68 protein-coding genes, 3 pseudogenes, 1 riboswitch and 1 other annotated feature (2 of these 73 cut by a window edge) are annotated in these 57671 nt (G+C 35.3%); of the genes and pseudogenes, 21 read left to right on the forward strand and 50 right to left on the reverse strand.

What is annotated here, in order from left to right; all coding sequences use genetic code 11:
• From leuC to G9F74_RS30380, 8 genes and pseudogenes are all read right to left on the reverse strand, one after another.
• Positions 1 to 411 carry the beginning of a 3-isopropylmalate dehydratase large subunit gene (leuC, locus tag G9F74_RS03825; protein ID WP_016108067.1) on the reverse strand. It extends 984 nt beyond the left edge of the window, so 411 of the gene's 1395 nt are visible here — the first part of the coding sequence; its start codon is at positions 409 to 411; its stop codon lies beyond the left edge, outside the window.
• Entirely contained in the window at positions 411 to 1475 is a 1065-nt protein-coding gene (gene leuB / locus G9F74_RS03830; protein ID WP_000415349.1) for a 3-isopropylmalate dehydrogenase, read from the reverse strand. The genes leuC and leuB overlap by 1 nt, the downstream gene beginning before the upstream one ends.
• A 77-nt stretch (positions 1476 to 1552) precedes the next feature.
• The gene (gene leuA, locus G9F74_RS03835; RefSeq protein WP_016108066.1) at positions 1553 to 3073 is read right to left on the reverse strand and encodes a 2-isopropylmalate synthase; all 1521 of its coding nucleotides are present in this window, start codon (positions 3071 to 3073) and stop codon (positions 1553 to 1555) included.
• A gap of 1 nt (position 3074) precedes the next feature.
• Positions 3075 to 4085: a ketol-acid reductoisomerase gene (gene ilvC, locus G9F74_RS03840; RefSeq protein WP_016108065.1), complete on the reverse strand. Its 1011-nt coding sequence runs from the start codon at positions 4083 to 4085 to the stop codon at positions 3075 to 3077.
• Positions 4086 to 4111: 26 nt separating this feature from the next.
• Positions 4112 to 4621, reverse strand: coding sequence for an acetolactate synthase small subunit (gene ilvN, locus G9F74_RS03845; protein WP_000822948.1), 510 nt, complete (start codon positions 4619 to 4621; stop codon positions 4112 to 4114).
• A complete protein-coding gene (gene ilvB, locus G9F74_RS03850; RefSeq protein WP_016108064.1) occupies positions 4618 to 6318 on the reverse strand; it encodes an acetolactate synthase large subunit in 1701 nt (566 codons plus the stop codon). The genes ilvN and ilvB overlap by 4 nt, the downstream gene beginning before the upstream one ends.
• A gap of 73 nt (positions 6319 to 6391) precedes the next feature.
• Positions 6392 to 6619, reverse strand: a binding site (T-box leader).
• Between the two features lie 16 nt (positions 6620 to 6635).
• The gene (ilvE, locus tag G9F74_RS03855) at positions 6636 to 7532 is read right to left on the reverse strand and encodes a branched-chain-amino-acid transaminase (RefSeq protein ID WP_001005499.1); all 897 of its coding nucleotides are present in this window, start codon (positions 7530 to 7532) and stop codon (positions 6636 to 6638) included.
• Positions 7533 to 7673: 141 nt separating this feature from the next.
• Positions 7674 to 7889 (reverse strand): annotated as a pseudogene (locus G9F74_RS30380) (hypothetical protein).
• 59 nt (positions 7890 to 7948) lie between these two features.
• On the opposite strand from G9F74_RS30380, the gene G9F74_RS03860 reads away from it, so the two are divergent.
• Positions 7949 to 8188, forward strand: coding sequence for a DUF3911 family protein (locus tag G9F74_RS03860; RefSeq protein WP_000752506.1), 240 nt, complete (start codon positions 7949 to 7951; stop codon positions 8186 to 8188).
• 86 nt (positions 8189 to 8274) lie between these two features.
• Positions 8275 to 8514 (forward strand): YkuS family protein, encoded by a 240-nt coding sequence (locus G9F74_RS03865; protein WP_000101012.1) that lies wholly within the window; start codon positions 8275 to 8277, stop codon positions 8512 to 8514.
• 381 nt (positions 8515 to 8895) lie between these two features.
• Here G9F74_RS03865 and G9F74_RS03870 read toward each other — a convergent pair whose 3' ends face one another.
• Positions 8896 to 8985: a hypothetical protein gene (locus G9F74_RS03870; RefSeq protein WP_000608227.1), complete on the reverse strand. Its 90-nt coding sequence runs from the start codon at positions 8983 to 8985 to the stop codon at positions 8896 to 8898.
• A gap of 111 nt (positions 8986 to 9096) precedes the next feature.
• A complete protein-coding gene (ytfJ, locus tag G9F74_RS03875) occupies positions 9097 to 9564 on the reverse strand; it encodes a GerW family sporulation protein (RefSeq protein WP_002038268.1) in 468 nt (155 codons plus the stop codon).
• A 109-nt stretch (positions 9565 to 9673) separates the two neighbouring features.
• Between ytfJ and G9F74_RS03880 the strand changes: the two genes are divergently transcribed.
• Positions 9674 to 10066, forward strand: a complete 393-nt coding sequence (locus tag G9F74_RS03880; protein WP_002038267.1) for a hypothetical protein — start codon at positions 9674 to 9676, stop codon at positions 10064 to 10066.
• Between the two features lie 34 nt (positions 10067 to 10100).
• On the opposite strand, the gene G9F74_RS03885 is transcribed toward G9F74_RS03880, so the two are convergent.
• Positions 10101 to 11444, reverse strand: a complete 1344-nt coding sequence (locus G9F74_RS03885; RefSeq protein WP_000869131.1) for a TrkH family potassium uptake protein — start codon at positions 11442 to 11444, stop codon at positions 10101 to 10103.
• A gap of 1004 nt (positions 11445 to 12448) precedes the next feature.
• Here G9F74_RS03885 and G9F74_RS03890 point away from each other — a divergent pair.
• Positions 12449 to 13684: a dicarboxylate/amino acid:cation symporter gene (locus tag G9F74_RS03890; protein WP_000814824.1), complete on the forward strand. Its 1236-nt coding sequence runs from the start codon at positions 12449 to 12451 to the stop codon at positions 13682 to 13684.
• Positions 13685 to 13706: 22 nt separating this feature from the next.
• On the opposite strand, the gene G9F74_RS03895 is transcribed toward G9F74_RS03890, so the two are convergent.
• Together G9F74_RS03895 and G9F74_RS03900 are read right to left on the reverse strand one after the other, a co-directional pair.
• Positions 13707 to 13862: a hypothetical protein gene (locus G9F74_RS03895; RefSeq protein ID WP_000184925.1), complete on the reverse strand. Its 156-nt coding sequence runs from the start codon at positions 13860 to 13862 to the stop codon at positions 13707 to 13709.
• A 152-nt stretch (positions 13863 to 14014) separates the two neighbouring features.
• The gene (locus G9F74_RS03900) at positions 14015 to 14434 is read right to left on the reverse strand and encodes a MarR family winged helix-turn-helix transcriptional regulator (RefSeq protein ID WP_000081437.1); all 420 of its coding nucleotides are present in this window, start codon (positions 14432 to 14434) and stop codon (positions 14015 to 14017) included.
• A gap of 162 nt (positions 14435 to 14596) precedes the next feature.
• Here G9F74_RS03900 and G9F74_RS03905 point away from each other — a divergent pair, with 162 nt between their 5' ends.
• Both G9F74_RS03905 and G9F74_RS03910 read left to right on the forward strand, forming a co-directional pair.
• Positions 14597 to 15040, forward strand: a complete 444-nt coding sequence (locus G9F74_RS03905) for a regulatory YrvL family protein (RefSeq protein ID WP_001287958.1) — start codon at positions 14597 to 14599, stop codon at positions 15038 to 15040.
• Positions 15041 to 15073: 33 nt separating this feature from the next.
• Entirely contained in the window at positions 15074 to 15661 is a 588-nt protein-coding gene (locus tag G9F74_RS03910; RefSeq protein ID WP_073990710.1) for a thioredoxin family protein, read from the forward strand.
• Positions 15662 to 15696: 35 nt separating this feature from the next.
• On the opposite strand, the gene G9F74_RS03915 is transcribed toward G9F74_RS03910, so the two are convergent.
• A complete protein-coding gene (locus G9F74_RS03915) occupies positions 15697 to 16161 on the reverse strand; it encodes an SRPBCC family protein (RefSeq protein WP_000006430.1) in 465 nt (154 codons plus the stop codon).
• Positions 16162 to 16353: 192 nt separating this feature from the next.
• Positions 16354 to 17148, reverse strand: a complete 795-nt coding sequence (gene uppP, locus G9F74_RS03920; RefSeq protein WP_000796245.1) for a bacitracin resistance undecaprenyl-diphosphatase — start codon at positions 17146 to 17148, stop codon at positions 16354 to 16356.
• A 180-nt stretch (positions 17149 to 17328) separates the two neighbouring features.
• On the opposite strand from uppP, the gene G9F74_RS03925 reads away from it, so the two are divergent.
• The 3 genes from G9F74_RS03925 to G9F74_RS03935 all read left to right on the forward strand — a co-directional run bounded on the left by G9F74_RS03925 (position 17329) and on the right by G9F74_RS03935 (position 19110).
• Positions 17329 to 18687: an MATE family efflux transporter gene (locus tag G9F74_RS03925; protein WP_000665536.1), complete on the forward strand. Its 1359-nt coding sequence runs from the start codon at positions 17329 to 17331 to the stop codon at positions 18685 to 18687.
• A gap of 81 nt (positions 18688 to 18768) precedes the next feature.
• A complete protein-coding gene (locus G9F74_RS03930) occupies positions 18769 to 18942 on the forward strand; it encodes a hypothetical protein (RefSeq protein WP_000343564.1) in 174 nt (57 codons plus the stop codon).
• Positions 18943 to 18960: 18 nt separating this feature from the next.
• Complete coding sequence (locus G9F74_RS03935; RefSeq protein ID WP_000743730.1) at positions 18961 to 19110, forward strand: hypothetical protein; 150 nt, start codon at positions 18961 to 18963, stop codon at positions 19108 to 19110.
• Between the two features lie 82 nt (positions 19111 to 19192).
• Here G9F74_RS03935 and G9F74_RS03940 read toward each other — a convergent pair whose 3' ends face one another.
• Positions 19193 to 19702, reverse strand: a complete 510-nt coding sequence (locus G9F74_RS03940) for a hypothetical protein (protein WP_002038211.1) — start codon at positions 19700 to 19702, stop codon at positions 19193 to 19195.
• Between the two features lie 99 nt (positions 19703 to 19801).
• Between G9F74_RS03940 and G9F74_RS03945 the strand changes: the two genes are divergently transcribed.
• Positions 19802 to 20710, forward strand: coding sequence for an aminoglycoside phosphotransferase family protein (locus G9F74_RS03945; RefSeq protein ID WP_000379017.1), 909 nt, complete (start codon positions 19802 to 19804; stop codon positions 20708 to 20710).
• Here G9F74_RS03945 and G9F74_RS03950 read toward each other — a convergent pair.
• The 5 genes from G9F74_RS03950 to G9F74_RS03970 all read right to left on the reverse strand — a co-directional run bounded on the left by G9F74_RS03950 (position 20707) and on the right by G9F74_RS03970 (position 23829).
• Entirely contained in the window at positions 20707 to 20868 is a 162-nt protein-coding gene (locus G9F74_RS03950) for a hypothetical protein (RefSeq protein ID WP_000651091.1), read from the reverse strand. The genes G9F74_RS03945 and G9F74_RS03950 overlap by 4 nt on opposite strands.
• A 149-nt stretch (positions 20869 to 21017) precedes the next feature.
• Complete coding sequence (locus tag G9F74_RS03955) at positions 21018 to 21791, reverse strand: hypothetical protein (RefSeq protein WP_000544543.1); 774 nt, start codon at positions 21789 to 21791, stop codon at positions 21018 to 21020.
• 24 nt (positions 21792 to 21815) lie between these two features.
• Positions 21816 to 22262: a flavodoxin gene (locus G9F74_RS03960; RefSeq protein ID WP_000041162.1), complete on the reverse strand. Its 447-nt coding sequence runs from the start codon at positions 22260 to 22262 to the stop codon at positions 21816 to 21818.
• Positions 22255 to 22425: a hypothetical protein gene (locus tag G9F74_RS03965; RefSeq protein WP_001228174.1), complete on the reverse strand. Its 171-nt coding sequence runs from the start codon at positions 22423 to 22425 to the stop codon at positions 22255 to 22257. Before G9F74_RS03965 ends, G9F74_RS03960 begins: the two co-directional genes overlap by 8 nt.
• 234 nt (positions 22426 to 22659) lie before the next feature.
• Positions 22660 to 23829 carry a M20 metallopeptidase family protein gene (locus G9F74_RS03970; RefSeq protein WP_016108063.1) on the reverse strand — a complete coding sequence of 390 codons (1170 nt, stop codon included), beginning with the start codon at positions 23827 to 23829 and terminating at the stop codon, positions 22660 to 22662.
• 341 nt (positions 23830 to 24170) lie between these two features.
• Between G9F74_RS03970 and G9F74_RS03975 the strand changes: the two genes are divergently transcribed.
• From G9F74_RS03975 to dltD, 5 genes are all read left to right on the forward strand, one after another.
• Positions 24171 to 24317, forward strand: a complete 147-nt coding sequence (locus tag G9F74_RS03975) for a teichoic acid D-Ala incorporation-associated protein DltX (RefSeq protein ID WP_000440293.1) — start codon at positions 24171 to 24173, stop codon at positions 24315 to 24317.
• Positions 24318 to 24329: 12 nt separating this feature from the next.
• Positions 24330 to 25844, forward strand: coding sequence for a D-alanine--poly(phosphoribitol) ligase subunit DltA (gene dltA / locus G9F74_RS03980; RefSeq protein ID WP_000770500.1), 1515 nt, complete (start codon positions 24330 to 24332; stop codon positions 25842 to 25844).
• Positions 25841 to 27016: a D-alanyl-lipoteichoic acid biosynthesis protein DltB gene (gene dltB, locus G9F74_RS03985; protein ID WP_000127935.1), complete on the forward strand. Its 1176-nt coding sequence runs from the start codon at positions 25841 to 25843 to the stop codon at positions 27014 to 27016. The genes dltA and dltB overlap by 4 nt, the downstream gene beginning before the upstream one ends.
• A gap of 67 nt (positions 27017 to 27083) precedes the next feature.
• Positions 27084 to 27323, forward strand: a complete 240-nt coding sequence (gene dltC, locus G9F74_RS03990) for a D-alanine--poly(phosphoribitol) ligase subunit DltC (RefSeq protein ID WP_000807310.1) — start codon at positions 27084 to 27086, stop codon at positions 27321 to 27323.
• Positions 27320 to 28495, forward strand: coding sequence for a D-alanyl-lipoteichoic acid biosynthesis protein DltD (gene dltD, locus G9F74_RS03995; protein WP_001030274.1), 1176 nt, complete (start codon positions 27320 to 27322; stop codon positions 28493 to 28495). Before dltC ends, dltD begins: the two co-directional genes overlap by 4 nt.
• Before the next feature lie 17 nt (positions 28496 to 28512).
• Here the strand turns inward: dltD and G9F74_RS04000 are convergent, their stop codons facing one another.
• On the reverse strand, positions 28513 to 29607 hold the full coding sequence (locus G9F74_RS04000; protein ID WP_000495238.1) for an NAD(P)H-dependent flavin oxidoreductase: 1095 nt from the start codon (positions 29605 to 29607) through the stop codon (positions 28513 to 28515).
• Positions 29608 to 29722: 115 nt separating this feature from the next.
• Here G9F74_RS04000 and G9F74_RS04005 point away from each other — a divergent pair, with 115 nt between their 5' ends.
• Positions 29723 to 30637 (forward strand): S66 peptidase family protein, encoded by a 915-nt coding sequence (locus tag G9F74_RS04005; RefSeq protein ID WP_002038221.1) that lies wholly within the window; start codon positions 29723 to 29725, stop codon positions 30635 to 30637.
• 32 nt (positions 30638 to 30669) lie between these two features.
• Here the strand turns inward: G9F74_RS04005 and G9F74_RS04010 are convergent, their stop codons facing one another.
• The 3 genes and pseudogenes from G9F74_RS04010 to G9F74_RS04020 form a co-directional block, all read right to left on the reverse strand.
• Positions 30670 to 31068, reverse strand: coding sequence for an SseB family protein (locus tag G9F74_RS04010; protein ID WP_000435260.1), 399 nt, complete (start codon positions 31066 to 31068; stop codon positions 30670 to 30672).
• Positions 31069 to 31155: 87 nt separating this feature from the next.
• Positions 31156 to 31710 (reverse strand): annotated as a pseudogene (locus tag G9F74_RS04015) (cysteine hydrolase family protein).
• Between the two features lie 10 nt (positions 31711 to 31720).
• Complete coding sequence (locus tag G9F74_RS04020) at positions 31721 to 32131, reverse strand: carboxymuconolactone decarboxylase family protein (RefSeq protein ID WP_000439732.1); 411 nt, start codon at positions 32129 to 32131, stop codon at positions 31721 to 31723.
• A 126-nt stretch (positions 32132 to 32257) separates the two neighbouring features.
• Between G9F74_RS04020 and G9F74_RS04025 the strand changes: the two genes are divergently transcribed.
• Positions 32258 to 32710, forward strand: a complete 453-nt coding sequence (locus G9F74_RS04025; protein WP_001175506.1) for an Lrp/AsnC family transcriptional regulator — start codon at positions 32258 to 32260, stop codon at positions 32708 to 32710.
• A 253-nt stretch (positions 32711 to 32963) separates the two neighbouring features.
• Positions 32964 to 33146: a DUF3913 family protein gene (locus tag G9F74_RS04030; protein ID WP_000707110.1), complete on the forward strand. Its 183-nt coding sequence runs from the start codon at positions 32964 to 32966 to the stop codon at positions 33144 to 33146.
• A 39-nt stretch (positions 33147 to 33185) separates the two neighbouring features.
• Here the strand turns inward: G9F74_RS04030 and G9F74_RS04035 are convergent, their stop codons facing one another.
• From G9F74_RS04035 to G9F74_RS04125, 19 genes and pseudogenes are all read right to left on the reverse strand, one after another.
• A complete protein-coding gene (locus tag G9F74_RS04035) occupies positions 33186 to 34199 on the reverse strand; it encodes a CPBP family intramembrane glutamic endopeptidase (protein ID WP_016108061.1) in 1014 nt (337 codons plus the stop codon).
• Between the two features lie 353 nt (positions 34200 to 34552).
• Entirely contained in the window at positions 34553 to 35329 is a 777-nt protein-coding gene (locus G9F74_RS04040) for an ABC transporter permease (protein ID WP_016108060.1), read from the reverse strand.
• Positions 35329 to 36231, reverse strand: a complete 903-nt coding sequence (locus G9F74_RS04045; protein WP_000528809.1) for an ABC transporter ATP-binding protein — start codon at positions 36229 to 36231, stop codon at positions 35329 to 35331. The genes G9F74_RS04040 and G9F74_RS04045 overlap by 1 nt, the downstream gene beginning before the upstream one ends.
• Positions 36232 to 36245: 14 nt before the next feature.
• Entirely contained in the window at positions 36246 to 37028 is a 783-nt protein-coding gene (locus G9F74_RS04050) for a hypothetical protein (RefSeq protein ID WP_000836179.1), read from the reverse strand.
• Positions 37025 to 37723: an ABC transporter ATP-binding protein gene (locus G9F74_RS04055; RefSeq protein ID WP_000137721.1), complete on the reverse strand. Its 699-nt coding sequence runs from the start codon at positions 37721 to 37723 to the stop codon at positions 37025 to 37027. Before G9F74_RS04055 ends, G9F74_RS04050 begins: the two co-directional genes overlap by 4 nt.
• The gene (locus G9F74_RS04060) at positions 37720 to 38100 is read right to left on the reverse strand and encodes a GntR family transcriptional regulator (protein ID WP_000687521.1); all 381 of its coding nucleotides are present in this window, start codon (positions 38098 to 38100) and stop codon (positions 37720 to 37722) included. Before G9F74_RS04060 ends, G9F74_RS04055 begins: the two co-directional genes overlap by 4 nt.
• A 193-nt stretch (positions 38101 to 38293) precedes the next feature.
• Positions 38294 to 39676: a putrescine aminotransferase gene (locus tag G9F74_RS04065; RefSeq protein ID WP_000537092.1), complete on the reverse strand. Its 1383-nt coding sequence runs from the start codon at positions 39674 to 39676 to the stop codon at positions 38294 to 38296.
• Positions 39677 to 41170, reverse strand: a complete 1494-nt coding sequence (locus tag G9F74_RS04070; RefSeq protein ID WP_000886180.1) for an aldehyde dehydrogenase family protein — start codon at positions 41168 to 41170, stop codon at positions 39677 to 39679. It abuts the gene before it with no gap.
• Between the two features lie 290 nt (positions 41171 to 41460).
• Entirely contained in the window at positions 41461 to 43590 is a 2130-nt protein-coding gene (locus G9F74_RS04075; protein ID WP_000491359.1) for a sigma 54-interacting transcriptional regulator, read from the reverse strand.
• Between the two features lie 144 nt (positions 43591 to 43734).
• Positions 43735 to 43983, reverse strand: coding sequence for a biotin/lipoyl attachment domain-containing protein (locus tag G9F74_RS04080; protein WP_000291046.1), 249 nt, complete (start codon positions 43981 to 43983; stop codon positions 43735 to 43737).
• A 27-nt stretch (positions 43984 to 44010) separates the two neighbouring features.
• Positions 44011 to 44301 (reverse strand): SAV0927 family protein, encoded by a 291-nt coding sequence (locus G9F74_RS04085; protein ID WP_000762558.1) that lies wholly within the window; start codon positions 44299 to 44301, stop codon positions 44011 to 44013.
• A gap of 17 nt (positions 44302 to 44318) precedes the next feature.
• Positions 44319 to 45593: a Glu/Leu/Phe/Val family dehydrogenase gene (locus G9F74_RS04090; RefSeq protein WP_002106094.1), complete on the reverse strand. Its 1275-nt coding sequence runs from the start codon at positions 45591 to 45593 to the stop codon at positions 44319 to 44321.
• 185 nt (positions 45594 to 45778) lie between these two features.
• Positions 45779 to 47128, reverse strand: coding sequence for an APC family permease (locus G9F74_RS04095; protein ID WP_016108059.1), 1350 nt, complete (start codon positions 47126 to 47128; stop codon positions 45779 to 45781).
• A gap of 418 nt (positions 47129 to 47546) precedes the next feature.
• The gene (gene nrdF / locus G9F74_RS04100) at positions 47547 to 48515 is read right to left on the reverse strand and encodes a class 1b ribonucleoside-diphosphate reductase subunit beta (RefSeq protein WP_001203010.1); all 969 of its coding nucleotides are present in this window, start codon (positions 48513 to 48515) and stop codon (positions 47547 to 47549) included.
• A gap of 94 nt (positions 48516 to 48609) precedes the next feature.
• Positions 48610 to 49560: a ribonucleotide reductase large subunit gene (locus G9F74_RS04105; RefSeq protein ID WP_073990709.1), complete on the reverse strand. Its 951-nt coding sequence runs from the start codon at positions 49558 to 49560 to the stop codon at positions 48610 to 48612.
• A gap of 382 nt (positions 49561 to 49942) precedes the next feature.
• Positions 49943 to 51070, reverse strand: a pseudogene (locus G9F74_RS04110) (ribonucleotide reductase N-terminal alpha domain-containing protein); the annotation flags it as partial.
• Positions 51057 to 51416: a class Ib ribonucleoside-diphosphate reductase assembly flavoprotein NrdI gene (nrdI, locus tag G9F74_RS04115; protein WP_000959449.1), complete on the reverse strand. Its 360-nt coding sequence runs from the start codon at positions 51414 to 51416 to the stop codon at positions 51057 to 51059. The gene nrdI and the pseudogene G9F74_RS04110, both read right to left, overlap by 14 nt.
• A 479-nt stretch (positions 51417 to 51895) precedes the next feature.
• On the reverse strand, positions 51896 to 52213 hold the full coding sequence (locus tag G9F74_RS04120; RefSeq protein ID WP_016108058.1) for a hypothetical protein: 318 nt from the start codon (positions 52211 to 52213) through the stop codon (positions 51896 to 51898).
• 25 nt (positions 52214 to 52238) lie between these two features.
• Positions 52239 to 52433 (reverse strand): hypothetical protein, encoded by a 195-nt coding sequence (locus tag G9F74_RS04125; RefSeq protein ID WP_000344285.1) that lies wholly within the window; start codon positions 52431 to 52433, stop codon positions 52239 to 52241.
• A 245-nt stretch (positions 52434 to 52678) separates the two neighbouring features.
• Here G9F74_RS04125 and G9F74_RS04130 point away from each other — a divergent pair, with 245 nt between their 5' ends.
• The gene (locus G9F74_RS04130; protein WP_000619577.1) at positions 52679 to 53257 is read left to right on the forward strand and encodes a GNAT family N-acetyltransferase; all 579 of its coding nucleotides are present in this window, start codon (positions 52679 to 52681) and stop codon (positions 53255 to 53257) included.
• A 36-nt stretch (positions 53258 to 53293) separates the two neighbouring features.
• Here G9F74_RS04130 and G9F74_RS04135 read toward each other — a convergent pair whose 3' ends face one another.
• Both G9F74_RS04135 and G9F74_RS04140 read right to left on the reverse strand, forming a co-directional pair.
• A complete protein-coding gene (locus tag G9F74_RS04135; protein ID WP_000264991.1) occupies positions 53294 to 53896 on the reverse strand; it encodes a histidine phosphatase family protein in 603 nt (200 codons plus the stop codon).
• A 91-nt stretch (positions 53897 to 53987) separates the two neighbouring features.
• Complete coding sequence (locus tag G9F74_RS04140) at positions 53988 to 54134, reverse strand: hypothetical protein (protein ID WP_000461689.1); 147 nt, start codon at positions 54132 to 54134, stop codon at positions 53988 to 53990.
• A gap of 240 nt (positions 54135 to 54374) precedes the next feature.
• On the opposite strand from G9F74_RS04140, the gene G9F74_RS04145 reads away from it, so the two are divergent.
• Positions 54375 to 54560: a YkvS family protein gene (locus tag G9F74_RS04145; RefSeq protein WP_001165081.1), complete on the forward strand. Its 186-nt coding sequence runs from the start codon at positions 54375 to 54377 to the stop codon at positions 54558 to 54560.
• Positions 54561 to 54608: 48 nt separating this feature from the next.
• On the opposite strand, the gene queF is transcribed toward G9F74_RS04145, so the two are convergent.
• The 4 genes from queF to queC are packed head-to-tail and all read right to left on the reverse strand — an operon-like array spanning position 54609 to position 56987.
• On the reverse strand, positions 54609 to 55106 hold the full coding sequence (gene queF / locus G9F74_RS04150; RefSeq protein ID WP_000918895.1) for a preQ(1) synthase: 498 nt from the start codon (positions 55104 to 55106) through the stop codon (positions 54609 to 54611).
• 18 nt (positions 55107 to 55124) lie between these two features.
• Positions 55125 to 55841: a 7-carboxy-7-deazaguanine synthase QueE gene (gene queE / locus G9F74_RS04155; RefSeq protein ID WP_000036310.1), complete on the reverse strand. Its 717-nt coding sequence runs from the start codon at positions 55839 to 55841 to the stop codon at positions 55125 to 55127.
• A complete protein-coding gene (queD, locus tag G9F74_RS04160) occupies positions 55834 to 56325 on the reverse strand; it encodes a 6-carboxytetrahydropterin synthase QueD (RefSeq protein WP_000368413.1) in 492 nt (163 codons plus the stop codon). Before queD ends, queE begins: the two co-directional genes overlap by 8 nt.
• Positions 56325 to 56987, reverse strand: coding sequence for a 7-cyano-7-deazaguanine synthase QueC (gene queC / locus G9F74_RS04165; protein WP_000711602.1), 663 nt, complete (start codon positions 56985 to 56987; stop codon positions 56325 to 56327). The genes queD and queC overlap by 1 nt, the downstream gene beginning before the upstream one ends.
• 93 nt (positions 56988 to 57080) lie before the next feature.
• A riboswitch (PreQ1 riboswitch) is annotated at positions 57081 to 57124 on the reverse strand.
• A gap of 207 nt (positions 57125 to 57331) precedes the next feature.
• Here queC and kinB point away from each other — a divergent pair.
• A protein-coding gene (kinB, locus tag G9F74_RS04170) for a sporulation sensor histidine kinase KinB (protein ID WP_002038243.1) crosses the window boundary here: on the forward strand, positions 57332 to 57671 show its 5' portion. The gene runs 869 nt beyond the window's last position; the window shows 340 of its 1209 coding nt (coding positions 1-340); it begins with the start codon at positions 57332 to 57334; the stop codon falls past the right edge of the window.

The raw sequence follows: 57671 nt of genomic DNA on the forward strand, positions 1-57671 counted from the left end.
ACCGAAAGCACCGTGAGTTGCTGTATGGCTATCACCACAAACAATCGTTTTCCCTGGTTGTGTGAGTCCAAGTTCCGGCCCGATAACATGAACGATTCCTTGCTCTTCATCACCAATATCAGCTAATCGCACCTCAAATTGTTTACAATTTTCACGAAGTGTATCCAATTGCTGCTTCGCAATGCGATCGGTAATATTCCAAATATCTTTCGTTGGAATATTATGATCCATCGTTGCAAACGTTAATTCCGGTCTCCGAACAATTCGATTTGCAAGCCGCAAGCCTTCAAAGGCTTGCGGTGAAGTTACTTCATGAATAAGATGAAGATCGATATATAATAAATCCAATCCATTTTCATTTGTTGTAACTACATGTCTTTCCCAAAGTTTATCTAGCAACCTTTTCCCCATTATCTTCCTCTCCCTACTAGTGCCTGCTCTTCCATTTCTTGAACAACCGCCTTCGTAAATGAAGTTGTCGTCTCATCTCCCCCAATATCAACTGTACATTTTCCAGATTGAAGAACTGCAGAAATTGCCTCTTCAATCGCATATCCTTCTCTCGTTAATCCAAATGATTGCCCAAGCATCATCGCAACCGAACGCATCATCGCAATTGGATTCACTTTATTTTTCCCTGCAATATCCGGTGCTGAACCGTGAATAGGCTCATATAAAGAAGGCCCGTTTTCCGCATGACTCGCTGATGGAAGCATTCCTAATGACCCTGCTAATACAGAAGCCTCATCACTTAAAATATCACCAAACAAATTCTCTGTTACGATAACATCAAATCTCTTTGGGTTCCGAATTAACTCCATAGCAGCTGCATCTACTAAAATATGCTCTAACTCAACATGAGGATAACGAAGAGCGACTTCTTCCGTAACAGTTCTCCATAATTTACTAGATTCTAAAACATTCGCCTTATCAATAGACGTTACTTTTTTCGATCTCTTACTCGCTAATTGAAAAGCATAAGAAACGATACGTTCAATTTCATGACGATGATACGTAAGTGTATCCGTTGCGACTTCTTCCGTTCGCTCTTTCGGATAAGAAAAATAAATACCACCTGTTAATTCACGAACGACAACGAAGTCAATTTCATCAGCATTTTTTAATGGGGATAAATGCGAAGTTGAGCTTTCTACCGTTACAGGGCGAACATTCGCAAATACACCAAGTCCTTTTCTTAAAGCTAATAATCCTTTCTCCGGTCTTTCTTTCGCACCATCCCAACGAGGTCCACCAACTGCCCCAAGTAAAACCGCATCACTCGCTAAACAAGCGGCAAGTGTTCGCTGTGGTAATGGTTGCCCCGTTAAATCAATAGCAACACCACCAAAGTGCTCATCTTGCAAATGAAAATGATGCCCATATAGTCTCTCTACCATATGCAATACTTCCTTTGCACTTTCCATAATTTCCGGGCCGACACCATCACCAGCTAAACAAACGATACGTTTTTCCAATTTTAACACTCCTTTTAACTGAATTTTCAGAACTTTATTTTGATAGGTGAGGAAAGCTTCACTCACCTATCAAACCCTTATTTTACAAGCGCTATAAACGATTTCAATTTTCCAGCTGCATGAACATATGCTCTCGCCGATGCTTCCAATACGTCTTGCGCAACACCAAAACCTGATACTTGATGCGTTCCTTCTTTTAATTCAACATGAACATGAGCAAGTGCGTCTTGACCTTGTGTAATAGATTGTATGCGATAATCTGCCAATTCACATTCTAATCCTAAAATTCTTTGAATCGCATTGTATATCGCTTCAATACTACCAGAACCAGTGGCTGCATCTTCATATACATTTCCTTCCTCATCCTTCAGCACAACTGTTGCGCATTGTGTACTATTTGATACGAAATGCACTTGTAATTGCGTAATGTTATATTGCTGGGCTGCAAATGCTGCTTCACCAAGCATAATTGCGCGTAAATCTTCCTCAGTAATTTCCTTTTTACGATCCGCCAATTTTTTAAATGCTTCGAATGCCGCATCTCGCTCTTCATTTGTAAATTCATAACCAAGCTCTTTCATTTTTTCCGTAAACGCATGACGGCCAGAATGTTTCCCAAGTACAAAGAGATTTTGAGATTCTCCTATAAGCGCTGGTTCGATAATTTCATAAGTTGTTACTTCTTTTAGAACCCCATCTTGGTGGATGCCTGATTCATGAGCAAATGCATTCGCTCCAACGATTGCTTTATTTTTCGGTACAACCATACCCGTTAACCTGCTTACTAATGTACTCGTTGCCTTAATCTCTTTTAAAGTCATCGAAGGTTCTGCTTTATAAAAATCTTTTCTAATATGAAGAGCAACCGCAACTTCTTCTAACGCTGCATTCCCTGCTCTTTCTCCAATGCCATTAATCGTTCCTTCTACTTGCAATGCTCCGCCTTCAACCGCAGCTAACGAATTTGCCACCGCCATCCCAAGATCATCGTGGCAATGACAAGAGAAAATCGCTTTTTCATATGAAGGAACGGATTCTTGTAAGTATTTAAATAAGGAATAGTATTCTTCTGGGTTCGTATAACCTACTGTGTCTGGAATATTGATTACATTCGCTCCTGCACGAATCGCAACTTCTACTGCTTCAGCTAAAAAATCTCTTGATGTTCTTGTCGCATCTTCTGCAGAAAATTGCACTGTCGGAAATAAAGATCTCCCAAGCGTAACCGAGCGATAAATACTATCTAACACATCTTCTTTTGACATACAAAGTTTATATTTCATATGAATATCACTCGTAGCTAAAAATACATGTAAACGAGGAGATACAGCACCTTTCACAGCTTCATATGCTCTTCGAATATCACTTTCTTTCGCTCTAGCTAAACTCATAACTGTAGCATTTTGAATGGTATTTGCGATGCGCTTTACCGATTGAAAATCGCCTTCGGAAGCTGCTGCAAAGCCAGCTTCCATGACATGAATACCTAGTCTCTCTAATTGCCTTGCAATTTGCAATTTCTCTTGTTCATTTAAATTCACTCCTGGTGATTGTTCGCCATCACGTAGCGTCGTATCCATGAACAAAATCTGCTTCATATTATTTGACCCCTGCCTTTACTCGCGGCTGTACGAAAGGCATCATTTCACGTAATTTACGTCCAACTACTTCGATTTCATGTTCATTCTCTTTCTCATTTGTCGCATGGAAATTTGGTTTTCCTGCTTTATGCTCTGCAATCCAACCTCTTGCAAATGTACCATCTTGAATTTCGGCTAGCACTGCACCCATCGCTTTCTTCGTATCTTCCGTTACAACACGTGGTCCTGATACGAAGTCGCCCCACTGCGCTGTATCTGAAACTGAATATCTCATATTTTCAAGTCCACCTTCATACATAAGGTCAACAATAAGTTTCAGTTCATGTAAACATTCAAAATATGCAAGTTCAGGCTGGTATCCTGCATCAACTAGCGTTTCAAATCCAGCTTTTACTAGCGCAGTTACTCCGCCGCAAAGTACAGCTTGCTCTCCAAATAAATCTGTTTCTGTTTCTTCTTTAAACGTCGTTTCTAATACGCCCGCTCTCGTCGCTCCAATTCCATCAGCATAAGAAAGTGCCTTTTCAGTCGCAACTCCTGTTGCATCTTGGTATACTGCAAATAATGCTGGAACAGCACCGCCCTCACTAAATGTACGGCGTACAAGATGTCCTGGACCTTTTGGTGCTACTAGAAATACATCTACATTCGCTGGTGGTTTCACTTGATCAAAGTGAACATTAAATCCGTGTGCAAAAACGAGAGAATTTCCTGCCTTTAAATTTGGAGCAATTTCCGCCTCATATACTTCCGGTTGCAGTTCATCCGGTAGTAAAATCATTACTACATCAGCCTGCTTTGCTGCTTCTGCTACTGTATATACAGAAAATGCATCTTCTTTCGCTTTATCCCAAGACTTACCTTTTCTTAAACCTACTACTACATCAAATCCGTTATCACGTAAGTTTTGTGCATGCGCATGACCTTGTGAGCCGTATCCGATGATCGCAACTTTCTTTTCTTTTAATACATTTACCGTTACATCTTTTTCATAATATACTTTTGCCATTTTCATTTCCCCCTATATTTAAATGATTATTGAATTAACATAACTTGCTTATCTTGCTTTTTCATACTACGTGTAAATGCTGTTACACCTGTTCTAGCAATTTCTTTCAAACCGTATGGACGAAGTAATTCAATTAACGCTTCTACCTTCTCCTGCGTACCTGTTACTTGCACAACTATGGAATCCTTCCCAACATCTATTACAGCGGCTCGAAATGGCTCAATTAAACTATATAATTCTGCTCTTGCTACAGACGTTGCGACTTTAATAAGTGCCAATTCTCTAGCAATCATTGCTTCTTCTGTAATATCTGATACTTTCAAAACATCAATTTGTTTATGAAGTTGTTTAATTAACTGCTCCACTTGCTGTTCATTTTCAACGTGTACAACAATCGTCATCCGCGATATGTCCGATGATTCCGTATGACCTACTGAAATACTTTCAATATTAAAATGTCTTCGTGTCATAACACCTGTAATTCGGTTTAACACACCACTTTGATTTCGAACTGTTGCTGTAACAATTCTCTTCACCTTTTTTCCACTCCCTCCATTTGGTGAACACCTTTCCCTGGCGCAACCATCGGCATTACCTTTTCTGATTGAAGTACACGGCAATCAATTACGACTGGCTCTTGTAATTCAATCGCATGCTGTATTTGCTTCTTTGCAAGAAGTGGATCATCTATGCGAATTCCTTTTATGCCATACGCATTCGCAAGAGCGACGAAATCTGGTTGGCACGATAGTAAAGAGTGCGAATATCTTTGATTATAAAATTCATCTTGCCATTGTCTTACCATTCCTAAAGCTTCATTATTTAAAATAAAAACTTTAACAGGCAAAGAATGTTCTTTTAAGACACTTAATTCTTGCAGAGTCATTTGAAACCCAGCGTCACCTACAATTGCAATAACTAGTTCTTCTGGCTTTGCAATTTGTGCACCAATTGCTGCTGGAAATCCGAATCCCATCGTTCCTAATCCTCCAGAAGTTACCCATTTATCTGGATTTTTCAACGGATAATATTGCGCTGCCCACATTTGATGTTGCCCAACGTCTGTTGTTACAATCGCTTCTCCTTTCGTAATTTCATATAGCATATCAATTGCGTATTGAGGTTTAATACTTTCAGGATTTCGTTTGTAAGAGAGTGGATATTTTTCTTTTCTACCCTTTAATAAAATGAGCCATTCATGATGATTTTCTTTCTTCCCTTCTGATTGAAGTAATACTTTCAAAGCTCGCTTAGCACTTGCAACAATAGGAATTTCAGTCGGCACATTTTTTCCGATTTCTGCTGGATCAATATCGATATGTGCAACAGTCGCCTCTTTAGCAAAATAAGCTAAATTCCCAGTAAGACGATCATCAAATCTCGCACCAATATTGATCAGTAAGTCGCATTCATATAGCGCCATATTGGCTGTGTAAGAACCATGCATTCCTCCCATCCCTAGAAATAGTCCATCATCTGGCGGAAAACCACCAAGACCAAGTAACGTATGCACAACAGGAATTTCATATTTACGAGCAAAACTTGTTAATTCTTTCGAAGCTTTCGCATGCAATACACCTGCTCCAGCCAAAATTAACGGTTTTTTTGAAATCTCAATTGCTTGTAATAATTTGTTTATTTGGAGTAGATTCGGTTCATAATTAGGGTTGTACCCTGGTAAATCCATTTGCACGTCACTACATCGTTCCCCTTGTTCTACTACCATATCTTTCGGAAGATCAATTACGACTGGACCTGGTCTTCCTGTTCTAGCGATATGAAATGCTTCTTTAATAATTCGAGGTAAATCCGAGGCCTTTCGCACTTGATAATTATGTTTTGTCACTGGCATCGTAAGCCCCATAATATCCGCTTCTTGGAAAGCATCACTTCCAATTAACGTTGTTGCTACTTGCCCTGTAAATACAACAAGTGGCAATGAATCAATCATCGCATCAGCTAGACCAGTAATAACATTTGTAGCACCAGGCCCGCTTGTTGCAATTACAACCCCTGGATTTCCAGTAATTCTGGCATACCCTTCAGCTGCATGAATGGCCCCTTGCTCATGCCTTGTTAAAATATGCGGAATTTCACAGTCATAAAGCGCATCATAAAGAGGTAAAACGGCACCACCCGGATAACCGAAAATCACTTCTACGCCTTCCTTTTCTAGCGCTTCTAACAATAGCTGTGCACCAGTTGCCAGTTTCTCTTCCGTTTTTGAAGACATTGTTCTTATAAGCCCCCTTTTAAAAAAAATTTATAAATTAAAAAAATCCTACGTCCACACTCCAGCTATGTGCTGAAGGGACGAAAGATTTCGCGGTACCACCCTTCTTCGCAAGAATACTCTTGCCTCAGTGACCCATAAATGAGTCTAGCTAATAACGGAGCTACCGTCTAAGCCTAACCAAATGCTTCAGCTTAGCACTCAAGGGCGATGTTCGTCGACGTGAACCATCGGTTTCCAGCAACCACCGACTCTCTGTGAGGCTTCACAATCAACTACTCCTCCCTATCAACGCTTTCTCATTTCATAAAGAGTTATTATCCAACTTTATTTTCTTCGTAAATTTTCTCTCCATCTTCTACAACTAATTTACGGAATTCTTCTAGTAAACGATTCGTATGTAGTCCCGTTTTTCCTAAACCAATCGTCCTACCATCTACTGTCGTAACAGCAATAACTTCAGCAGCTGTTCCTGTTAAAAATACTTCATCAGCTACATATACATCGTGTCTTGTAAATAACTCTTCTCTTACGTCATACCCAAGTTTTTCGCCGATTTCTAAAATTGCGTTTCGTGTAATACCTTCTAACGCTCCAGCAGAACTTGGTGGTGTAATTAATTTATTTCCTTTTACAATAAATACGTTATCTCCTGAACCTTCAGCTACGTATCCTTGATCATTTAACATAAGTGCTTCTTGTACTCCAGCTAATTTCGCTTCAATGCGAACTAAAATATTGTTTAAATAATTTAAAGATTTTACTTGAGGTGATAAAACATCTGGTCGATTTCGGCGCGTTGCAACTGTTACAACTGGAATCCCCTTTTCATAATATTCTTGTGGGAATAAAGATAGTTGTTCTGCAATTACTACTACATTCGGTGTCTTACAAGAATCAGGATCTAACCCAAGATTTCCTGCTCCTCTCGATACAACAAGGCGAATGTATCCATTAGATAATTTATTTTGTCGAATCGTCTCAACAACAATATTCGTTACTTCATCTAACGAATATGGAATTTCTAACATGATGGATTTCGCTGATTCATATAACCGGACAAGATGCTCTCTCAAACGGAAAACATTACCGCTATAAACTCTAATGCCTTCAAACACTCCATCGCCATATAAATAGCCATGATCATATACTGAAACTTTTGCTTCGTCTTTTGGAACAAATTCTCCATTTAAGAAAATCCATTGTTCGTTCACTGGAAAGCGCCTCCTATGTTCTATGAATTTTTTATTGTTTCCTAGTTTACTCTCCTTTCTAAATAAATCAAGTGAATTTTTAGAAAATTTTTAATTTTTAATCGTACGTACATCTTTAATTATATTGATTTAACAACATTGTTAACGTTTACAAAAAGTCAAAATATTTTTTTCGCCAATTTCCACTAAAAAAAATATTTGTTTAAAAGAAGGATTTTCTCTAAGAGGTACGAATCTATTGTATTCAATAAACGGACGTCCGATTTTATAAATTCGGGAATATATAACGACTTTTGCTGAAAAAGGGGGAAAATAAAAAAATTAGTGCTGTGTAAAAATAACATTCATAATTTTTATTTCGAAATCATAATCCTATTTTTAAAAAACAATTTGTCAAAATGAAGGAGGAAATAAATATGGCGTGTGTACAAATTAAAGGAACGAGACAAGAGGTAGTTGAAATGCTACAACTATTTGATCTAATGGATACGAAAGGTTTTTGTAAATTCGATAATTATGTAGAGGTAGAACCGAATAACAAAGAACATAATAATTTTATCGCTTCAATCGATATTCAATCTAATCCTTCTTCCGCACAGGATACATTAAACGATCAATTCGTTAGTCAAATGCTTACTGGTGTTTATAACGACTAAACAAATATATGCTTCCTACCATCTTTTCATAAATATATGCTATAGACTTGAGCATACTAGCAACTAGATGGTAGGAGGTGAGAATTATGGCTAGAATTGGCGTTGAAAACTCATTAACAGATGTTCAACAAGCTCTTCAGCAACAAGGACATGAAGTCGTTACACTTAACTCAGAAAATGATGCACAAGGCTGCGATTGTTGTGTTGTAACTGGGCAAGATTCTAATGTGATGGGGATTGCAGATACATCAATAAAAGGATCGATAATTACAGCTCATGGTTTAACAACAGATGAAATTTGTCAGCAAGTTGAGAACCGTATTTAAAAGTCATTTCTCATTATGGTATAACACACAAAAGAAAGAGGACTCCTTTTAAAAAAGGAGTCCTCTTTTTTATATTCACCTAACGGGAAAGTAACATATACTGGATGAAAGCCCTACCTCTCTCTCATCATTACGGTTCCAATGACCGCTCCTTGATTCACTAGTATACATATATGGCTTACAAATACAATTTATAGGGTTTGTTCACAAAAGTTGTTGATAAAATTACCCGATCTTTCGCAAACTTTTCGTATTGTATTCATAAGAGATATTTACTTTACACTAGCTGTAACCGAGACACGAATTAAAATTTTAACACCAATACAGTAACTTGTCAATATTTTTTACAAATTAAAAACAGACAGTAACGGTTTGTCTGTTTTAGAATGGAGCTTTTTCTTTTATTACATATACAACAAAGCCGCTTACTAACATAAATAAGCCAACTACTAAGTTTTTAATATTAATCATACATTCCTCTCCCTTATTCCACACATCTTATTATATATTTACATTTCAATTATTCCGATCATCCTAAAGCGCACTTTTTCTAATATATCACAATTCCTAAAAATTGCAAGTTCACTTTTGACGACCATTCACAAATTTATCTACAGTACTTGGTACAGTGTTTAAAGCTTTTTCAATTAAATGTGTACTACTGTTAAGATGCAATACTTGTACTCCGTTAGAACCAACTACTAAAAAAGCAACGGGACTAATGGAAACCCCAGCCCCACTTCCGCCTCCAAATGGATGCCCTGGCTTATTCTCTTTATGCTGACCTTGTCCACCATTATGTTTTTCAGTAATGAAATCCCCTTTAAAGTCACTTCCACCAGCTCCAAAACCAAACGCCACTTGAGATACTGTTAATACTACATTTCCGTCAGCTGTCGAAACCGGACTTCCAACAATCGTATTTACATCTACCATCTCTTTTAAATTTGTCATTGCTGTTTTCATTAAATTTTCAATTGGATGTTCCATTATGTACTGCACCCTTTCCTCATTATTCCTTTTTATACTTTCCAAAATAGAGGAAGTCATACTAACTTTTCCTATTTCAAAAAAACAATTTTCTTCTACATGGATATTACTCCCTGCCTATCCTCGGATAAAAAAGAAAAAGAGATACATACTACTATTGAACCTTGTTATGAAAGGAGTCATGACTTTGACTGAGAAATTTGATGATTACAAAAAAAGAGATAGAATAGATAGTGATTATAGTGACTATAAAGAAGAATATGCAGCTGAAGTTGCACCACAGCGCATTGATTATGATTACGATAAGAAAGAAGATAAAGATGATGTAAGATCGTCTGCCGCTGGATCAACTGCCGGTTTTATCGCTCTTGCCTTATCTATATTATCACTCTTCACCTTCCCAACACTATTTGGTCTTGTTTCTGTGTTACTAGGAATTTACGCTTATAATCGCGGAGCTACTGTAACTGGTGGTATCGCTGCCATTGTTGGTGGAATTGCTGCACTCATCGCGATTTTATTCCGTGTAGCACTTATCGGTTTATTGTTCTCCCTTTTTTAAAAAGAAAAAGGTATCTCGCTTTATGCGAGATACCTTATCCTGTAAATACATCTTCTGATGGATATTTTATTTTTTGTTTTGCTGGGCGTGCTAAAGAAAACACAAGTGTTAGCGGTCCAATTAATCCACAAAACATAACAAACATAATAATACATTTTCCAAATGCTGATAGCTTCGCAGTAATCCCCATCGTTAATCCAACTGTGCCAAATGCTGAAATTGTCTCAAATAGTAGCTGAATAAAGCTAAAGTCTTCTGTAAGCATTAATACAAATACTGCTGTAAAAATAAGTATTTGACTGGCAACGACAATTGCTAACGCTCTCGTTACTGTCGACATTTTAATTGTACGCTGAAATAAAACAATTTCCTCCTTCTTTCTAAAGAAAGAAAGGACAGATGTAATTAAAATAACAAACGTCGTTAATTTAATACCTCCACCCGTTGATACACTTCCTGCACCGATAAACATTAAAACCATCGTAAATAATATAGATGATTCTTCCATCCCTCCATAGTCAACTGTATTAAAACCAGCTGTACGAGGTGTAATACCTTGAAAGAAAGACGCCCATAACTTTTCATTTAAAGATAAATTCCCTAACGTCTTCACATTATTATATTCCAATACAAAAATCACAATCATTGCTATAACATTTAGCGCTACTGTTCCAATAATCATTATTTTTGAGTGAAGTGATAATTTTCGAAAACTACGACTATACCATATATCAATTAATACGGTAAAACCGAGTCCTCCTATTACAATTAAGGAACAAATTCCAATATTAATAATAGGGTCTCCTACATACCTTGTTAAATTATCTGGCCAAAGAGCAAACCCCGCATTATTATAGGAAGCAATTACATGGAAAATACTATAGTATAAACCTTTCCCAAAACCAAACTCTGGAATAAAGCGAAACGATAAAAAGATGACTCCAATGAATTCAATACAAATAGAAAAAATAAAGACACGTTTTACTAATTTTACAAGACCACCTATATTTGTTTGATTAAATGCTTCTCCAATTAATAATCGATGGCGTAAGCCAATTTTTTTACCTAGTACCCAAACAATTAAAATGGCAATTGTCATAAGACCTAAACCACCTGTTTGAATTAGAAACATAATAACAATTTCACCAAACATCGTAAACGTACTTGCAGTATCTACTACTCCTAAACCCGTTACAGTCGCTGCCGACGTTGCTGTAAAAAAAGCATCTACCCAACTAATATGTACTTTCGTTGCGAATGGTAACTTTAATAACAAACCTCCGGCCACAATTAAGCAGAAAAAACCTAATGCTAATATTTGTGGTGGGTTTAATTGTATAAAACGATTATACAAACTTTGTCTTTTTGTTACTTTCATATCACTAACTCCCTTTATTAAGTGAAGCTTCTATCCTCTCATAAATACAGGTTTTTAAGAACCTACAAGTAGCGGGATAAACCTTATATTCTCATAACATAGTTGAGCATAATCCTTTTTTTCATAGATTTCAACTTTTATTTATATTCGAACTTTACTTCATTTTATGACAGAAAAACTTTCTATTATCTTTCTCTTAACTCTACAACTCTTGCAACAATAATTTTATATGTACTATTTTTCAAATCCCCATACCTTTCACTCTATGTTCACATGGGGGTCACATCTATCTTTTATAGTATATGTATCGAAGCTGTTCCTCCCTAATTTAAGACATTCCCCAGTGTCTTTGAATAGCTTCCATCCCTAATTAAATTGACATAAATTGTCCCCTTCCTTTGACCATCTTTTATACGATGGTCTTATTTTTTTGTCTTTCTATCCTTTTTTAAACTCCCTCTCTCTTTCACTCTATGTTCACACGAAGGTCACATCTATCTTTTATAGTATATGTATCGAAGCTGTTCCTCCCTAATTTAAGACATTCCCCAGTGTCTTTGAATAGCTTCCATCCCTAATTAAATTGACATAAATTGTCCCCTTCCTTTGACCATCTTTTATACGATGGTCTTATTTTTTTGTCTTTCTATCCTTTTTTAAACTCCCTCTCTCTTTCACTCTATGTTCACACGAGGGTCACATCTATCTTTTATAGTATATGTATCGAAGCTGTTCCTCCCTAATTTAAGACATTCCCCAGTGTCTCTGAATAGCTTCCATCCCTAATTAAATTGACATAAATTGTCCCCTTCCTTTGACCATCCTATGTGATGGTCTATTTTATTTTCTGAAATTTATTCTTTCTATAAACTACAGAAAAATCAGACTATTCATATAAAAACAAATAAAACCTTGCGAATTTTTCAGAAAATATTGTCAAAACAGGGATTTTTTCGGTACAATTCATTTAGAAAGTAATTGTACAAAAACAAGGGGGGATTTTATTGAAGCAAACAAAAGCGATCTTACTTGCATTGTTTCTTGGTCTAATTGTTGGACTCACTTTAAATTTAGCTGCACCATCTATTTTTGAACCTTTAAATCAATATGTGTTTAACCCAATTGGCCAACTGTTTATTCGACTCATTAAAATGCTAGTTGTTCCTGTTGTATTCATTTCCATCGTACTAGGGGCTGCTGGTCTTGGAGATCCGAAACAACTTGGAAGAATCGGTTTAAAATCAATTTCATTCTTTCTCGTCACAACAGCAGTTGCTATCTCTATTGCAGTGACATTTGCACTTATCATCAAACCAGGAACTGGCGGTAACTTTAAAACAGACGGGCTTACGTATGAAGGTGCAAAAACTGAAACATCTTTCGTCGATACATTGCTGAATATTGTGCCAGATAATCCAGCTAAAGCGATGGCTGATGGTAACATGTTACAAATTATTGCCTTTGCTGCATTAATCGGACTCGGTTTAGCTGTTTTAGGAAAACGAGTTCAAGGTATCCATTCATTACTTGAACAGGGCAACGAATTAATGATGTATCTTGTTAATCTCGTTATGAAATTAGCCCCAATTGGAACATTTGGTTTGCTTGCTTCATCCGTTGGTAAAATGGGGCTTGCAGGCGTCGCTGCGATGTTCAAGTATATGATAGTCGTTATGTTAGTACTCATTATTCACGGTGTCTTCATATATGGCGGCTTATTAAAGATATTAGCAAAAGAAAGTATTATTCGTTTCTTTAAACATTTCGGACCAGTAATGGCAATTGGATTTAGTACATCTAGCTCTAATGCATCTCTTCCATTCGCAATGAAAACGGCACAAGAAAAACTTGGAGTTCCAAAAGCGATAAGCTCCTTTGTACAACCACTAGGTGCAACGATTAATATGGATGGCACTGCCATTATGCAAGGTGTGGCAACTGTATTTATCGCTCAAGTGTACGGAGTTGAACTTACATTAGCACAATTAGCCATGGTCGTATTAACTGCTGTACTAGCTAGTATCGGCACTGCTGGTGTACCAGGTGTTGGACTTGTAATGCTTACAATGGTTTTAAATCAAGTAAACCTACCAGTAGAAGGTATTGCTTTAATTATCGGTATTGATCGCATCTTAGATATGTCTAGAACAGCTGTAAATATTTCCGGTGATGCAATTTGCGCAATGATTGTCGCAAAATCAGAAGAAAAATATAATACAGATCAATCGGCAGCATCTTAAATCAAAAAAGGAGTGAAATGATTCACTCCTTTTTTGATTTACTTCCTTTTTTTGAACGATATTCTTTCCCTTTATTATCGTTACCAGTTTCGAATTCAGTACTAAATTCCTGATTAAACTTTCCTGATTTTGGTGAACCTTGATTCGCGCTTCCTTTACTACCATTACGATTCGTCATATTTCTCCCTCCTTCCATTATTAGTAGTATGGCGCTCTATCTTTTTTCATACACATTTTATTTTTATAAGCTATTACACAAGAAAGAAGACCTTCCACATATAAGGAAGGTCTTCTTTTCCACTAGGTAAACGTTTTCTCGTTTGTAATTAATTAAATAAGTTTTTGGGAAATAGAAATCATTACATTCATTTCATCTTCTGAAAGTGCGGAAAATCTTTCTTGTAAGTATCGTTTTTTCGCCTCTTCCATTTTCGCAACTAAATCTTTCCCTTGTTCTGTAATCTCTAAATATACAACTCGGCGATCTGATGTAGAACGTGAACGGGTTACGAAACCTTTATTAATTAATTTTTCTGTAACAGCTGTAATATGACTATTCGACACATTTAACTCATTAGCGACACGTGATACCATTTCTTTATTTGTACGATTCAATATTCTAAGGACGATGAACTCATTCCACGGTATGTAACCACCAAATATTTTTCCAATGTCATTACGCAACGTGCGAAACATCGCAAAAACATTTGTCGATAGTTCTTCCATTAATTGTTCTCTATTTTGAGACAACTTTGACAGCCCCCTTTATTTCATTTAGTTAAATAAAAACCTTATTAATAATTTTACATGAAATCTTACTTTTTGTCACCTTATTTTCCCATAATTCGTAGCTTTTTAATATGCATTTCGTGATACAATGAACTTGATTTTCCAGAAAAAGGAGTTGAGGTAGTGAGTGAGGAAGACAAATTTTCTAATCTCAGTCTAAAAGATAGGACTATCGTTATTAGTTTTGTTGTTTTTATTCTCATTACATTTTTTACATTTACATTTACATTTATATTTTTTGTATATGTAGGAATCTTTCAAATTACGGGTATAGAATACTCATCACGAACAGCTATACTACTCTTTTTTTTACTTATTCTTTTATTAGATGGTATTACATATTTTATATTCATTTTCTTTAAATCGCTCCTACAGCCAATGATGACAAGTATGCCAAATTGGCTCTCAATTGCTCTTCTCTCCATTATTGAAATTACACTAGATTGGTTCGTCATTCATACTGCCGACGACTGGATAGAGAGCGTACAAATGTCCAACATAGCTGAACTATGTGTCGCACTATTCCTTTACACACTAAATATATTATTTAGTGATAAGAAAGAGTAAGAATACAAGCTTTTCTATATAAAAATTGGTACAATAAAAGCAAATCATACTAAAGAGGTGTTAATTATGAACTTACAACAATGGGCTGATAAAGGTATGTCCTTTGATACATATGTAAATGAAATGAAAGTAAACCAATATGAGCTATTACATATTTACAATAACTTTTTAATTCCAAATGAATTACTCCCAGTTTTAGAAGAACGCCAAAATGATGGCTGGCGTGTTATCGTATTAACAGCCGACTGGTGCGGAGATGCTCTTTTATGCGTACCTGTTATGAAACGAATTTCTGAAGTTGCAAATATTGATATGAGCTTATTAATTCGTGATGAAAACTTAGAATTAATGGATCAATACTTAACAAATGGAACAGCACGTGCAATTCCAATCTTTATTTTCATTGATAAAGACGGAAATGAACAAGCTGTCTTTGGACCACGCGCTCCAAAAGTACAAGAATTAGTAACTTCAATGCGCGCTACATTGCCTGAAAAAGAAGATCCAACATTTGAAGAAAAACAGAAAGAAATGTATGCTAATTTCCGTGCTACATTAGCTGATGATACTTCTCTTTGGGAACATGTAATGGAAAGTATGATTGAAAAAATAGTAAAATAAAAAAACTGCCGAAATCGGCAGTTTTTTTTGCAAAATCATAATCTTTTTTTCTGAGAATATGCAACATCTACGCACTCTGCTAAACGCTCCATCTCACCCATATATACCGCACGCGTCATCCAGCCAGTCAACTTGTACATAATCTTATATATAAAGTTCTTCGGTTCAAATTCTACGATTAAAGTAAGCGATGTACCTTCTTCATCCTCTTCTAACATATAAGTTGCAGCAGTATAACCTTGTTTCATTTCACATCCAACTGATACGATATACGGTTCATCATACTCTAAAATTTCCGCCTCAAATTCATATATTTTCTTCCCCATTTTTTGCACAGATATATATTTATCACCTTCACGAGGTTTTTCAACATCTATATTTGAAGGATACCTATTTTCTACCATAAAGGTACTCCATTCTAGTATTTTCTCGTCATTATGTACATAATCAAACACAACATCAATTGGTGCCGGAATTACTATCTCTATTGCAAAACTCACTAAACTGCTCCTCTCAAATACCCTATAAATTTTCTCTATATTAATGTAACAAAATCATTATGTCATATTTTACATAGTGAAATACAAGTAAATGAGAGCAAAAACTTTATTTTCTCCTGCTATAAAAGAAATACCCTATAGAGTAGACTTTTTCAAGCGTCTAATCTATAGGGTATTTCTGGTGATTTCTTCTTACATAATGAAGAAGAAATAGAATACCGCAGCTAAAATGAAACGATAGTAAGCAAACGGTGTTAGTTTTACACGTGCTAATAATTTTAAGAATGAAACAATTGCAAACATCGCAACAACAAATGCTGTAATAAATCCTGTTGCAAATAACGGTATATCAGCCGTACTTAATATATCCCAACTTTTAATTAAATCTAAACCACTTGCAGCCACCATCATTGGAACTGCTAAAATGAACGTATATTCAGCTGCTGCTGTATGAGACACGCGAGCTAATAAACCACCACTTATTGTTGATCCAGAACGAGAGAACCCTGGCCAAAGCGCTAAACATTGGAACATTCCAATTGTAAATGCTTGTTTATATGTGATTTCATCTAACGTTCTTGCTGTACTTGGTTTTGAAAATTTCTCAGCAACAATCATTAAAATACCACCAGCTACTAAGCTAATGACAACTGGTCCTGGACCAAATAAAACTTTTTTAATTGTACTATGGAATAATACGCCAAGTATGCCAGCAGGAATCATCCCAATAATAATATGTAATAAATTCAACGACGGTCCGTCTGTTACTTTACCTATGCCAACTAAAGACCATAAACGCTTCCAAAATATAACAACAACTGCTAAAATCGATCCCAATTGAATAACAACTTCGAAAACTTTCGCTCTCTCGTCGTCAAATCCAAGTAAATGACCTGTTAAAATCATATGTCCTGTTGATGAAACTGGTAAAAATTCTGTTAAACCTTCAACAGCACCCATGATTATTCCAATTAACCAATCAGCCACGAGTAGTGCCTCCTTAATAACGAATATGTAATTTTTTCACACCTTATCATAATACCTTATCCCTTTTCAATGTGCATCCTTTTTTTATTGCTTTTATATATACTGGTGCGTATTTCTTTTTTATTTTTTGATTAAATTGTATGATAGGAAGGATTGTTTTTTTATCGGAAAGGGGATTTTATGAAAGAAACTACTTCATTCTCACAAAAGCTAAAACACTTTGTATTACTATTCTTCCCGATTTTCGTAACCCAAATGTCATTATTTGCAATGAGCTTTTTTGATACGACAATGTCCGGACATGCCAGTCCAATTGATTTAGCAGGTGTGGCTATCGGAACGAGTATATGGCTCCCAGTTAGTACAGGATTAACAGGGGTTTTAATGGCTACTACTCCTATTGTTGCCCAACTCATTGGATCCAAGAAAAAAGAGGATGTTCCTCACGTTGTCATACAAGCAGTTTATTTAGCAGTTTGCGCTAGCTTCGTTGTTATCCTTATTGGCTTCTTCGTTGTTCCACCTATTTTAAATGGCATGCGATTAGAAGAACCTGTTGAACGTATTGCAGCACAATTTTTAAGTATTATCGCGATTGGAGTTATCCCATTATTTACTTATACTGTTTTGCGTGGATTTATTGATGCATTAGGAAAAACTCGAACAACGATGATCATTACATTACTATCATTACCGATTAACGTAGTATTAAATTATGTATTAATTTTTGGGAACTTTGGTTTCCCTAAACTCGGTGGTGTCGGTGCAGCAATTGCTTCTGCAGCAACCTATTGGTGCATTTTAATTATTACCGTCATTATTATTCGTACGAAAGAGCCATTCGCATCTTTTAATATTTTTAAACAGTTATATCGTCCTTCTCTTTCGAGTTGGAAATCATTTTTAAAACTTGGCGTCCCTATCGGATTTGCTATCTTTTTTGAAACGAGTATTTTCGCTGCAGTTACACTAATGATGAGTAACTTTAGTACGACAACAATTGCAGCGCATCAAGCAGCTATGAACTTCGCTTCCTTGTTATATATGACTCCTTTAAGTTTAGCAATGGCAATGACGATAGCAGTTGGATTTGAAGTTGGAGCAAAACGATATGATAACGCAAAACAATATGGATTTATCGGCATTGGATTAGCCCTTGCTTTCGCTCTTTTCTATTCGATTCTTCTTTATTTCTTTGATGATGAAATTGCATCTATTTATACGACAGATGCAAATGTTCACCATTTAGCAAAAGAGTTCCTTATATTTGCGATTTTATTTCAAATTTCAGATGCAATTGCAACTCCTGTACAAGGAGCACTACGTGGTTACAAAGACGTAAATGTTGCGTTAATTATGACATTAGTCGCTTATTGGGTAATCGGTCTCCCTCTCGGTTACATATTAGCAACGTACACTGACTGGGCAGCAAAAGGATATTGGATTGGTCTTATTATCGGTCTAGCATTTGGTGCTAGCTTCCTTCTAATCCGTCTCTTCCAAGTTCAAAGAAAATATACAACACAAAACAGCCGCTAACGCTAGAGCGGCTGTTTTCTTTATGCATATTTTTTCTTGTAACGTATAACATAATGAAAAAGAAAGGTGGATACATATCATATGGACGAAAAAGAAACAGATCAATCATTCGATGAAGAATTCGCCCCTGAAATCTCACCTGGATACCAGCAAGATATACATAAACCACCTAAATATAAAAACGCTTCGTTTTTAATGGGTATTACTATTTTCGCTGCTGTATTACTCGTACTCATTATTTTCGTCTATTTTTAAGGAAAGGTGACATATTATATGAAGAAACAAGATTCAAATCACTCAAAAAGAACTGTGAAAACGGAAAAAGGATATGTAGGCGATTCTGTTTATACACAGAAACAAGTGGAGCAAGGAAATGTATACATTGCTCAAAAAGAACTTGGTCAACAAAATGAAAATCTTTAACCCCCTCTACTCCTCGAGGGGGCTTTTTATCCCGCTATTTGTGGACAGTAAGAGTGAACACCTTACTGATTAAAGTTTCACTTTATTGTACGTACTGCTTTTGTTCGAGCACCCTAAATATATTATTAACCTTTACAACTTTCACGTCATAATTTACTTTCATTTCACTTCTCTTACCATTTTCAGTACCCGCAACATACGCTACAGCATGATAGAGAAAACTCTCATCCGTCACTTCACGTATCTCCTCGTTTGTAAATTTATACTCTAAATCTCGAAAACGATTTGGATAATAATTTTGTATTAATTGTTCATATCCCCTACTTACAAATATCTCTTCGCCTTTTCGCTTCACATCTTCTTTATTATGAAACTCAAACACTGATAATTGTGCTGTCACAAAGTGCTCTCCTACCTGTTTCATTTCTTTATGAGTTAAAGTTTCTATACTTTTATTCTTTAATTCCTTATTTAACTCGTACTGATCTATCGATTTAAAGGTAGCGAAAACCGCCTCTTTATATGACCAAAACAAACCAAAAGCGATACATATAGAAATGATTACTATTCTTTTCTTCACCATACACCCCATCCCTATTCATAATGTTAGTTACATATTAACATATAGAATGAAAATTCTGATATTATAAAATGGAATATCAGAATTTTCACTTAGAAACGAGGAACGATTATGGACTCTTACAAACAGTATATAAAACAGGCTCTGCCTAATCTTTCTATACATTCATATAAACAAAATGAAGAAGGATGGGATAATATAGCGGTTATAATTAATGACGACCTACTGTTTCGTTTTCCACGAAAACAGGAATATGCTAAACGAATTCCGTTAGAAAAAAAACTATGCACACTTCTCTCTCATTCGCTACAAGAAATTGAGGTTCCAAAGTATCACCTATTATATAAAAAGGATACTGATACTATTCCGCTTTGTAGTTACTATACTCTCATTCATGGTGAACCGTTACAAAAAGAAATAGTTACCACACTAGAGAAAAAAGAATTGAAAGCAATCATTACACAATTAGCTACTTTCCTTGTGGCACTACATAATATTCCTGTAAAACAAGTTACAACGTTAGGATTTCCAATTGAAAAAACAATTACCTACTGGAAAGAGCTACAAACAAAATTAAATCAGTATCTTACTAACATGTTTACTTCATTACAGAAATCAGCCTTACATCATTTATTCGAAAATTTCTTTGCCTGTATAGCTACATCCACTTTTCAAAATACAATTATTCACGCCGATTTTACACATCATCACATTTTATTTAATAAGCAGAGCAAGAGTATTTCAGGGATTATCGATTTTGGTGATGCTCAAATTGGAGATCCTGCCTTTGATTTTGCCGGGCTCTATTATGATTTCGGACGTGAATTTACTACATCTGTATACGAACAATACAGTACAATTATTTCTCACCACGATCCATTACTCATTCACCGTATCACTAGTTTTTATCAATACAGCCCTTTACTACATAATATTATTTATAACTTTGAAACAAAGAATGCGCTTAAATTCATAGCAGATACAGAACAGCTAAAAGCGATATTACAGGGACGAGATTAAATTCTCTCCCTATATTCTTTCTCCTCATACATCATTAACTTTTTATCCATTTCAACAATAACTTTGTACAATTGAAATGCCTGTAAAATTTGCAGTTGAATTCCAAAAGGAGCATTTTGTTCTTTTAACCATTGAAATACTTTCGTTTCATCTTTCATTGATTATTCCTCCTCTTATAAAGTGAAACTTTAATCAGCGGGGGCATCCCCCACTGATTATTAGCCCGCATTAAAATCTGCTGCAAATATACCGTAAATGATGAAAAGCTTTTCATGTCAATAACAAAAAGGATGCAAATTTGCATCCTTTAATGTACGATATTTTCCTTCTGCTTCGCTTCTTCCTTTACTTCTTCCCCCTGGCATTCACTACGAAAAGCACAACTCGTACACTCTGAACGAAAATGACGCTCTGTATAGTGCTCAGGTTGCTGTAACATTTCTTTCATTCTAAATAAATCATCCATTCCAGTTATAATATCTTCCTGTTTCGGAATGTATTCATACTTAGTTCCTTCTATTAAATTAATAATTTCAATTTTCCCTGGAAGAATGCCGAAAGCTTTATAACTGAATACTGTCATTAACTTCTGACAAAGAGCTAGCATTTCCTCATCCGCATCAATAACATATTTTTTAATTACAAATGACTCTGTACTCCACTCACCAACTTCAAATGTCAATGACATGTGGACACCTAACTCTTCCATATATGTTTGAAACTTCTCATACAAAAACAATGGTGGCGTCTGACTATCATCTCTTTCAACAAACTGTAATAAGTGATCAGTTAGCTTTGCTAATACAATATAGTACTCCGTCTTCGAAGCAAACATACTAATCCTTACCTTTTTCCAATACTTTTCTATTAATATTAAAAGTACAATTTTCGTTTGTTGGCTCGCAGGTAGCGTGTAATACTCATTAATAATTTGATTCACAATCATTTGTGCTATTTGTTGCCATTCAAATGAAGAAGGTTCTCTTCTTTTTATATGACGGAAATAAAATTTATGTGGACAACGCATAAAATCATACAAATGATAATCTGTCATCGTTTTTATTGCGATTTTCTCATGCAATTGCTCTTCATCTCCCTTCTGCCATTAAGAAAGGTGTTTTACGAATTCAGCTCCAAACTGTAAACATTTTTCTACATCTTCATCTTCTGGCGTTAATTCTACTTTTAGTCCTTCTAACACAACTGCTGCTCCGCGTTCCTGCAGCTTTTCTATTAAAATATCAACCGCTACTCCGTATTTTGGATAAGCCGAATCACAAGAACCGAATACCGCTGCTTTTTTACCAGTTAAATCAATAGAATCCATTGCATCATAAAAATCTAAGAAGTCGTCTGGAAGATCCCCGTCTCCCCAAGTATAAGCGCCTAAAATAATACCATCATACTGTTCTAATATAGAAGCTTCTGGTGAATCCATAATATCAATAACTTCAATCTCATTCTCTGTTTCACGAATGGCGCCTGCAATATGATCTGCCATTTCCTCTGTATTTCCACTCATACTTGCATAAATCATTACTAGCTTACTCAACTGAATCTCTCCCTTTACTATGTATCGCTTTTTCTGTTTGCATTTTATTCTTCTCATCTACATATTCAGAACGAATTACATTTCGTTGCCATTCCATATGCTGATCAACATCTTTATTTTTATTTTTTAATCCCCTTCGCAGAAGGTGATATTTTTTTCTCATTAACATGTCGCATCCATTTTATTGATAATAATTATCAATTTCAACTGTAACATTAGATTAATTGAAATTGATTATCAAAGTCAATAACTATTTTTAAAAAAATGATTAAAATGTACAAGCTTGTCCGTTAGCTATTCATATACTATAAATGAGCATAGTTCTTTCTCAGCCCTCTCTGACGGAAAGAAATAAAAGCAACTGCGATAGAGCGCGGTTGCCTTTTTTTATATGCACCTATGATTTTAGTAGTCTTATGGCCGCCTCTAAAAATAATTCCACTCCATAAATTAAAGCTGATTCATCTACATCAAATTTTGGATGATGGTGCGGATAACAAGTATTATCCTCTTGATTCCTCGTCCCCAATTTAATGAAGCAACCCGGTGCTTTTCTTAAATATGCTGAAAAATCTTCTCCCCCCATAGAAGGTTCAAGCTTCACAACACGCTCATTCCCGAACAAATGTAGTGCGCTTTCTTCTACCACTTTTGTAATATATTCATTATTAATAACAGGATCATATCCGTAACGATACGTATATGTGTAATCCCCTCCATGTGCTTTTGTAATTCCTTTCACGATTTGTTCAATTTTCTCTTCTGCTTCCAATCTTAACGTTTGATTAAAAGAACGCACAGTTCCCATTAAAGTTGCCGTATTGGGAATAATATTGTCAGCCTTTCCCCCATGAAATTGCGTAACTGAAACTACCCTCTGCATAAAAGCACTTGTATTTCTTGATACGATATGTTGTAAATTTGTAATAATCTGCGCTCCAATAGCAATAGGGTCTATCGTTTCTTCTGGCCGCGCTGCATGCCCTCCTTTACCGTGAATTTCAACTGTAAATACGTCTGGCGCTGCCATCATCGGCCCATATACAATTCCTATCTTCCCGCTTTCCAATCCAGACATAACATGTAAACCTATTACATAATCAACACCGTCCATCACACCCACCTCAACCATTTCCCTAGCACCACCAGGATATACCTCTTCTGCATGCTGAAAGAATAGACGAATTTCCCCTACAAACTCTTCCTTCATATTTGACAGCGCCTCTGCTGTACTTAACAAAATAGCCGCATGTGCATCATGCCCACACGCATGCATCCTTCCTTTATGAACAGATGTATAAGATTTACTTGTCTCCTCTTGAATTGGTAAAGCATCAATATCAGCTCGAATCGCAACTACTTTACCTTGTTCCACACCCCTTTTAATTGCTAAAACACTGTATTTCGTTGGCCTTGTTACTTCAAAAGAAGAAAATGTACATAACGTATCATATATAAATTGCGAAGTTTCTTTTTCATGAAACGATAATTCCGGATACTTATGAAAATGCCGTCTCCATTTCATAATATTTTCTTCTGAAATAAGACTCTTCCACACTCTATTCATGATAATTTCCTCCTTTTAAAAAAGAGCTAGAAATTTAAAGTTTACTCAGCCTTTGTTGATTGCATGAAAAAACAAATATTATATTTTTCACGCCTTCTCACAATCCACTTTTATGTATTCATACAATCCACTTTCTATTTACATGTCAAACCCATTACAAATTCATGCCGAATGTAATATAATTGCTAAGTTAGGGATTTTCTTTTTTAGTATTTAGTGCTAATATCAGAAAAGAGCCTTTTGTCTTATTTTTACCTAAAATGTGGAATTTTGTTTTTTTCACAATAATGTAGGACATGATACCTACAAAGAGCTATTATTTCATTAAGAGAGGGAAAGACATGGAAAGATTAAAAGAGATATGGTCTCGACCACTCACACAATGGGTTGCAAAGACGGTTTATTATCTTGCAATTTTATTTGCATTACTTTGGTTGTATGGATTCCATGATACAAACACAAGTACATTTATTTACAATGAATTCTAGGGTGGGAACGTTATGAAGTTATTAGAACAAATTGAAAAGTGGGCTGCAGAAACGCCTGATCAAACCGCTTTTGTTTGGCGAGATGCGAAAATTACGTACAAACAATTAAAGGAAGATTCTGATGCGTTAGCACATTGGATTTCTTCTGAATATCCAGATGATCGTTCACCAATTATGGTGTATGGCCATATGCAACCTGAAATGATTATAAACTTTTTAGGGTGTGTAAAAGCTGGACATGCTTACATTCCTGTAGATTTATCTATCCCAGCTGATCGCGTACAACGTATCGCTGAAAATTCTGGTGCGAAATTACTTTTATCAGCTGCAGAAGTAACTGTAACTGATTTACCAGTTCGCATCGTAAGTGAAGACAACTTAAAAGATATTTTCTTTACTCATAAAGGGAACATTCCAAATCCTGAACATGCGGTAAAAGGTGATGAGAACTTCTACATTATTTACACATCAGGAAGTACAGGTAATCCGAAAGGGGTTCAGATTACTTATAACTGCCTTGTTAGCTTTACAAAATGGGCTGTAGAAGATTTCAACTTACAAACAGGGCAAGTATTCTTAAACCAAGCACCTTTCTCATTCGATTTATCTGTAATGGATATTTACCCATCATTAGTAACAGGCGGTACACTTTGGGCAATCGATAAAGATATGATTGCACGTCCAAAAGACTTGTTTGCTTCTCTAGAGCAATCGGATACTCAAGTATGGACTTCAACACCATCTTTCGCTGAAATGTGTTTAATGGAAGCATCTTTCTCTGAGAGTATGCTACCAAACATGAAAACATTCTTATTCTGCGGTGAAGTGTTACCAAATGAAGTGGCTAGAAAACTAATTGAGCGTTTCCCGAAAGCAACGATTATGAATACGTACGGTCCAACAGAAGCTACTGTTGCTGTAACAGGTATTCACGTTACAGAAGAAGTGCTTGATCAATACAAATCACTTCCAGTTGGCTACTGTAAATCAGACTGTCGCCTTCTTATTATGAAAGAAGATGGTACAATTGCACCTGATGGTGAAAAAGGTGAAATCGTAATTGTCGGTCCAAGTGTAAGCGTTGGATATTTAGGAAGCCCTGAATTAACAGAAAAAGCATTTACTATGATTGACGGTGAGCGCGCCTATAAAACAGGCGATGCTGGCTATGTAGAAAATGGTCTTCTATTCTATAATGGTCGTCTTGATTTCCAAATTAAGCTTCATGGTTATCGAATGGAATTAGAAGAAATTGAGCATCATCTTCGTGCGTGTTCTTACGTAGAAGGAGCAGTTATTGTTCCGATTAAAAAAGGTGAGAAATACGATTATTTATTAGCGGTTGTTGTTCCTGGAGAACATTCGTTTGAAAAAGAATTCAAATTAACATCTGCAATTAAAAAAGAACTCAATGAGCGATTACCAAACTACATGATTCCACGTAAATTCATGTATCAATCTTCTATTCCAATGACACCAAATGGAAAGGTAGATCGCAAAAAATTATTGAGTGAGGTTACAGCATGACCGCATATGGATCATTTTATTTTTTCGCTATAGTGGGCATTTTATTAATACCTACTATCATAGCTGGATTAAAAGGTAAAATGTTGCGTAAATATAATGCCGTTTTAACATTAGTCATGATTGCTATTATCTTCTCGGATAAACCGAAGCAAGCAATGATGTTAGCTGCATTTATTATTTGGCAATATGTCCTTATTAAAGGCTATTTAATTTTAAGAAAACAAAATAATAGTACATTCACGTTTTGTATAGCTGTTATTTTATCGATTTTGCCTCTTATTTTGGCAAAAATCGCACCGTTTGCATCGTTTTTACCTGAGTTAAAACTTGTTGTTTTTCTAGGTATATCTTACGTAACATTTAGAGCAGTTCAAATGGTATTTGAAGTTCGTGATGGTTTAATTAAAGAACTTTCTTTCTTTAACTTCTGGGAATTCGTTCTATTCTTCCCTGCGATTTCAACAGGACCTATCGATCGTTACCGAAGATTCCAAAAAGATATTCAAAAACCACCTAGTGCAGAAGAATATCAAAATTTACTATATACAGGGTTAAACCGTATTTTCCAAGGTTTCTTGTATAAATTTATTATCGCTTACTTAGTAAAGCAATACTTTATGGATCCAGCATTTGCTCAACAAGATACAATCCTTTCAAATATGATTTACATGTATAGCTATAGCTTATATTTATTCTTCGACTTTGCTGGTTATAGCTCATTTGTAATTGGTGTAAGTTATATGATGGGAATTAAAACGCCAGAAAACTTTAATAAGCCGTTTATTAGTCGTAACATTAAAGACTTCTGGAACCGCTGGCACATGAGTTTATCATTCTGGTTCCGTGACTTTATTTACATGCGTTTCGTCTTTTTTGCAACGAAGAAAAAGTTAATTAAGAACCGTTACACTATTTCGTATATCGGTGCATTTTTAAACTTCTTCATTATGGGAATTTGGCACATCCAAGGAAGCGCTGTTGCGCAGTATGTTATTTATGGTCTATATCATGCCGCACTGTTTATTCTATTCGATATTTTCGAACGAAAAAACAAGAAGCATAAGTTTTGGCCAAACAATAAATTTACACACGTCCTTGCGATTGTGATTACGTTCCACGTTGTATGTTTCGGTTTCCTTATTTTCTCTGGACACCTTAACAGATACTTTTAATGCACCCTTCTTATTATATTAAGAAGTTGCACATATAATATATTCGGATATAAAGGAGATTTTAAAAATGGCAGAATTCAAAGAGCAAGTATTAGATATTTTAGAAGAAGTATGTGAAAACGATATTGTGAAAGAAAACTTAGATGTTCAATTATTTGAAGAAGGTATTCTTGATTCTTTCGCTGTAGTATCTTTATTAGTTGAATTCCAAGAGCGTTTAGATATTGAAGTTTCTATTTCTGATTTTGACCGTGACGAGTGGGCTACACCAAACATGGTTATTAAGAAGTTGGAAGAAATCCGATGAACAAAGCAAAATTTGGTCCGATGCTTTTAGCATTGGCCCTTTTTGCTGTATTCTTACTTATTCCGACGCGCTTCCTACTTCCACTTTTAAGTGATGAAAAAGTAGAACAAGCTGCAACTTCTTTGAAAGAAGAAAAGATTCAAAGTATGATTTTACAGCAAAAGATGTTAGCAGATCCGAAATATCTTCCGATGTACGGTTCATCGGAATTCGCACGTATGGATGCTTTCCATCCATCAAATTATTTCAAAGTAAAGCCTGAAGGGTTCACACCATTCCTTCTTGGACGCGGCGGAACACAAGACCTTGTACACGTATTAAACTTTGCATCTACAATGGATCAATTGAAAGACAAGAAAATGGTATTCGTTCTTTCTCCGCAATGGTTTGTGCCACAAGGTATTGATGAAACACACTTTGCACCTAACTTTTCAAAACAACAAGGCTATCATTTCCTTTTCAATGATGACTTAAAGCCTGAAATGAAAAAACAAATTGCAAAGCGCTTATTAAACTTTGAGATCGTTAAGAAAGAAACTTTACTTAAAGTTTCGCTTGAAGGTATCGCTTATGATGATACAAAGCATAAAGTAAAAGCACTTGCTGCTAAACCTTTCGCTTATGTGTATCGTAACATTTTAGATCGTAAAGATTTATTTACAGCAATGTTTGATATTAAACCGCATAAAGAAAAACTTGACCCTTCATTAAAACAAATGAACTGGGATGAAGCTCGTAAACATGCGGATCAAACAGGTGCAGCAGAATCAGGGTCTAATGAATACGGTATTGAAGACGATTACTTCAATAGCAAAATTAAGAAGAAATTAAAGCAGCGTGAAGGCTACTTAAAAAATGATGCTTATGACCAATCACCAGAGTATGAAGACTTACAACTTGTACTTGATTTATTAAAACAATCTGGTGCAAAACCACTCTTTATTTCTGTTCCTGTAAAAGGTCCTTGGTACGATTACGCTGGATTCCCGAAAGAACGCCGCGAAGCGTACTATAAGAAAGTTCATGAGCAAATTGAGAAAGCTGGTTATCCAATTGCCGACTTCTCAAACCATGAATATGATAAATACTTCTTAAAAGATCATATGCACTTAGGTTGGAAAGGCTGGGTTTACATCGACGAGGCCATCCAACAATTTTATAAAGCAAACTAATGAAAAGACCGCTTGAATTATTCAAGTGGTCTTTTTCTATATACATTTTGTAATTGTTCCATTACATCCTCTGCTTCTTTCACGACCCGCTCCACTACGTGCTGAGCTGGCTCAATTCTTGCTAATGCTGATGCTTGTCCCGCCCAAAGTGACATATATTCTCCCTTGTTTTGCGTCGCTGCTTCTTGGCGTATTTTAGAAGTTAATACGTTTTGCACTGGATACATCGGAAGCCCTTCTTCTTTTCCTTCGTGTCTCTCTATAAATTCATTACGAATACCCCGTGCATATTTCCCGGAAAACGCACGAGTTACAATTGTGCTCGTATCTGTACTTTTTAATACAGCCTCTTTATATACGTCATGTGTAATACTTTCTTCACTCGTTAAAAAAGCTGATCCCATTTGAACAGCTTCTGCCCCTAACGCAAATGCCGCAACAAGCCCTTGTCCGTTCATTACACCACCTGCTGCAACAATTGGGATATGCGGAACTGCCGCTACTAACTGCGGAATTAACGCAAACGTACCAATCATTGCATCTTGTTCTTTCCCGATAAACGTTCCTCTATGACCTCCTGCTTCGCTACCTTGCCCGGCGATAATATCTACTCCTAGCTCGGCAAGTGCTCTCGCTTCTGCTACATGAGTCGCTGTTCCGATGACTTTTATTCCTCTTCTTTTTAATTCATCTATTTCTTCTTGTTCTAACGTTTGGAATGCAAAGCTAACGACCGGTACCTTTTCTTCTACTAACACTTGTAATTGTTCTTTATAACTTTTTGGAAGATTTACTACATCCTCTTCCTCAATACCTAACTCTCTATTCACTCCATTAAGTAAGACTTTCGCCTCATTTATCTTCTCTTTTTCTATCTGCACCTCTTTCGTTAACAGTAAATTAACACCGAAAGGCTTATTTGTTAGTTCCCTTATTTTATAAATCGCTTTACGAATTTGTTCTGGGCTCATATAGCCTGCTCCAAGCGTTCCTAATCCTCCGCTATTACTTACAGCTGCAACAAGTTCTGGCGTTGTAATGGCACCCGCCATACCTGCTTGAATGATGGGATACTTAATTTGCAATATGTCTATTACTCGACTTGTGAACATCATTTCCCCTCCTATCCCCCTTATATCTTCTTTATTTGACAAGCTTTCCCCTTCTTTTACAAGGGTTGAACTTCATATGAAGCGAATATATTGAAAGAGAAGGAGGCTGAAAACAATGATTTATCCAAATGCGTTAAAACATGGTGATACAGTAATGATTATTGCACCGTCTGGTCCACCTACAATTGAAAGTGTATTAAAAGGGGTAAATGTATTACAAGAGATGGGATTATCCGTAATAATTGGGAAGAGTATTTATGAAAAGTATGGGTATTTAGCTGGAAGTGACCAAGTTCGTCTTGATGATATACATGAAGCCTTTACAAATAATGAAGTAAAAGCAATTTTCTGTGCACGAGGTGGTTACGGAAGCGCTCGTCTTCTCCCTCACATTCAATATGAAATCATTCAACAAAATCCAAAAATTTTTTGGGGATACAGCGATATTACAGCTTTACATACTGCTTTTTCACGTTATGCAAAGCTTGTTACGTTTCATGGTCCGATGATTGAAGAAGTAGGCAAAGGTATAGATTCTCTCTCTTTATCTTCTTTCAATCAGCTCTTCCACCCGTATTCTTCTATCTTATCTGCATCAGAATGTATCGTACCTAGCTCAGCCTGTACAGCTACCGGTACATTAGTTGGAGGGAATTTAGCTGTTTTAACGAGTGTAATTGGTTCACCCTATGAAATAAGTACAGCCAATACACTTTTATTGCTTGAAGATATCGGGGAAGAACCGTACCGCATCGATCGTATGTTAAATCAACTACTTTTATCTGGAAAGTTTAATGAATGCAATGGCGTTATTTTTTCAAGTTGTCATGATTGCACCCCTTCTAAACCATCTCAATCATTGCAAACAATATTATATGAATATTTCATGCCATATGATATACCTGTCCTATTCGGTTTACCGATTGGACATATAAATCCAAATATCGGTATTCCCCTTGGAGCTACAGCAACAATAAATACAAATAATAAAACACTCTCTATTTCTTCAGGCGTAGCACTCCATGTTTAAATTAAAAAGGAAAAGCGATTAAGCTTTTCCTTTTACTTATAATAATTAAAAATTCGTCCAGATGCGATATCTGCAATTTCTTCCGGAATAAATGTTTTACTTATATCAGTACCAACATTTAATACAGCTGTTGCATCCTTCTCAATGCCACCAAATAATTCTTTTCCACGTATCGTAATAAGGGGTGTACCTTCTGGCAACACATCTTTTACAAATTTCAATTGTGTAAAGAACGGAACGATCCATCTACCCTCTCCTTGGAAATGACGCAAACGAAGTGTTCCTTCCGTTGCCCCGTCTTCTGCTTCAAGTGAACCAGCAACATAAAACTCCGTTGATAAGAGCAATTCATAAAATTCCTTTTGCTTTTGTTTATCCTCACCTGCTAAAACGAGTACTTTTTCTATTTTCTTTACTGAAATTTGCTCCATATGATGCCACCCCTATTTTCAAAATGATTATACTTAGATTATACGAAATATTCTTATTTTTTTCTACATAATTCCGTAATTATTTTCTTAAAATAATTTTAAGATATCTTCAGTCGTAACGATTTTAGCAAATTCATCATGTAAGTTTACAAGTGTCATATTGTGAATGTCCTCTGCACTATACTCTGCCCCGTCCAGACCTTTCCGATTGAATGTAGCCGTCGCATCGCTCACTAAATACGTTGTAAATCCTAAATTACCTGCCATCCGTGTTGTAGTCTCCACACAATGATTTGTTGTTAATCCTACAATCACTACCGTATTACATTTTTTCTCTCTTAATTGTTCTTCTAAATTTGTCCCAATGAACGCGCTATTAACGGATTTCTGGATAATTATTTCATCTCACAGTGGTTTCACTTCTTCTTTAAAGTTTACTGTTTCTGCTTGTTGATAAAACATCGACTGAACATTTTCTTTATTTACATGTTGAATATGAAAAACTGGTCGCTTCCTTCTTCTCCATTCTTCTAATAAACTTTTCATATTTTCTTCAGCAAAAAGATTATTTCTCTCCCCCCAGTATGGTAATTGAAACGCCTTTTGTACATCAATTATGATAAGTGCTATTTGATTAATCATCATTTTCTCCTTAATTTGGTTGTAGTTGAAATACAAAACCAAGTTGCTGCGACGCAGTAATAAAACAAATATAAGCACAAAGTTCTACAATTTCTTTTTCCGTCCAATATTGTTTTAATACATGAAACATATTATCATCTATCGCCTTTCGATCATGAACAAATGTATGCGCAAAAGTAACGGCTACACTAATCTCCTCTGCCTTTTGCACATCATCAGGTCTTCCCTTTGCCATGCAATACGGACATTCATTCCCGTATGCTAATGTTCTTCTCACTTGCTCCTTCAACTCTGCTGAAAGTGTTCCTTTATTGTACAGTGTATCCTCTAACGTACTCCACGAATGTAATATATCTGGATTATGGCCTAATAACTTTTGAAACTTTGTATCTCCTACATTTGATAATGAAATTCTCTCCATCATTTCCCCTCCTATTTCCTTCTATTTTATTGTAAAATAAATGAAGTTCACTTTACATTTCATATGAATCTTAATTCATATTTTTTCTTTACAAAAATTATCATTTTGCTGGAGGTATATTTACAAATGCAACTAGACCGTGTTGATCGAAAGATTTTAAATGAATTATATAATGATAGTCGCCTTTCCATGCGCGAATTAGCAAAGCGAGTAAACTTATCCGCTCCGTCTACTACAGAACGTGTTCGTAAACTTGAAAGTGAAGGAATTATTCAAAAATACACAATCGATATTGATTATAAAAAAGCAGGACTTGTTTTAGATTGTATTTTAGAAATCACTTTAAAAAATGGTGATACAACACGTATGCAACAGTTTATCCAATCTTATCCATCTGCAAGTTTTTGTTACCGAGTAACAGGAAGCTTATGCTACATTGTAAAAATTTCTGTTCCTTCACTCGTTGAACTTGAAGAATTTATCAATGATGTTTCTTCATATGCAACGACAGTTTCTCATATCGTATTATCAGAAGTATCTCTTACTCCAGACATTGAGCATATCTTCCCAGAAAATTAATTTATTTTTATCACGCTATTTGTTGGCAGTAAAACTCCCACCTCAAAATTCAGTTGCAGCCAAAAAGTTAATAGGGAGTCTGGCTACCCGTAAACGCCCAATTGGTGAAGGTTAATAATCGGTGAGGATGAATAAAACTCCAACTCATTAAAGTTTCACTTTATTCACAAAAAATCTAAAAACCCCTTACAAAAAGAATAAAAATAATATATTATGTATTAAAATACATAAAGTTCGAGAAAGGGGCTTTACATTGAAAATCTGGTTTTATGAAAAAACAGCACAATTAGATGACTTGCTTGGTATTTGGGACAATGTTCCGACGATCCCTCGAATTGGTGAAAAAGTGGAGCTTTTAAAAACTGTCCGCACTGTTACAGATATTAAATATGTAAAGAACGGTAATAATTTTCGTGTAGAAATTATTACGAATTAAAAAACATCTCTCCTTTTATACAGGAGAGATGTTTTTTAATTATCTATCATGTGCTTTTTTTATAACGATTTTATCTTCTTCTACAGAAACTGTTACATAATCATTTTCTTCTAACCGAAGCTTATTTACCGCTTCATCTGGTAGTTCTGCAGCCATCAATCTATCTGTTACGATCACTTGACTATACAATTCATTTTCTTGTGATGCATTCACTACCTTTTCTTCATTTATGAAGCGCACTGGTGGCACACCCACTTCTTTTACTGTACGCCATTGTTTCCAAACATAAGGAATTAACCAAAGTAACCCAACAACTGTAAGACCGATACCAATCCATAAATTACTTTGTGCTTGTAATTCAGGAATTGAGATTGCAGTATCTTCTTCTCCACCGACAAATTGCATACTTGTCGCAATTAAATTATTAAGAGCATGCACAGCAATATTCGTCCATATATTTTTCGTTTTTATGTATAAAAGGCACATAACAACACCAAACATGAAAGCACCAATAACATCAAAGTGTCCTAAACCAAAAATAAGTGAAGATATAATTACAGCTTTTTTAATTCCCCATTTATAAGCCATTCGCTGTAAAAAGAATCCCCTAAAAATAATCTCTTCCATAATAGGTGCTAATACACATGCTGAAATGAAAGTAAATATCGTCATATATATGTTACTCGTATTAATAACAGTTCCATCTTCTAACATGGCAACTAAGAAATTCGGTAACGTATGTGCTAATATGTAAAATTGAATATGAGATATACCGACTGAAAAAATCATTCCCATTATCGTTGCTAATAAAATGAGTCCCCACGGTAAACGTCCTGGCTTATCAAAGAAACTTTTAAAAACAACATTATTTTTATTCGCTTTTACGTACAACCAAAATAACGGAAATACAAAAAATACAGTTATTTGTGAAATAACCTCTAACGTGCTATCAGAAACATTTGATAAACCTAATGGAATCATCGTAAGAAACAACCCTATCATCATCCATCCAAAAAAGCTACGTAGTCTTATACGTGAAAATGCATATTGCAATATTGCACACCTCCAAAGATTGTTAAAGTAAAACTTTAATCAGTTATAGGGAACCCTTCTCCTACAAATAGCAGGATAACTATATTATAATATGAATATAGTTGAAAATCTTCCTGTTTTTCTCAAATACTTTCGAGCAACGTATCTCTTAACATATATAATAACGAATTTATTGGATATACCATATCACAGTTCTTCAACTACGTTACAACTTACATTTGCTGTACTTAAATAGCTGGAGAAGATCCGGTATTCTATCGCTAACAGCATCTCAAATTAACAATACAGAATACTAGAAATGTAAAAAACTATGTAATAAAAATCCCCGTTTTTACAAACGGGGATTTCTTTTATTATAATACGTCACGTTTTTGGAATAATGCACTTGATGCTACAAGTAATACAGCAAAATATGCAGCTAAAAGTAATAATGAAGTTGTAAACGTAAATTCTGCAAATGGTGGCTCCATTCCACCGCTTACCAATTTATTACTGTCGTAAGCTCTTAAATCTAAATGGAAGAATACTACAAACTTCGCTACACCTTTTGCAAACATCATTAGTGCAATAGTAATTGCTCCTTGCAAGAAATATAAGAACAACGTAATAATTAATGGCAATACGGATTTTCTAAATACATTTGCTAAGAAAAAGGCAAGTGTTGCAAAGAAAAATGGTGATACAAGCTGATATAACATCGTTCTTAAAACAATTCCTAACGTTAAATCTGTTTTACTACCATCCATTACAATACCACCAATAATCGTTGCAATGAACATACCAGCAAATATGATAAATAGCATCGCTAATAACACAGTAATATATTTAGAAAATAAAACTGTAAGTCGTTTTCTTGGACGAATTAACAATTGTTTAATTGTACCTTTTTGGAACTCATCAGTAAGAGTACGGGCTGCAAGTGTGATCCCAAAAATTGTTGCGAATAAAACGATTAAACCAATCTCTGAGTTTGCATAATCTAAATACGACCCCTTAAACTCATCACCTTTTCCCCACTTCATCATTGCTAAATTTCCTAAAATTTCGAGTGCCGCAATGACACCGATTAAAATATACATACCTTTTTTCGCATGTAACTTTAAAAATTCATTTTGAATTAATTTAAACATTACGCTTTCACTCCCCCAGTAATCGCTAAGAATTCATCCTCTAACGTTTTATTTTGAACGGTAACACCATATACAAGCACATCAGCATGCACAAGTTTTTTTACAAGCTGTGGAATTCTCTCTTTTGTTACAGATGCCACAATTACATTCTCCTGTGCTTTACCTTTAATAATTTCATTCGCTTTCTGAACTTCATCTACTTCAAACGCTACTACTACTGTCTCATCATGTTTCGCTTGTTCATGTAAGTTGTACTCTTGTACAAACTCACCTTGTTTAATAATTACGACGCGATCACACATTAATTCAATTTCACTTAATAAGTGACTCGATACGATTACCGCGATATTCTCTTCTTTCGCTAGTCGTTGTAAATAATCACGAATTTGGCGAATACCAGCTGGATCTAATCCATTTGTCGGTTCATCTAAAATTAATATTTTCGGCTGATGAAGTAACGCCTGCGCAATTCCTAAACGTTGTTTCATACCAAGTGAGTATGTTTTTACCTTTTTATGAATTGCATGCTCTAATTCAACAAGCTTTACAATTTCAGCGATGCGCTCTTTATTAATAGGTGTAATTGCCATGTTCGCAAAATGCTTTAAGTTTTGCATACCAGTCATATAATCATATAGTTCCGGATTTTCTACAATCGCTCCAATTTGCTCTAACGCCTTTTCACGTTCCGTGCGAATGCTATGACCACAAATTGTAATATCGCCTTCTGTCATAGAAATAAGACCTGTCATCATACGAATTGTCGTCGTCTTACCACTACCGTTCGGTCCAAGGAATCCGTACACTTCCCCTTCTCGAACCTCAAATGATAAACCTCGAATAATTTCTGTTCTACCAATCTTTTTTCGAACATTTTCTAATTTTACTACTACATTTCCCAATGCTGATTCCTCCTTTAGACTTCTAGTTTTTTGTCGATAATATAAGCAATTACATATATTATTAGAGCACTAACAATTACCATAAAACTTATATTAAAAATATTAAATCCATTTTCTTGAAACATCTCAATAAAAAGACTTTTACTTTCACTACGATATTCTACTCTTCGCAATTCTTGGAAAGCTGGAGCTAATTTTCCTAGCAAGGTTATCGCTAAAGTAATCGTTATATTTACTACTAGAGAAATAATAACGATCAGTATATTTTGTGCTTTTTTCTTTTTAGTGAGCAACTTAACTAGAGTAATTACTAATAAGATTTGTAACGTCACAAACAAAAAATCAAACAAATCGCTTATTGCATATATTAAATTATTCATTATGCCCACTTGCATTATTTCTTTTGCCTCTACATATACAGAAGTCGTAGGAAAAGCTAATACATAACTTACGTAGAAAAGAACTCCACATACCCCATACCATATAGCCATTGCAATATATGAGAAAATAAGCATAGAAAACACATATTGTTTCCCAGATATTGCTGTAATCCGTAACATTGGATTGGTTAGTAAGCGAGAATATGACTTCATTGTTTGCAAAAACATATAAATTACATAAAAAAGAAAGATAACCATAATAATCCCAAATATGCCCTCTTGTCTATTGATGGCCGCATCACTCTTTCTTACAATCATTTGCGAAAATAAAACCGCTTCAATTAGCACAAAAAGTAAAAAAGTAACAATGTATCTTTTCTTATTTACATTCCACAAATAGGATAGTATTGACTTCACTTACTAAACACCTCCTTAAACAGTTCATGAATTGCTTTTCCTCTCTGAAAACGAAGTTCTTCTGCATTTTCATATAGAACAATTTCCCCATCTTTTAAAAAGATTACTTCATCAAAAATATTTTCAATTTCATTTATTAAGTGAGTTGAAATTAATATAGTACAATCTTCTCTATAAAACTGTAAAATTAAATCCAATACGTGTTCTCTAGAAAGAGGATCAATCCCGCCCAGCGGTTCATCCAGTACGTATAACTTCGCTTTTCGAGAAAATGTTAAAATGATTTGTAGCTTCTCAATCATCCCTTTTGACAATGCTTTAATTTTTTCTTCTAACGGTATTTTAAATTCCGCAATCGTATCTACCGCTTTTTGAATATCGAAGTCTTTATAAAAATCTCGATAGAAAAATAAAGCATCTTTTACAGTCATCCAATCATCAAAGACTGGCTTATCGGACATAAATGAAACAATTTCTTTCGTCTCTAACCCAACTTTTTTACCGTTAATTGTAATGCTACCTTCAGAAGGGTGCTGTAAACCTGCAATCATTTTCAATAACGTCGTTTTACCGCTCCCATTATCTCCAACAAGCCCTATAATTTTCCCTTCCGTAATCTCTATGTTCAATTCACGAATCACTGCTTTTAACCCGTATCTCTTCCATAAGTTTTCTATTTTTAATAGTTCTGTCATTTGCTCTCCTCCCTCTTTTCATGTAAGGAAGAACGAAGAATTGAAAGGATTTCGTCTTCTGAAAACCCTAAGTTATCCATTCCATCTATAAAAGAATGAAGTAATTCTTTCGCCATATCTTTGCGCAGCTCCATAATTTTCTCCCCTTCATTCGTTACATATCGTCCCATTCCTCTACGCGTTACAACAACACCATCACGTTCCAATTCTTGAAATGTTCGTTGAATTGTATTTGGATTTACTTGTAATTCACTCGCTAATTCACGTACAGAGGGAATTTTATCACCAGGCGATAAATGCCCAACTACAATTTCTTTTTTTATGTATTCCATTACCTGAATGTAAATGGGTGTATTTGGAGAAAATTCTATTTTCATTTCTTCCCTCCTTCTGTCTTAGTGTACTAGTTAAATAGTACACTAAGACAGAATATATGTAAATACTTACAAATAAAATGTAATAAAAAGGCAGTGCAACTTTCGTTACACTGCCTCCTTGCAATCAAAACTAGTACAGTAAACAATATGATAGATTTACTAGTTTGAATCCGTATATAATTTTATACAAAAATTACTTTCCTTTTACTTGCGCTAGTACAGATTTAAACGTATTAATAACTGTATCTACCTCTTCATAACTAATTGTAAGAGATGGTTCGATACGAATTGTTTTTGAGTTAATTAACGTTCCAGCAACGAGAATACCTTGATCAAACATTGCCTTTGACACTTCGTAACCAATCTCGTCTTTATGGAATTCAATACCAATCATTAAACCTTGACCACGAATTTCAAAGATTTTATCCTCGTGCCCTTCTGCTGCTTGTTTCAATCCATTTAAGAAATACGCCCCAACTTCAGCAGCACGTTCTGGTAATTTCTCTTCCAATAATACATGGATTGTTGCAATTGCAGCCGCACATGCCAGCGGATTCCCTCCAAATGTTGTTGTATGCATAAATGGATTTTCAAACCAACTTTGGAATACTTTTTCTTTCGCAACGATAGCTCCTGCTGGCATAACGCCTCCACCAAATGCCTTCGCCAGACAAATAATATCCGGCACAACATCATATAATTCCGCTGCAAACATTTTCCCTGTACGTCCCATTCCAGTTTGTACTTCATCGAAAATAAGGAGTGATCCAAACTCATCACAAAGCTCTCGTACTTGTTTCAAATAATTTTCTGGAGGTAAAATAATACCGCCCTCTCCTTGAATTGGTTCTAAAATAACTGCTGCAACATCTTCTCCCACTAATGCGCATGTCTCAAATGTTTTTCTCATCATATCAATATCGCCAAATGGGACATGACGGAAACCCGGAATTAATGGTAAAAATGGCTTGCGGAACATTCCTTTTGCCGTCCCAGATAAAGCACCAAGGCTCTTACCATGGAAAGCACGAGTTGTAGAAATGAAAGTTGTTCGTTCACTATACATTTTTGCTAGTTTTAATGCTGCCTCTACACTTTCTGTTCCACTATTTGTGAAGAAGGCATATTTCAAATCACCAGGTGTAATATCCGCTAAAATCTTTGCAAGAATCGCTCGAAGTGGATCTAGTAAATCTTGACTGTGTAATGCTTGACGCTTTAGTTGATCTGTCACAGCTTTTACTACTTTCGGATTACGGTGACCAACATTGTAAATTCCGAATCCACCTAAACAGTCAATATATTTTTTACCATTAATATCCATAAAACAAGATCCTTCATCAGACCATTCTACTGCCGCAAATTGTCCATCCTTTGTTACTGTTTTTCTATATGCTAGAAAACCAGGATTCACATGCTCTCTAAATCCATCTACTGTTTCTTTTTGAATCCAGTTTGCTTCTTCTTCAGAAACTTTTTCTTTTTCAATTAACTGTAGTACTTTCGTAATATACTCATTTACATTTGAACCTTTTACATCTTGTTCATTCAATTTATTTTCCACGTTCGTTCCCATTTATTTCACTCCTATATTCTTTTTATTTGCAAACCAACCAATAGGTTCTACTTCTAGATTTATATTAATCTGCTTAATTTCTTGAAATTCCTCTAAACCAAACGTTCCTAGACTACGACCTATACCACTTTGCTTATATCCACCCCAAGGTGCCTCATTGTATGTTGGATGATAGCTGTTAATCCACGTAATTCCTGCGCGAAGCTTGCGAATTACACGCATTGCTTTCGCACCATCAACTGTAAATACCCCTCCAGCTAAGCCATAATCTGTACCATTTGCTAACTCAATTGCTTCTTGTTCATTTTTAAACTTTTGAATTACTACAACAGGACCGAAAATTTCTTCCTGTACAATGCGCATATCGGGTTTTACATTGACAAAGACCGTTGGTTCAATAAAGAAACCCTCACCTTTTCCATCTGTCAGTATTCGCTTACCTCCACAAGCAATGTCTGCGCCTTCGTCTTTCCCAATTTCAATGTAGCGTAATACTTTTTCCATATGTTCTTGACTTACAAGTGGTCCCATTTCTGATTCAGGATTATCACCAGGCCCGACGTTAATTTGCTGCGCTCGCTCCACAAAACTATTAATAAATTTATCGTAAACGCTTTCTTCAACAAGGATTCTCGATCCTGCTGAACATACTTGTCCGCTACCTGCATAAATACCAAATAGTGCATAATCAATAGCTGTTTCAAAATCTGCATCTGCAAAAATAATATTCGGTGATTTGCCTCCAAGTTCTAGCGAAATCTTTTTCATATTATCTGCTGCCGTTCTCATAATGTGCTTGCCTGTTTTTGTTCCACCTGTAAAGGAAATCATATCCACCTTACTACTCGCTGCAATTTCATTCCCTACTATTGGACCGGCCCCCATTACCATATTAGCAACACCTTTTGGTAGCCCTACTTTTTCAAGGATTTCGAATAGCTTTGTCGCAGTAATTGGTGTCACTTCAGAAGGTTTAAACACAATTGTATTTCCAGCTGCTAAAGCAGGTGCAATTTTCCATACACTCATCAATAGCGGATAATTCCATGGAACAATTAATCCACAAACACCAACTGGCTCTCTTACAACCATTGCTTGCATTGGATCGGCTACATGATATGTTTGCCCATCTGGCTTTGTAATCAATCCAGCATAATAGCGAAAACAAGCCGCTGCATCTCCAATATCTCCTTCTGCCTCACGGTATGTTTTTCCATTATCCATTGTTTCAAGATACACTAACTCTTCCATATTTTTATCAATTTCATCTGCTATTTTAAATAAATATGACGCCCTTTCAGCAGTGGATGTTTCTGACCAAATTCCACTATCGAAAGTCGCTCTTGCCACTTCGATCGCGTATTTTGTATCCTCAATTGTTCCCTCAGGTGCATATGCTATACCCTTGCCATTCGCGGGGTTAATTATTGTTCTTTTTTCTTGATTACTAGACTCTCTCCATTCACCGTTTACATACATTTTTAAATCTAGCACTATATTGAATCCTCCTTTATTAATCGTTTATATATTTATAAGCAAGTTTCATGCCAACATTTAAAGCACAAAGGAATCCTATAAAAACTAACTATATTCTTACGTGTAATAAAAAAGAAGTATGCGTTGTTGCATACACTATTCCACTTTGCATAAAACAAAACGTAGATCAGTACCATTACCGTCTTTCATTTTGCTGAAATGTGAGATGATAGTACTTGCCAACCACGAATAGCGGAAAACTCGCTAAACTAACAAAAAAGGAGAAGTCTATGTGACCTTCTCCTTTTTTAGGAATACGAGATTATATCAGTTGGCATTCCTTTTTCACTGACAATCCTTTGATATTTTCGACTCACTGAAGATTGGCTAATGCCAAGAGCTTTTGCTGCCTTAGTCGTTGTTTTATACTGCTTCATTGCAAGTAAAATCAATTGTTCTTCTACAGAATGTAGTGCTTCTTGTAACGGTAATACTCTCGTAATAACTGGTTTTGATTTTTTAAAGTCATAACCGGGGGTTAAAAACTTACTAACAAACTCAGCTTCAATTACTGGATCATCTGCTGATACTACTAAACGTTCAATCATATTTTGTAATTCACGTACATTTCCTGGCCATGAATAAAACTCTAGTAAGTTAAGTGCATCCGGAGTTAAATGATAGTTTTTATTATATTTTTCATTTAACTGTTGTAAAAAATGAAAAGCGAGTACTGGGACATCTTCCATTCGTTCTCGTAGAGGAGGCACTTGCAATGGAATTACATTTAAGCGATAAAATAAATCTTCACGGAACGTTCCTGCCTCTACCATCTTTTCCAGACTTTTATTTGTAGCGGCAATAATTTGTACATTTATTTTCGTAGGTATTGTACTTCCAATAGGAATTACTTCTTGTTCCTGCAGGACCCTAAGCAATTTCACCTGCAAATGTAGAGGCATTTCTCCAATTTCATCTAAAAATAAAATACCTTGATCAGCTCGCTTGAAATATCCTTCTTTTCCATTTTTATCTGCTCCTGTAAAAGCACCTTTCGTATAACCAAATAGTTCACTTTCTAACAAAGTTTCTGGAATTGCACCACAATTTAATTTTAAAAATGGCTTTGCAGATCGCTTTCCAAGTTGATGAATTGCTTGAGCAATTACTTCCTTCCCGACGCCCGATTCTCCGGAAATAAGAACATTGGAAGAGAAATCTGCTATTTTTTTAGCTTGGTTTATAATTTGCTCCATTTTCGGACTACAGTAAATAAGTTTCTTAAGAAAACGATCTTTATTTTTAAAATCATCTAATTCCTTCTTATATTGCTCTGATATTCTCTTTATTTCATGTAATTCCGTCTTTAATCTCGTAGCTTCTGTAATATCTCTTGAAGCAATAATAATACGATGAAGCTCTCCGTTTTCATCAAATACAGGATTTCCAACTGCCAATATTTTTCTTCCACTTTTTGTTTCTTGTACAACTGATACCTTTTTTTGTTGCTCCAATACTAATCGCGTAACAGATGGACTAAATAACCCTTTCTGTTCTAAGTCTAAAAGGTTTTTACCTAAAAGATCCTTCAAATTACTCCCCCAAAAATCATTAATAACGGTTTCACTGTAACGAATTAATTCCCCTTTATGATTAACAACTAATATTTCATCATAAATACTAGACAAAATTGCATGCAAATCTTTGTTTAAATCCTTTATATATTCAATTTCCATTGCCATGTCCTCAACCATCGGCAAATCTTGTACGATAATAACCATTCCTTCAATATTTCCATCAAAGTTTGGAATGGGACTATAGTCAACTAATACACCCATCTCATTTGTGATTTGTAATTGATTCAAAATTGTCTTTCCCGTTGCAAATACGTTATTAATATGTCCTTCGTTAAAAATTTGTTCTGCTGGTACATTCATTACTCTTTCAGGTGTAGATTTAATCATCTTCAAACCAGATTCATTGCAATTTACAATTTTCTTTTCACGATCCACTACAAAAATCCCCATTGGAATAGACGTTAAAATAATTTTTAATATATCAACACTCTGATTTTCTTGTTTAAATAGTTCTGCAAAAACATCTTCTCTTCTTATATATCCTATTAACTCATCCATTTCATTTTTCACTATCGCAATCGGCGCTCCAATAATTTGAAACAGAGCTGTTAAAGAAATATTTTTACTAAGATAACATATTGTATCTAGCGAAACTGCATTTGCAAGCAATGCCTTGGAATGTAAGTCCTTACTGTTTGATAGCAGATCCTTGACATGAACGTATGCAAATAATTTCTCTCCCCTTTTTAAAAATAGAAAAGGTTCTTTTATATTTTCAACGTCTATATTCCATTCCTTTTCGGATTGATCGATAGGTAGAGAAACAATAGGTCTAATTTTATTACGAGCAATGGAAAACATTCTGCTATTCCTCCTTTGGGCTACTTAATTTGTATTGTATCATTAAATGCAGATTTTTTTAATTAATCTGAAAACAAAACATTCTTTCCTTTACTTAATAAAAAAAGGAAGATGAGCACCTCCATCTTCCTCATTGTTCTATCATTAATCACTACCACTAACGAAAAGGTCTTCTTGAATATAAGCTAATACCATACCTGGAATTACTTTATCTCCTGCCTCTACTTCTAAAGAGTGAACTTCTCCGCTACATCCCATCTTAATTACTTCCAGTTTACCATTCATATCTTTAATCGAAAATAATGGCTCCCATTCATAAACTCGAGAATCCTTAACAATAGAAACTTTTTCAATTGTTCCATAGCATGGACTCGTAATAATATCATAGTACATAATCAATCATCCCCTTCTTTTATTCTATTAATATTGCTCTTCTAACCTTTGTGACTGAAGAATCATATAAAAAAAGCTTTGAAACTCTTCTATGTCTTCAATCTCAATTCCTAACCTCGGTGCCCAATATTGTTCCTCTACAATATCTTCTTGACTTAATAAAATCATTCTCCCATTTTGAATAGAGGTAACCATTGCTTTTCCAAGAAACTGTTGTGAATACGTAACAGCTATATCGTAACGATGACTTTTCGACAAAACACAATAATAACCGATTGGTTGTCTCTCCACTTCTTCTAATAAAATATCCAGTTTCATTTGAGCCCTCCTTTAGGTTAAAAATGCAACCAACCTCTTAGGCGCGATGCTTCTACAATCTTACGAACTCCTTCAATATAAGCAGCAATTTTCATATTTACTCCAAAGTGTTTTGAAGTGTCAAGTACGTTAGAAAAACTAGATGTAATTTTCTCCTTTAAACATTGATCAACATATTGCTCTGTCCAATAATATCCTTGATTATTTTGACACCATTCAAAATAAGAAACAATAACACCACCCGAGTTTGCTAAAATATCTGGAACAACCAAAACTCCCTTTTCTTCTAACATCGTTATCGCCTCTTTTGTTGTTGGACCATTTGCAGCCTCAATGATAATCTTACATCCAAGCTTTCCTGCATTATGTTTCGTAATGACTCCCCCAATTGCCGCTGGAATGAGTACATCACATTCTTTTTCTAACAACTCCTGATTAGAAATTATTTTACTAAAGAGATTCGATACTACACCGAAAGAATCTCTGTTTTCTAATAAATAAGGAACATCTAAGCCGTCTGGATTATAAATTCCTCCTATAGCATCTGATACCCCAACTACTTTCACACCAATATCATATAAATATTTCGCCAAATACCCTCCAACATTCCCAAATCCTTGAATAATAACTCTCATATTTTGTAGTGGAATTTGTTTTAACTCACTTACTAACTGAAGCGTATACAATACACCTTTAGAAGTTGCTGTTTCCCGTCCTTGTGATCCTCCTAGCATTAATGGCTTCCCGGTTATAAAGCCTGGAGAGTCAAACTCCCTAATATGGTCATATTCATCTAGCATCCAAGCCATAATTTGCGCATTTGTGTACATATCAGGAGCCGGAATATCTTTCGTCGGTCCCACAATTTGACTTACTGCCCTTACATACCCACGACTCAATGACTCTAATTCTCTAAAACTCATCTCCTGTGGATTACAAATAATCCCGCCCTTTGCGCCTCCATATGGCAGTCCTGTCACTCCACATTTCAAGCTCATCCAGCCAGCAAGTGCTTTTACTTCTTCTGCCGTAACATCTGGATGGAATCTAATACCACCTTTCGTTGGCCCAGCTGCGTCATTATGCTGAGCACGATACCCTTGAAATACCTTTGTTGTTCCATCATCCATACGAACAGGAATACTTACTTCTAAAAAACGCATTGGTTTTTTCAGAAATTCAAATACTTCGTCTGGATAATGTAAAAAATGAAGCGCCTCTTTTAATATAGCTTGAAATTCCTCTAAAGGATTTTCAACCTCACCTGTATGTTTTTCTGACTGAATCGGCACGATAACACCTCGCTTTTTATTTTTACTAATTATACAAAGCAATAATCGTGCCAAGTGAAAATGCTACGGTAATCATATTGTGTCACCCTCCTACTTATGATGCTTTGAATGACTTATGCAATACTGCATGATTATTAAATATAAAAAGCAAAAGACATCGGGATTTATCCGATGTCTTTTGCTTTTTACATTTCCTGCACTTCTTCAAAATGCATTTGCGGAGGAGCTAAGCGGAACATATTTGTAATATATAAAAGATATCCCATTCCAATAGCAGCCCAGCAAATACCGAGAATAAGTGAATGAACATTGAGATTAAACCATAGTACTGCTACAGTACCAGCACCTAAAATAGGCATCACTAAAAAATTTAAACAGTCTTTTATCGTTTTATATCTTTTTTTCTTAATTACATAGTAGGAAATTACAGATAAATTAACAAATGTAAATGCAATAAGCGCTCCAAAATTAATAAGTGATGCTGCCGTTTCTAAATCAATGAATATCGCAGAGAGTGAAATAACTCCTACAATAATAATGTTATATACTGGCGTTCGCCAACGAGGATGAATGTATCCGAATATTTTTTTCGGAATGACATTATCTCGACCCATTACGTACAATAATCTAGACACACTTGTATGAGAAGCTAAACCAGACGCGAGTGTCCCCATAAGCGTTCCTACTAAAAAGAAAGCTTGAAATAGTTTTCCACCAACATATAGCGCAATTTCTGGAGACGCTGATTCTTTATCTTTAAATACAGATGTATCTGGAAAGAAAGATTGTGTAAAATACGTAGTTGTAATGAATAAAACTCCACCGATTAAAGCAGTAAGAAAAATAGCCCGAGGTATTGTCTTCCTCGCGTTTGGTGTCTCTTCCGAAAATGTAGTTACTGCATCAAAACCTAAAAATGAAAAACAAAGAATTGTTGCACCTGCAACTAACGGTGATATTTGTATATCTGATTGAAAAAACGGCTGAATGGAAAAAACTTCTCCTGTTCCCTCTCCCGCTAATAAACCTTTTATAACTAGAAAAACAAACACGGCCATTACTAGCACTTGAAATATTACTAAAAACGTATTGAAGTTAGCAGTAACATTTACGCTAATAACATTTATAAGTGTAATCAGTAGAATAAAACCAATGACCCATATCCAATTGGGAATACTTGGAAAAAACGCTGACAAATAAATTCTCGTTAATAGTGCGTTCACCATCGGCAGAAACAAATAATCCAATAATGCGGACCATCCAACAAGAAACCCAAGTCTTGCACTAATTGTTTTCTGTGTATACGTATAAGCTGATCCTGCGGTAGGAAAAACCTTTACCATTTTGCCGTAGCTTGCAGCGGTAAACAACATCCCTGCTAATGCAATCAAATAAGCTCCTGGAACATGTCCACCCGTTTTTTCCGAAACGATTCCAAACGTATCAAATCCAACCATCGGTGTCATATACCCGACCCCTAGCATAACAATTGACCAAAGTCCTAATGAACGTTTTAAACCAACTACTTTTCCCACCTATCATTCCCCCTACTTTCTCTATCTCATTTTCATTTGAAAATTGACAGCAAAAAGGAAACGCTTTCAAATAGCTGTATACATCACACCAACTATTACAGTTCCCTTTTGTTTTTAAATATCATGCAATTTTCGAGCCAAAATGTATGTAATTAAAAAATTCAATTCGAAAGAAAACATATAGGTGGAATGAGGCCTCACTTCTTCTCATTTTTTATTCATTTTGACATAAGTTATTCAATCTCTCATACTGCTAAATATAAAAAATAAAGCTTTAATTCGTGTTTTTTATTTTCACTCCCTTACAAATTTGGCTTTTATGAGATAGGAATATTTCCATGAAATAATAACATTATGTAAACTATCCATAGAAAAAAGCTGTCTTTTCTATAAAGACAGCTTTTTCTATGACACGATATTAAAAATTGAATGCGAAGTCATCGTCAGATAACTTTTCAACGTTCGTTGCTTTTACGTAACCATTTCCTTTTACAGAGAAGAAATCATGGTTTTTCGTATCTGTACGTAGACCATTTAAAACGATTGGGTTAATTTCTTCTTCTTCAAACTTCGGCTCAAGTCCTAAATTCATAAGTCCTTTATTCGCATTGTAGCGAACGAAACGATTTACATCATCTACAAGACCGATAGAAGTGTAAATTTCTTCTGTGTATGCCATTTCAATTTCATATAGTTCCATTAATAACTCTTGCGTTTCTTTTTGCACTTCTTGTTGATCTTCTGCAGAAAGCTCTGCGAAAAGTTGTTGTGCTAAAATACCGACGAATACGCCGTGAATGGACTCATCACGAATGATTAGGTTAATAATTTCACCACTTGCCGTCAATTTACCTTGACCTGCTAAGTAAAGTGGATAGAAGAATCCACTATAGAATAAGTAACTTTCTAAGAACACACTTGCTACCATTGCCATGTATAACTCTTTTTTCGTTACTTGAGGCTTTAATAAACGACGATAGTAACGAGTAATAATACCAGCCTTTTTCTCAAGTAATGGATGATTGTCTACCCATTCAAAAATATCATCAATTTCTTCTTCCGTAGCTAACGTTGTAAAAATATGACTGTAACTCTTCGCATGTACTTCTTCCATAGCTCCCATGAAAGCTAATACACTTTTTGCTTGTAAATTTTCAAGATGAACAAGTACAAGTGGCATCCCTTCGCCACCTTGTTTCGTATCTAAAAGTGTTAAACCACCTAATACACGCTTATAAGCAATTTGCTCTTCTTTTGATAATTGTGCCCAAGTATTTTTGTCAGAAGACACCGCGATTTCTTCTTCTGTCCAAAACTGAGCGATGTTTTGCTTCCAAAACATTAAACTAAAATCATCTTCCTTTTTGTTCCAGTTTACCGCACGCATTCAATCGCCCCTTCTCTAAATAAACATGAAAAATTGATAACTAAGCATGAGCAGGGTTCAGAAAACCCTGCTCATAATGTCTCACTTTTTTATATTAAACGGTACAAGCTACGCACTCTTCCACGCTTAATTTACGTGTTCTCGTATAATACAGACTCTTTAAGCCTTTTTTATGTGCATAGATGTAGTAACGTGCTAACTCACGTGTTGAAATATCACTATTGACGTAAAGAATTGTACTAATTCCTTGGTCAATATGCTCTTGAATTTCTGCAATTAAATCAATTAATTTAAACTGATTCATATCGTAAGAAGATTTATAGTACCAGAACGTATCTTTTGATAAATACGGCATTGGATAATATGTTGTCGCATTCGCATACGTTCTTGATTCGATTTGACTTACGATCGGCATTACGCTTGAAGTTGCATTTTGAACGTAACTGATAGATTGTGTTGGAGCGATAGCAAGACGGTATGAATTATATAATCCATTCTTCTGCACTTGCTCTTTTAAACTTGTCCAATCTTCTTTTGTTGGAATATGAATTCCTTCAAATAGTTGCTGAACTTTTTCAGTTACTGGGCTGTAATCTGTCGTTTCATACTTCTCAAAGTATGTGCCGTTCGCATAATCAGACTTATCGAAGTCTTTAAATGTTTCGCCTTTTTCTTTAGCGATTTCCATACTTTTCTCAATAGAGTAGTAATTTAACATCATAAAGAATGTACGAGCGAACTCTTTCGCTTCTGCACTTTCATAACCAATTTTATTTTTTGCTAAATATCCATGTAAGTTCATTGCTCCAAGTCCAACTGAATGAAGCTCATCATTTGCTTTTTTCACAGTTGGTGCATTCGGAATGATTGTCATATCAGAAACAGCTGTTAAAGCTTCCATTCCTGCATGAACTGCTTCACGAATTTCTTTATTTTCCATTACATTTACGATATTTAGTGATCCTAAGTTACAGTTAATATCGCGGCGGATAATGTCATCTGTACCATAATCATTTATTTCAGAAGTTTCTTGTAGCTGGAAGATTTCTGTCTCGAATGTTCAACCGAGTTCGCTACTCCTCAGTCCGTTGCTCATGCAACTGCTGTATGTCACCATACAGGACAGACTATATCATCACCTACAGCATTACCTGATTAGGTGCTCCGCTTTTCGAACGCCAATCGCTTGCGCTCTACTCCCATAAGGGATAGTCGTTAGGCTTTTACTTATCTTAATCTTTCAGAAAGTCTCTTATTACTTTATGTTGTCTGATCACTCTGCTATACAAAATAATAAGATACATTCTGAACTTTTCTATGCTCATTCTAAGATAAGATTTAGCACGGTAGGTTACCTCAAACTTGAGGCTTTCCCCGTTTAACGGAGTTTTCGACTAGCATTTCTACTAGAAGGTGCTACATATTTAACACAAGTTCGACATCTTCACAGTTCCAATATCCTTCAGTGGATGCTGGTTATTTGCATTTGATTTAAACATTAAGTATGGGTAACCAGACTCAAGCTGAATCATTGCGATTTTAATAAGCATATCACGTGCACTAATATCTAGCGGCTTCTTCTTCACTTTCGGATTGCTCATTAATTCATCGTACATTTCATCAATATCAATATCATCTAAATGCTTGCCATATTCTTTAAACACCGTATAAGGCGCGAAAACATGGAAAGGTTCGTTTTTCTCAGCAAGCTCAAAGAACTTACTTGGAACGATAATTCCGATTGATAGAGACTGAATACGGCTCTTCTCGTCGGCATTTATTTTCTTTGTATCAAGGAATTCGATAATATCCCAATGGAAGATGTTTAAGTATACTGCACCAGCACCTTTTCGTTGGCCAAGTTGATTCGCATATGAAAACGAATCTTCAAGCAATTTCATAACAGGTACTACACCACTTGCAGCGTTATCAATCCCTTTAATTTGCTCACCACGCGCACGTAGCTTAGATAAGTTTAAAGCTACTCCCCCGCCAATTTTTGATAATTGCATTGCAGTATTAATGTTAAAGCCGATTGAATTTAAGCTATCGTCCATCTCTAACAAGAAACAAGACACCATTTCTCCTCTTCTGCTTCTTCCCGCATTTAAAAAGGTTGGTGTCGCTGGTTGGTAGTTTTGTTTTACAATCATGCTTGCGAATTGTTTTGCCTTCGCAACATCACCGCGTCCTAAGTATAATGACACAATTGCTACACGATCTTCATAGCTTTCTAAGTATTGTTTTTGATCATTCGTTTTTAACGCATAATCTTTGTAGAACTTAGATGCTGCCATATAAGATTGGAATTCGAAGTTTTCACCATAAGCGATGTTATATACTCCTTCTACTTCCTCCAAGCTATACTCGTCCAGAACATTGTAATAGTAATCATGTTCTTTCATATACTCCATTCGCTCTGCCACGCTATTAAAAGGAACGGTATTCTCTCTAGCTTCTTCCATAAAGACTTCTAATGCCTCTTTATCTTTATGAAGCTGATAAAAACCGTCCTGCATTTGCGTGATTTCATTATTCAGTTCAATGTGTCGCAATCTCCCGCACCCTTTCCTTAAAATATTCTACATCGTTATTTGTTCCTGATAACTCAAATTTTGATACAATAGGCACTTCATATTTAGCAGAAATTTTGTCAGCACTTGCACCGAACATGTCTCCCCAGTTACGATTGCCGCTTGCAGATACGCCTTTTAATTTGTCATTATTGCGCTCTAAAAATTCTAAAACACGTTCTGGTACATTGCCAAAACCTGTTGTATACGTAATAAGAATAAAGTCTTCATCTATTACTAGATCTTCACCAATTTGAACGGCCGGCATATTTAATTTGTGAATGAAACGCTTCACGTTTCCTGTCATAGAATCATATGCAACTAACATTTCCGACCCTCCCTCTCCAATCTATACTCTTTGTATGTCATTTCTTGATTTCTCTATATATTGTATTACGTTTCAAAATAAGACACAAGATATATGTATAAATTCTTTCTTTTTTTAACTTTTACTTTTCGACAAGACCGCCGATTTTTTTCAATACAATGACTATGAAACAACATTCTAAAACTCATGTCAATAAAGTGCTTTTCAAAAAAGTTGTCAACGAATTTAACCTCATTTTAAAAAAAGTTAACAATATATTTTGTCATAAAACGGCAAATGCTGGAGGAATATATTTCTCCAGCATCACGCAAAAAAGAACAGACATGAAACGATAATCTGTTCTAACAAACGATTACATTTATCAATTTTACTTTATTAAATATTATACATATACTTTCGTTGCTCGTTACATACTAAAAGATAACTATTATAGAAAAAGATTATTATTATTATGGCGTTTCAATTTATGTATGAAAAGTTTATTCAGAGTGCTCAATACGCAAAATATCTTTTACAAATATGTGATGCGGATTCTCATCTTTATCAAGCATTGTACATACAGGAGCTTCTTCATCAAAGTATACGATCATTCCTTCTACGTACTCATATGTCTGTTGAACTTGTACAGTTACTTTAATTTCTGCCGCTTGCTCATACGCCCTTTTTATTTTCTGAAGCATTTTTGTTGAACATTTTCGTTTCTCTGGATACATAACCATTCCCATACATCTATTTCCGGCTCTATCTTTCCACATATAATCCCAATGCGGTAAAATGGCTTGTTTAAAATCGCCCATAATTCTCCTCCCCTTTATCTTCTATTTATGAACGTGGCGTTTTTGAATATGTATAAATTACCTGTCCGCCGCGTTGTGCATTCCCAATAATATGTTTAAAATCTTCTCGACTTACTACAACTTTCCTAAACGTATAAAATACATCTTTCGTTGCAACATACTCCTTTATCTCACCATTTTTCAGCTGATCCAAAATTGTATTTGCTAATTGTTCATCCATGTATTTCACCTCTATGCAATATTTTATTTTATCGTATCTTTTATAGGTCAACAACTGTAAATTTTTCCTGTTGCTATGCCTTCATTTCATTTTCATTATTTTACAAGCAGTATTGCTTTATTATATGTCCACTAAATATCATATACTAACATAGCTACTTCTCTATATCAAACATTTTGGCATTCAATCATACAAAGTTCCATACCACTATGTTACAATATACAAATAGAACTAGGAGGGATACTATGATTCGGAAAGCAACAAAGACAGATGCAAAGGCAATATCTCCTTTATTGTATAATGCTCTGCATGAAATTGCTGAAAAAATCACTGGTAGCACAGTTGAAGCAAATGTATTACTAGGACTTGAAAAATGGTTCGTAAAAGAAAATAATCGATTGAGCTATGAAAACTGTTTAGTGGCGGAACAAGATGGAAAGGTAGTTGGGGTTATTGTCGCTTATCACGGTAGTGACGCTCAACAACTTGATGCACCAATCATACGCCACTTAAGAGAACTACATGAAGATGAATCCATTACGTTAGAAAAAGAAGCTGAACTTGATGAGTATTATATTGACACGTTGTCAGTTTCAAATATGTACGGCGGACGTGGCATTGGCTCTAAGTTAATCGATGCAGCTGAACTTCATGCAGCTGAAACAGGTTATGAAAAAATCGCCTTACTTGTTAATTTAGAAAACAAGCGTGCTTTTTCACTGTATGAAAAACTAGGTTACAACAAAGATAAAACCGTAATGCTCGTTGGCGAACCTTATGCTCATCTAATAAAACCATTACGTACATTGGTTTCTATATCTTAAAAAAAAGCACACGATTTTATATAAAATCGTGTGCTTTTAAGTTAATTTTGTATTTAATACACTTCCATTCATCGCCTCATGGAACGTATACTTTGTATATCCCCACGGCTTCCGATGAAAAATAGGAGGTCCAGACCATCCCATCGCCCTCAGTTCCGCACCAATCATCGTATTAAAATAGCTATGTCCTACTATCGCGATTTTCCCGTGCACCATTGCATAGTGATGTAACATGTTAGCAGCTTCTTTTGCCCTTCCCCTTGCTTCCTTATACGACTCAACATCTTTATGATACCCAACCATCCATAAAGCACGTCCAATAAAAAACCAAGTCCCCGGCTTACATTTAAACCATTCTGGTGCAAAAAAACTCGACGGTACTTCTACTTCTCTAAAAAGAGAATTTTGCACAAAGGACAAAGAATTCATTAATTCCGCTGCTGACTGTACAGCACGTCTTTGATCACTCGATACAATTAAATTTGCCGATTCTACTGCCTCAATTGTTTCAATCGGTATGTTACATTCCCTACTCATACTATCTACATCATATCTCTTCAGCCATTCATGAAATGAAGTAATTGTCATCGGTTCTATAGTACTATTCAAGCGACCATGACGAATAAAAGATATCCACATTCTTTTCACTCTCCATTCATCACTTACGAACTATATTATGTACTATTTCTTACATTCATCATAACATGCTGAAAATAAAAGTTACATATTGTTACATATCTCCGCCACTACTATGAGTAACTGAAGCATCTATTCCATCAAAATATGTATTCGTTTCATGTTGACGAATTTTCTTCAACTGTGTATAAGAAAATAAATATAAGAACAAAGCTATAAAGCTCCCCATAATTTCAAACATTATTTTACCGCTCCTATTTCCCCCTTATTAAACAGACCAACATCCATTTTCATTATAAAGATATAAACACTTTTTCTCCAGCATCATATGAAATATGGATATTATCTTACAAAATATGAATATTTTTCGACTTTTTCCTTTGAAAACATTTACAAAACAGGAAACATAGTTCAAAATAAAGGAAAATAAAAAATCCCAAATTATTCTTTTTTGGAAAAACTGTAACAAGGAGAGTTGCTTATGCAGATCGCAGAAACTGGAGATATCATCGAATTTAAAGGTGGAATGCAAGGCCGTGTTCAAAAGGTAAATCAAAACTCTGTTATTGTTGATATAACAATTATGGAGAATTTTAGAGAACTAGATATGGAACCTCTTACAGTTGTAAGTCATAAAAACTATACTGTCATTAATCAAAATGCATAATATAATAGAAAGAAAAGTCCTGTATAGTATACAGGACTTTTCTTTCTATTAACGATTATCAATCGTTTCCGGATATAGATCGTGGTTCATCATACGGTAATCTGCCATTTGTTCATACTTCGTTCCTGGTCGACCGTAGTTGCAATATGGATCAATTGAAATACCACCACGTGGTGTGAATTTGCCCCATACTTCAATGTAACGCGGATCCATTAATTTAATTAAATCATTCATAATTACATTCATACAATCTTCGTGGAAGTCACCGTGATTGCGGAAGCTAAATAAATATAACTTTAAAGATTTACTCTCTACCATTCTTTGTTCAGGAATGTAGCTAATATAAATTGTTGCAAAGTCTGGTTGTCCTGTTTTCGGACATAAGCTTGTAAATTCAGGACAATTGAATTTTACAAAGTAATCACGGTTTGGATGGTTATTATCAAATACCTCTAAAATTTCTGGGCTATATTCAAATAAATATTTTGTATTTTGATTTCCTAATAATGTTACATCTTTTAAATCTTCATCTAATCTTCCTGCCATTTTAAACATCCCTTCTCTTTATACGCCTCGTTTATTTCCCCATACTAACGCATGAAGCTGCGGCAATACTTTCGCATCATTCATTTTTTTACAATTAACAGCTTTTTCAATAAGCCACTCATACTTATCTAATAATTTTTTAATAAGCATTGCATCATCCACTGTTTTCGTATCATCGTTCCCTACTTGTAAGAAAAATGGTACAGATGGATAACGTTCGTGCATCTTAACTGCATATTCAAAGTCGCGATCATCGAATACTACTACTTTTAAACTAATATCTTTTCCTGCTAGTTTCTGAATTACAGCATCTAACTTTTGATAATCTGTTTTCATTCCCGAACTTGGTGGTTTTGGCGAAATGGTTATCTCATCAATTTGAAGTAACCAATCTTGCCATTTACTCCCTTGTGTTTCTATCGCCGTTCGCATCCCATTCTCTTTTAATATAGAAAGAAGCGACTCAATATTTTTCAATAAAACAGGATTCCCACCCGAAATCGTAACATGAGAGAAATTTTCTCCTCCAATTTCAACAAGCTCATTCCAAATGTCTTCCGCTGGCATTTGTCTAATTTGATCTTTTGCCGATCCATCCCATGTAAAAGCAGAATCACACCAAGAACAGCTATAGTCACAGCCAGCAGTTCGAATAAACATAGTCTTTTGCCCGACAACCATGCCTTCTCCTTGAATAGTCGGACCGAATATTTCTAAGACAGGGATTTTACTCATCGAGCATCCACTCCCGTCTTACTTCCGCATAACTAGTTGGCGTCTCAAATAGACGAACAAATTCAACACGAGCTCCTTTATATTCGTTCACACGATTATCTTTCGTTAATGCTTCTGCCATCTTTTCATAAATCCAAACGACCATATTCTCAGCAGTCGTATTCATCGCTGGTAATGTTTCGTTTAAATAACGATGATCTAAATATATTTCAATTTCGTTTTTCCAAATTTCTTTTATATCTCCAAAGTCAATTGCAAGGCCTATTTCATTTACATATCCACTAATCCCAAATACAACTTTATATGTGTGACCATGTAAGTTTTTACATTTTCCTTCATAACAGTGTAAATGGTGTGCTGCATCAAATGTAAATTCCTTGCTGACCATTACTCTTTTATTATGATATTTGAGTTGTTTACGTTGAATATCCTTGTCCATTTTTTGCAAATTTTCTACGATGCGAAATCCAAAGAAATTATCCATTAGTTGTTCGCTCCTTCGCGTTCTTGTAAGTACGTATCTAATCCTGCTTTACGAAGTTGACATGCTGGACATTCACCGCAACCATCACCAATGATTCCGTTATAACATGTTAATGTTTTTTCTCTAACAAACTCGAATGCGCCAAGTTCATCAGATAATTTCCACGTGTCTGCTTTATCAATCCACATAAGTGGTGTATGAATGACAAATGGATAATCCATAGATAAATTTAATGTAACGTTTAACGATTTCACAAACACGTCACGGCAATCTGGATAACCACTAAAATCAGTTTCACATACACCCGTTACAATATGACGTGCCTCAACTTGTTTTGCTAATACAGCAGCAAATGATAAGAATAGTAAATTTCGTCCATCTACAAATGTCGATGGCAATTCACCTTCTTCATGTGTAATCTCCATATCCGTTCTCGTTAACGCATTTGGAGCAAGTTGATTTAATAGACTCATATCTAGTACCGTATGTTTAATTCCTAGCTCTTTCGCAATTTCCACTGCACAATCAATTTCTAATTTATGACGTTGATTGTAATTAAATGTTACAGCTTCTACTTCTGCAAACTGCTCTATTGCCCAAAATAAACATGTTGTACTATCTTGTCCACCACTAAAAACAACAACTGCTTTTTCTTTTTTCATTTCACTCATTCTCCTTCTCTACTACGAATAAGAAGAAAGAACGTTCTTGAACTGTCACAATAAAAAAACAAAACAATACCTAAGGATATTGTTGTTTCCATAGTTTTTTATAGAGGGAGTTCGCGAACCTCTCCCATGCGGTGCATGGAATTTCTTCTTTCATTGACAAAACATATTGTAACATATTGTATACTACCAGAAAAAAATTCTGATTTTTCCGCTATTTTATATTCCATTTCTTTCATTTTATAGTATGATTAATTTACTATTCGGAGAGAGGAGGCATCCCACTGAAACACTTTATTATTTACCTCTTTTTAAATATTTTATCCATTCTCGTTACAATGCTTATTTATCACTTATTTTGGAATCAAAAAGGGAAACGGTCTCCTAAATTAAATTCAGCTATATTTATTGTACTGTGTTGCCTCGCTACAATACTATGTATCACTTTTGCAGCAAAAACAAATAATGGTTTTCAATTTGATATGCGTCATATCGTATTAATTGTCGGTACATTGACAGGAGGACCTATTGCTGGTGGTTCTATTTTAGCTGTATTAAACATATATCGCTTCTTATTAGGAGGAATAGGTGTTTTCCCATCCCTTATCGCTTCTATTGTTCTATTTATTGTTCTACTATTAACGTACAAATTTTTCAATCGAACTTCTAATCGTATAA

The organism is Bacillus sp. EKM202B (genome assembly GCF_011066025.1).
In the GTDB taxonomy this organism is placed as follows: Bacteria; Bacillota; Bacilli; order Bacillales; family Bacillaceae_G; genus Bacillus_A; species Bacillus_A toyonensis.

Bases quoted from the DNA above. Each gene is read 5' to 3' on its own strand.
- G9F74_RS03935 (WP_000743730.1), top strand. From the start codon at position 18,961: ATGAAGAAACAAGATTCAAATCACTCAAAAAGAACTGTGAAAACGGAA.
- dltB (WP_000127935.1), top strand. From the start codon at position 25,841: ATGACCGCATATGGATCATTTTATTTTTTCGCTATAGTGGGCATTTTA.
- leuA (WP_016108066.1), bottom strand. From the start codon at position 3,073: ATGAAGCAGATTTTGTTCATGGATACGACGCTACGTGATGGCGAACAA.
- dltD (WP_001030274.1), top strand. From the start codon at position 27,320: ATGAACAAAGCAAAATTTGGTCCGATGCTTTTAGCATTGGCCCTTTTT.
- queF (WP_000918895.1), bottom strand. From the start codon at position 55,106: ATGGCAGGAAGATTAGATGAAGATTTAAAAGATGTAACATTATTAGGA.
- dltA (WP_000770500.1), top strand. From the start codon at position 24,330: ATGAAGTTATTAGAACAAATTGAAAAGTGGGCTGCAGAAACGCCTGAT.
- G9F74_RS04040 (WP_016108060.1), bottom strand. From the start codon at position 35,329: ATGTTTAAATTAATTCAAAATGAATTTTTAAAGTTACATGCGAAAAAA.
- queD (WP_000368413.1), bottom strand. From the start codon at position 56,325: ATGGATAATTTCTTTGGATTTCGCATCGTAGAAAATTTGCAAAAAATG.
- G9F74_RS04085 (WP_000762558.1), bottom strand. From the start codon at position 44,301: ATGAAACTGGATATTTTATTAGAAGAAGTGGAGAGACAACCAATCGGT.
- nrdF (WP_001203010.1), bottom strand. From the start codon at position 48,515: ATGCGTGCGGTAAACTGGAACAAAAAGGAAGATGATTTTAGTTTAATG.
- G9F74_RS03865 (WP_000101012.1), top strand. From the start codon at position 8,275: ATGGCTAGAATTGGCGTTGAAAACTCATTAACAGATGTTCAACAAGCT.
- G9F74_RS03950 (WP_000651091.1), bottom strand. From the start codon at position 20,868: ATGAAAGATGAAACGAAAGTATTTCAATGGTTAAAAGAACAAAATGCT.
- G9F74_RS03940 (WP_002038211.1), bottom strand. From the start codon at position 19,702: ATGGGGTGTATGGTGAAGAAAAGAATAGTAATCATTTCTATATGTATC.
- G9F74_RS03930 (WP_000343564.1), top strand. From the start codon at position 18,769: ATGGACGAAAAAGAAACAGATCAATCATTCGATGAAGAATTCGCCCCT.
- G9F74_RS04140 (WP_000461689.1), bottom strand. From the start codon at position 54,134: ATGTTTGAAATTATGGGGAGCTTTATAGCTTTGTTCTTATATTTATTT.
- nrdI (WP_000959449.1), bottom strand. From the start codon at position 51,416: ATGTTAGTTGCATATGATTCTATGACAGGAAACGTGAAGCGTTTCATT.
- ilvB (WP_016108064.1), bottom strand. From the start codon at position 6,318: ATGTCTTCAAAAACGGAAGAGAAACTGGCAACTGGTGCACAGCTATTG.
- G9F74_RS04125 (WP_000344285.1), bottom strand. From the start codon at position 52,433: ATGGATGAACAATTAGCAAATACAATTTTGGATCAGCTGAAAAATGGT.
- G9F74_RS03860 (WP_000752506.1), top strand. From the start codon at position 7,949: ATGGCGTGTGTACAAATTAAAGGAACGAGACAAGAGGTAGTTGAAATG.
- G9F74_RS04130 (WP_000619577.1), top strand. From the start codon at position 52,679: ATGATTCGGAAAGCAACAAAGACAGATGCAAAGGCAATATCTCCTTTA.
- G9F74_RS04000 (WP_000495238.1), bottom strand. From the start codon at position 29,607: ATGTTCACAAGTCGAGTAATAGACATATTGCAAATTAAGTATCCCATC.
- ytfJ (WP_002038268.1), bottom strand. From the start codon at position 9,564: ATGACTTCCTCTATTTTGGAAAGTATAAAAAGGAATAATGAGGAAAGG.
- G9F74_RS04005 (WP_002038221.1), top strand. From the start codon at position 29,723: ATGATTTATCCAAATGCGTTAAAACATGGTGATACAGTAATGATTATT.
- G9F74_RS04020 (WP_000439732.1), bottom strand. From the start codon at position 32,131: ATGGAGAGAATTTCATTATCAAATGTAGGAGATACAAAGTTTCAAAAG.
- dltC (WP_000807310.1), top strand. From the start codon at position 27,084: ATGGCAGAATTCAAAGAGCAAGTATTAGATATTTTAGAAGAAGTATGT.
- G9F74_RS03945 (WP_000379017.1), top strand. From the start codon at position 19,802: ATGGACTCTTACAAACAGTATATAAAACAGGCTCTGCCTAATCTTTCT.
- G9F74_RS03975 (WP_000440293.1), top strand. From the start codon at position 24,171: ATGGAAAGATTAAAAGAGATATGGTCTCGACCACTCACACAATGGGTT.
- G9F74_RS04135 (WP_000264991.1), bottom strand. From the start codon at position 53,896: ATGTGGATATCTTTTATTCGTCATGGTCGCTTGAATAGTACTATAGAA.
- G9F74_RS03925 (WP_000665536.1), top strand. From the start codon at position 17,329: ATGAAAGAAACTACTTCATTCTCACAAAAGCTAAAACACTTTGTATTA.
- G9F74_RS03895 (WP_000184925.1), bottom strand. From the start codon at position 13,862: ATGACGAATCGTAATGGTAGTAAAGGAAGCGCGAATCAAGGTTCACCA.
- queC (WP_000711602.1), bottom strand. From the start codon at position 56,987: ATGAAAAAAGAAAAAGCAGTTGTTGTTTTTAGTGGTGGACAAGATAGT.
- G9F74_RS04145 (WP_001165081.1), top strand. From the start codon at position 54,375: ATGCAGATCGCAGAAACTGGAGATATCATCGAATTTAAAGGTGGAATG.
- G9F74_RS04075 (WP_000491359.1), bottom strand. From the start codon at position 43,590: ATGTTTTCCATTGCTCGTAATAAAATTAGACCTATTGTTTCTCTACCT.
- queE (WP_000036310.1), bottom strand. From the start codon at position 55,841: ATGAGTAAAATCCCTGTCTTAGAAATATTCGGTCCGACTATTCAAGGA.
- G9F74_RS04060 (WP_000687521.1), bottom strand. From the start codon at position 38,100: ATGAAAATAGAATTTTCTCCAAATACACCCATTTACATTCAGGTAATG.
- G9F74_RS03970 (WP_016108063.1), bottom strand. From the start codon at position 23,829: ATGAATAGAGTGTGGAAGAGTCTTATTTCAGAAGAAAATATTATGAAA.
- G9F74_RS04010 (WP_000435260.1), bottom strand. From the start codon at position 31,068: ATGGAGCAAATTTCAGTAAAGAAAATAGAAAAAGTACTCGTTTTAGCA.
- G9F74_RS03965 (WP_001228174.1), bottom strand. From the start codon at position 22,425: ATGAGAAAAAAATATCACCTTCTGCGAAGGGGATTAAAAAATAAAAAT.
- G9F74_RS03880 (WP_002038267.1), top strand. From the start codon at position 9,674: ATGAAAGGAGTCATGACTTTGACTGAGAAATTTGATGATTACAAAAAA.
- ilvC (WP_016108065.1), bottom strand. From the start codon at position 4,085: ATGGCAAAAGTATATTATGAAAAAGATGTAACGGTAAATGTATTAAAA.
- G9F74_RS04080 (WP_000291046.1), bottom strand. From the start codon at position 43,983: ATGTACTATGATATTATTACGAGTCCATGCTATGGAACAATTGAAAAA.
- G9F74_RS04065 (WP_000537092.1), bottom strand. From the start codon at position 39,676: ATGGGAACGAACGTGGAAAATAAATTGAATGAACAAGATGTAAAAGGT.
- G9F74_RS03870 (WP_000608227.1), bottom strand. From the start codon at position 8,985: ATGATTAATATTAAAAACTTAGTAGTTGGCTTATTTATGTTAGTAAGC.
- G9F74_RS04120 (WP_016108058.1), bottom strand. From the start codon at position 52,213: ATGGGCGATTTTAAACAAGCCATTTTACCGCATTGGGATTATATGTGG.
- G9F74_RS04055 (WP_000137721.1), bottom strand. From the start codon at position 37,723: ATGACAGAACTATTAAAAATAGAAAACTTATGGAAGAGATACGGGTTA.
- G9F74_RS04025 (WP_001175506.1), top strand. From the start codon at position 32,258: ATGCAACTAGACCGTGTTGATCGAAAGATTTTAAATGAATTATATAAT.
- G9F74_RS03885 (WP_000869131.1), bottom strand. From the start codon at position 11,444: ATGAAAGTAACAAAAAGACAAAGTTTGTATAATCGTTTTATACAATTA.